The organism is Nocardioides ganghwensis (assembly GCF_014779655.1).
Taxonomy (GTDB): domain Bacteria; phylum Actinomycetota; class Actinomycetes; order Propionibacteriales; family Nocardioidaceae; genus Nocardioides; species Nocardioides ganghwensis.
Map to the genome: position 1 here is coordinate 1 of NZ_JACXYX010000007.1, position 55,785 is coordinate 55,785.

At 72.1% G+C, this 55,785-nt stretch carries 57 protein-coding genes and 2 tRNA genes (1 of these 59 only partly in view); 21 read left to right on the plus strand and 38 right to left on the minus strand.

What is annotated here, in order from left to right:
* Positions 1-164: 164 nt before the first annotated feature.
* Positions 165-238, minus strand: a tRNA-Ile gene (locus tag IEZ24_RS09720).
* Positions 239-451: 213 nt separating this feature from the next.
* On the opposite strand from IEZ24_RS09720, the gene IEZ24_RS09725 reads away from it, so the two are divergent.
* The 3 genes from IEZ24_RS09725 to IEZ24_RS09735 are packed head-to-tail and all read left to right on the plus strand — an operon-like array spanning position 452 to position 3,993.
* The gene (locus tag IEZ24_RS09725; RefSeq protein WP_165355960.1) at positions 452-1,900 is read left to right on the plus strand and encodes a DUF1800 domain-containing protein; all 1,449 of its coding nucleotides are present in this window, start codon (positions 452-454) and stop codon (positions 1,898-1,900) included.
* A 1-nt stretch (position 1,901) separates the two neighbouring features.
* Positions 1,902-3,200 (plus strand): DUF1501 domain-containing protein, encoded by a 1,299-nt coding sequence (locus IEZ24_RS09730; protein ID WP_129453465.1) that lies wholly within the window; start codon positions 1,902-1,904, stop codon positions 3,198-3,200.
* Positions 3,201-3,240: 40 nt separating this feature from the next.
* Positions 3,241-3,993, plus strand: a complete 753-nt coding sequence (locus IEZ24_RS09735) for a PIG-L deacetylase family protein (RefSeq protein WP_129453466.1) — start codon at positions 3,241-3,243, stop codon at positions 3,991-3,993.
* Positions 3,994-3,997: 4 nt separating this feature from the next.
* On the opposite strand, the gene IEZ24_RS09740 is transcribed toward IEZ24_RS09735, so the two are convergent.
* From IEZ24_RS09740 to dnaG, 5 genes are all read right to left on the minus strand, one after another.
* Complete coding sequence (locus IEZ24_RS09740; protein WP_129453467.1) at positions 3,998-4,831, minus strand: hypothetical protein; 834 nt, start codon at positions 4,829-4,831, stop codon at positions 3,998-4,000.
* Between the two features lie 103 nt (positions 4,832-4,934).
* Complete coding sequence (locus tag IEZ24_RS09745) at positions 4,935-5,651, minus strand: GAF and ANTAR domain-containing protein (RefSeq protein ID WP_165355961.1); 717 nt, start codon at positions 5,649-5,651, stop codon at positions 4,935-4,937.
* Between the two features lie 274 nt (positions 5,652-5,925).
* A tRNA-Asn gene (locus tag IEZ24_RS09750) sits at positions 5,926-6,001 on the minus strand.
* 52 nt (positions 6,002-6,053) lie between these two features.
* Positions 6,054-6,566 carry a hypothetical protein gene (locus tag IEZ24_RS09755; protein WP_207206691.1) on the minus strand — a complete coding sequence of 171 codons (513 nt, stop codon included), beginning with the start codon at positions 6,564-6,566 and terminating at the stop codon, positions 6,054-6,056.
* On the minus strand, positions 6,566-8,467 hold the full coding sequence (dnaG, locus tag IEZ24_RS09760; RefSeq protein WP_129453469.1) for a DNA primase: 1,902 nt from the start codon (positions 8,465-8,467) through the stop codon (positions 6,566-6,568). Before dnaG ends, IEZ24_RS09755 begins: the two co-directional genes overlap by 1 nt.
* A gap of 149 nt (positions 8,468-8,616) precedes the next feature.
* Between dnaG and IEZ24_RS09765 the strand changes: the two genes are divergently transcribed.
* From IEZ24_RS09765 to IEZ24_RS09775, 3 genes are read left to right on the plus strand one after another with little or no spacing between them, the layout of a single operon-like run.
* Positions 8,617-9,024 (plus strand): phage holin family protein, encoded by a 408-nt coding sequence (locus tag IEZ24_RS09765; protein WP_129453470.1) that lies wholly within the window; start codon positions 8,617-8,619, stop codon positions 9,022-9,024.
* Entirely contained in the window at positions 9,017-9,268 is a 252-nt protein-coding gene (locus IEZ24_RS09770; protein WP_129453471.1) for a DUF3618 domain-containing protein, read from the plus strand. The genes IEZ24_RS09765 and IEZ24_RS09770 overlap by 8 nt, the downstream gene beginning before the upstream one ends.
* Before the next feature lie 46 nt (positions 9,269-9,314).
* Positions 9,315-9,671, plus strand: a complete 357-nt coding sequence (locus IEZ24_RS09775) for a YtxH domain-containing protein (protein WP_191192844.1) — start codon at positions 9,315-9,317, stop codon at positions 9,669-9,671.
* Here the strand turns inward: IEZ24_RS09775 and IEZ24_RS09780 are convergent.
* The 6 genes from IEZ24_RS09780 to IEZ24_RS09805 all read right to left on the minus strand — a co-directional run bounded on the left by IEZ24_RS09780 (position 9,668) and on the right by IEZ24_RS09805 (position 15,887).
* Positions 9,668-10,984 (minus strand): deoxyguanosinetriphosphate triphosphohydrolase, encoded by a 1,317-nt coding sequence (locus IEZ24_RS09780; RefSeq protein ID WP_129453472.1) that lies wholly within the window; start codon positions 10,982-10,984, stop codon positions 9,668-9,670. The two genes, IEZ24_RS09775 and IEZ24_RS09780, sit on opposite strands and share 4 nt — an antisense overlap.
* Before the next feature lie 61 nt (positions 10,985-11,045).
* Positions 11,046-11,882, minus strand: a complete 837-nt coding sequence (locus IEZ24_RS09785) for an SH3 domain-containing protein (RefSeq protein ID WP_129453473.1) — start codon at positions 11,880-11,882, stop codon at positions 11,046-11,048.
* Between the two features lie 281 nt (positions 11,883-12,163).
* On the minus strand, positions 12,164-13,306 hold the full coding sequence (gene dusB / locus IEZ24_RS09790) for a tRNA dihydrouridine synthase DusB (protein WP_129453474.1): 1,143 nt from the start codon (positions 13,304-13,306) through the stop codon (positions 12,164-12,166).
* Between the two features lie 37 nt (positions 13,307-13,343).
* The gene (locus tag IEZ24_RS09795) at positions 13,344-13,973 is read right to left on the minus strand and encodes a hypothetical protein (protein ID WP_129453475.1); all 630 of its coding nucleotides are present in this window, start codon (positions 13,971-13,973) and stop codon (positions 13,344-13,346) included.
* An 89-nt stretch (positions 13,974-14,062) separates the two neighbouring features.
* Entirely contained in the window at positions 14,063-15,475 is a 1,413-nt protein-coding gene (locus tag IEZ24_RS09800; RefSeq protein ID WP_129453476.1) for a glycine--tRNA ligase, read from the minus strand.
* A 70-nt stretch (positions 15,476-15,545) separates the two neighbouring features.
* Entirely contained in the window at positions 15,546-15,887 is a 342-nt protein-coding gene (locus IEZ24_RS09805) for an antibiotic biosynthesis monooxygenase family protein (RefSeq protein WP_129453477.1), read from the minus strand.
* 47 nt (positions 15,888-15,934) lie between these two features.
* Here IEZ24_RS09805 and IEZ24_RS09810 point away from each other — a divergent pair, with 47 nt between their 5' ends.
* Positions 15,935-17,479: a sensor histidine kinase gene (locus IEZ24_RS09810; RefSeq protein WP_129453478.1), complete on the plus strand. Its 1,545-nt coding sequence runs from the start codon at positions 15,935-15,937 to the stop codon at positions 17,477-17,479.
* On the opposite strand, the gene IEZ24_RS09815 is transcribed toward IEZ24_RS09810, so the two are convergent.
* Positions 17,448-19,001, minus strand: a complete 1,554-nt coding sequence (locus tag IEZ24_RS09815; protein WP_129453479.1) for a TRAP transporter substrate-binding protein — start codon at positions 18,999-19,001, stop codon at positions 17,448-17,450. The two genes, IEZ24_RS09810 and IEZ24_RS09815, sit on opposite strands and share 32 nt — an antisense overlap.
* Before the next feature lie 66 nt (positions 19,002-19,067).
* Complete coding sequence (locus tag IEZ24_RS09820) at positions 19,068-19,934, minus strand: alpha/beta fold hydrolase (protein ID WP_129453480.1); 867 nt, start codon at positions 19,932-19,934, stop codon at positions 19,068-19,070.
* Between the two features lie 113 nt (positions 19,935-20,047).
* Here IEZ24_RS09820 and IEZ24_RS22320 point away from each other — a divergent pair, with 113 nt between their 5' ends.
* The 6 genes from IEZ24_RS22320 to IEZ24_RS09850 are packed head-to-tail and all read left to right on the plus strand — an operon-like array spanning position 20,048 to position 25,596.
* Positions 20,048-21,706, plus strand: a complete 1,659-nt coding sequence (locus IEZ24_RS22320) for a sensor histidine kinase (protein ID WP_129453481.1) — start codon at positions 20,048-20,050, stop codon at positions 21,704-21,706.
* A complete protein-coding gene (locus IEZ24_RS09830; RefSeq protein ID WP_129453482.1) occupies positions 21,691-22,335 on the plus strand; it encodes a response regulator in 645 nt (214 codons plus the stop codon). Before IEZ24_RS22320 ends, IEZ24_RS09830 begins: the two co-directional genes overlap by 16 nt.
* A 41-nt stretch (positions 22,336-22,376) precedes the next feature.
* Complete coding sequence (locus IEZ24_RS09835; protein WP_129453483.1) at positions 22,377-23,387, plus strand: metal ABC transporter substrate-binding protein; 1,011 nt, start codon at positions 22,377-22,379, stop codon at positions 23,385-23,387.
* Positions 23,384-24,199 (plus strand): metal ABC transporter ATP-binding protein, encoded by an 816-nt coding sequence (locus IEZ24_RS09840; protein ID WP_242498374.1) that lies wholly within the window; start codon positions 23,384-23,386, stop codon positions 24,197-24,199. Before IEZ24_RS09835 ends, IEZ24_RS09840 begins: the two co-directional genes overlap by 4 nt.
* A gap of 1 nt (position 24,200) precedes the next feature.
* Complete coding sequence (locus IEZ24_RS09845; RefSeq protein WP_129453484.1) at positions 24,201-25,205, plus strand: metal ABC transporter permease; 1,005 nt, start codon at positions 24,201-24,203, stop codon at positions 25,203-25,205.
* Entirely contained in the window at positions 25,192-25,596 is a 405-nt protein-coding gene (locus tag IEZ24_RS09850) for a Fur family transcriptional regulator (protein ID WP_129453485.1), read from the plus strand. Before IEZ24_RS09845 ends, IEZ24_RS09850 begins: the two co-directional genes overlap by 14 nt.
* Positions 25,597-25,599: 3 nt before the next feature.
* Here the strand turns inward: IEZ24_RS09850 and IEZ24_RS09855 are convergent, their stop codons facing one another.
* The 5 genes from IEZ24_RS09855 to IEZ24_RS09875 form a co-directional block, all read right to left on the minus strand.
* The gene (locus tag IEZ24_RS09855; RefSeq protein WP_129453486.1) at positions 25,600-26,415 is read right to left on the minus strand and encodes an isoprenyl transferase; all 816 of its coding nucleotides are present in this window, start codon (positions 26,413-26,415) and stop codon (positions 25,600-25,602) included.
* Positions 26,416-26,463: 48 nt separating this feature from the next.
* The gene (recO, locus tag IEZ24_RS09860) at positions 26,464-27,192 is read right to left on the minus strand and encodes a DNA repair protein RecO (protein WP_129453487.1); all 729 of its coding nucleotides are present in this window, start codon (positions 27,190-27,192) and stop codon (positions 26,464-26,466) included.
* A gap of 44 nt (positions 27,193-27,236) precedes the next feature.
* A complete protein-coding gene (locus IEZ24_RS09865) occupies positions 27,237-28,103 on the minus strand; it encodes an alpha/beta fold hydrolase (protein WP_129453488.1) in 867 nt (288 codons plus the stop codon).
* Between the two features lie 17 nt (positions 28,104-28,120).
* Entirely contained in the window at positions 28,121-29,860 is a 1,740-nt protein-coding gene (leuA, locus tag IEZ24_RS09870; RefSeq protein ID WP_129453489.1) for a 2-isopropylmalate synthase, read from the minus strand.
* 179 nt (positions 29,861-30,039) lie between these two features.
* Entirely contained in the window at positions 30,040-30,798 is a 759-nt protein-coding gene (locus IEZ24_RS09875) for a class I SAM-dependent methyltransferase (protein WP_129453490.1), read from the minus strand.
* Positions 30,799-30,834: 36 nt separating this feature from the next.
* Here IEZ24_RS09875 and IEZ24_RS09880 point away from each other — a divergent pair, with 36 nt between their 5' ends.
* Together IEZ24_RS09880 and IEZ24_RS09885 are read left to right on the plus strand one after the other, a co-directional pair.
* A complete protein-coding gene (locus IEZ24_RS09880; protein ID WP_129453491.1) occupies positions 30,835-31,320 on the plus strand; it encodes a flavodoxin family protein in 486 nt (161 codons plus the stop codon).
* The gene (locus IEZ24_RS09885) at positions 31,317-32,129 is read left to right on the plus strand and encodes a septum formation family protein (RefSeq protein ID WP_129453492.1); all 813 of its coding nucleotides are present in this window, start codon (positions 31,317-31,319) and stop codon (positions 32,127-32,129) included. The genes IEZ24_RS09880 and IEZ24_RS09885 overlap by 4 nt, the downstream gene beginning before the upstream one ends.
* A 9-nt stretch (positions 32,130-32,138) precedes the next feature.
* On the opposite strand, the gene IEZ24_RS09890 is transcribed toward IEZ24_RS09885, so the two are convergent.
* From IEZ24_RS09890 to IEZ24_RS09940, 11 genes are all read right to left on the minus strand, one after another.
* Positions 32,139-32,777 (minus strand): VC0807 family protein, encoded by a 639-nt coding sequence (locus IEZ24_RS09890; protein ID WP_129453493.1) that lies wholly within the window; start codon positions 32,775-32,777, stop codon positions 32,139-32,141.
* Positions 32,778-32,946: 169 nt separating this feature from the next.
* Positions 32,947-33,993 (minus strand): GTPase Era, encoded by a 1,047-nt coding sequence (era, locus tag IEZ24_RS09895; protein WP_129453494.1) that lies wholly within the window; start codon positions 33,991-33,993, stop codon positions 32,947-32,949.
* Entirely contained in the window at positions 33,986-34,762 is a 777-nt protein-coding gene (locus tag IEZ24_RS09900) for a siderophore-interacting protein (RefSeq protein WP_129453495.1), read from the minus strand. Before IEZ24_RS09900 ends, era begins: the two co-directional genes overlap by 8 nt.
* A 20-nt stretch (positions 34,763-34,782) precedes the next feature.
* Entirely contained in the window at positions 34,783-36,084 is a 1,302-nt protein-coding gene (locus tag IEZ24_RS09905; RefSeq protein ID WP_129453496.1) for a class I SAM-dependent methyltransferase, read from the minus strand.
* Positions 36,081-37,454 (minus strand): FAD-binding oxidoreductase, encoded by a 1,374-nt coding sequence (locus IEZ24_RS09910; protein WP_242498376.1) that lies wholly within the window; start codon positions 37,452-37,454, stop codon positions 36,081-36,083. The genes IEZ24_RS09905 and IEZ24_RS09910 overlap by 4 nt, the downstream gene beginning before the upstream one ends.
* A 73-nt stretch (positions 37,455-37,527) precedes the next feature.
* Positions 37,528-37,863 carry a cytidine deaminase gene (locus IEZ24_RS09915; protein ID WP_129453497.1) on the minus strand — a complete coding sequence of 112 codons (336 nt, stop codon included), beginning with the start codon at positions 37,861-37,863 and terminating at the stop codon, positions 37,528-37,530.
* A gap of 43 nt (positions 37,864-37,906) precedes the next feature.
* Entirely contained in the window at positions 37,907-39,229 is a 1,323-nt protein-coding gene (locus tag IEZ24_RS09920; RefSeq protein ID WP_129453498.1) for a hemolysin family protein, read from the minus strand.
* 13 nt (positions 39,230-39,242) lie between these two features.
* A complete protein-coding gene (gene ybeY / locus IEZ24_RS09925; RefSeq protein ID WP_129453499.1) occupies positions 39,243-39,752 on the minus strand; it encodes an rRNA maturation RNase YbeY in 510 nt (169 codons plus the stop codon).
* Positions 39,749-40,786, minus strand: a complete 1,038-nt coding sequence (locus IEZ24_RS09930) for a PhoH family protein (RefSeq protein WP_129453500.1) — start codon at positions 40,784-40,786, stop codon at positions 39,749-39,751. The genes ybeY and IEZ24_RS09930 overlap by 4 nt, the downstream gene beginning before the upstream one ends.
* 96 nt (positions 40,787-40,882) lie before the next feature.
* Positions 40,883-42,112, minus strand: a complete 1,230-nt coding sequence (locus tag IEZ24_RS09935) for a hypothetical protein (protein ID WP_129453501.1) — start codon at positions 42,110-42,112, stop codon at positions 40,883-40,885.
* Between the two features lie 6 nt (positions 42,113-42,118).
* The gene (locus IEZ24_RS09940; RefSeq protein ID WP_129453502.1) at positions 42,119-42,472 is read right to left on the minus strand and encodes an HIT domain-containing protein; all 354 of its coding nucleotides are present in this window, start codon (positions 42,470-42,472) and stop codon (positions 42,119-42,121) included.
* A gap of 102 nt (positions 42,473-42,574) precedes the next feature.
* Here IEZ24_RS09940 and IEZ24_RS09945 point away from each other — a divergent pair, with 102 nt between their 5' ends.
* Entirely contained in the window at positions 42,575-43,540 is a 966-nt protein-coding gene (locus IEZ24_RS09945) for a Gmad2 immunoglobulin-like domain-containing protein (RefSeq protein ID WP_129453503.1), read from the plus strand.
* A gap of 118 nt (positions 43,541-43,658) precedes the next feature.
* On the opposite strand, the gene IEZ24_RS09950 is transcribed toward IEZ24_RS09945, so the two are convergent.
* The 3 genes from IEZ24_RS09950 to hrcA are packed head-to-tail and all read right to left on the minus strand — an operon-like array spanning position 43,659 to position 46,586.
* Positions 43,659-44,399, minus strand: a complete 741-nt coding sequence (locus IEZ24_RS09950; RefSeq protein ID WP_129453504.1) for a 16S rRNA (uracil(1498)-N(3))-methyltransferase — start codon at positions 44,397-44,399, stop codon at positions 43,659-43,661.
* Positions 44,400-44,403: 4 nt separating this feature from the next.
* Entirely contained in the window at positions 44,404-45,567 is a 1,164-nt protein-coding gene (gene dnaJ / locus IEZ24_RS09955) for a molecular chaperone DnaJ (protein WP_129453505.1), read from the minus strand.
* Positions 45,564-46,586 (minus strand): heat-inducible transcriptional repressor HrcA, encoded by a 1,023-nt coding sequence (gene hrcA / locus IEZ24_RS09960; protein ID WP_129453506.1) that lies wholly within the window; start codon positions 46,584-46,586, stop codon positions 45,564-45,566. The genes dnaJ and hrcA overlap by 4 nt, the downstream gene beginning before the upstream one ends.
* An 88-nt stretch (positions 46,587-46,674) precedes the next feature.
* Here hrcA and IEZ24_RS09965 point away from each other — a divergent pair, with 88 nt between their 5' ends.
* On the plus strand, positions 46,675-47,538 hold the full coding sequence (locus IEZ24_RS09965) for an MBL fold metallo-hydrolase (RefSeq protein WP_129453507.1): 864 nt from the start codon (positions 46,675-46,677) through the stop codon (positions 47,536-47,538).
* An 84-nt stretch (positions 47,539-47,622) separates the two neighbouring features.
* Positions 47,623-47,985: a hypothetical protein gene (locus tag IEZ24_RS09970; protein WP_129453508.1), complete on the plus strand. Its 363-nt coding sequence runs from the start codon at positions 47,623-47,625 to the stop codon at positions 47,983-47,985.
* Between the two features lie 9 nt (positions 47,986-47,994).
* On the opposite strand, the gene IEZ24_RS09975 is transcribed toward IEZ24_RS09970, so the two are convergent.
* A complete protein-coding gene (locus IEZ24_RS09975) occupies positions 47,995-48,201 on the minus strand; it encodes a hypothetical protein (RefSeq protein ID WP_129453509.1) in 207 nt (68 codons plus the stop codon).
* 64 nt (positions 48,202-48,265) lie between these two features.
* Here IEZ24_RS09975 and IEZ24_RS09980 point away from each other — a divergent pair, with 64 nt between their 5' ends.
* Entirely contained in the window at positions 48,266-49,114 is an 849-nt protein-coding gene (locus tag IEZ24_RS09980; RefSeq protein ID WP_129453510.1) for a DUF3097 domain-containing protein, read from the plus strand.
* A 132-nt stretch (positions 49,115-49,246) separates the two neighbouring features.
* Here the strand turns inward: IEZ24_RS09980 and hemW are convergent, their stop codons facing one another.
* The 3 genes from hemW to IEZ24_RS09995 all read right to left on the minus strand — a co-directional run bounded on the left by hemW (position 49,247) and on the right by IEZ24_RS09995 (position 53,462).
* On the minus strand, positions 49,247-50,464 hold the full coding sequence (gene hemW, locus IEZ24_RS09985; protein ID WP_129453511.1) for a radical SAM family heme chaperone HemW: 1,218 nt from the start codon (positions 50,462-50,464) through the stop codon (positions 49,247-49,249).
* 73 nt (positions 50,465-50,537) lie between these two features.
* The gene (locus tag IEZ24_RS09990; RefSeq protein ID WP_129453512.1) at positions 50,538-52,358 is read right to left on the minus strand and encodes an AMP-dependent synthetase/ligase; all 1,821 of its coding nucleotides are present in this window, start codon (positions 52,356-52,358) and stop codon (positions 50,538-50,540) included.
* Positions 52,359-52,529: 171 nt separating this feature from the next.
* The gene (locus IEZ24_RS09995) at positions 52,530-53,462 is read right to left on the minus strand and encodes an aminoglycoside phosphotransferase family protein (RefSeq protein ID WP_129453513.1); all 933 of its coding nucleotides are present in this window, start codon (positions 53,460-53,462) and stop codon (positions 52,530-52,532) included.
* Positions 53,463-53,546: 84 nt separating this feature from the next.
* Here IEZ24_RS09995 and IEZ24_RS10000 point away from each other — a divergent pair, with 84 nt between their 5' ends.
* Positions 53,547-53,999 (plus strand): XdhC family protein, encoded by a 453-nt coding sequence (locus IEZ24_RS10000; RefSeq protein WP_129453514.1) that lies wholly within the window; start codon positions 53,547-53,549, stop codon positions 53,997-53,999.
* Between the two features lie 5 nt (positions 54,000-54,004).
* On the plus strand, positions 54,005-55,093 hold the full coding sequence (locus IEZ24_RS10005) for a winged helix DNA-binding domain-containing protein (protein WP_165355963.1): 1,089 nt from the start codon (positions 54,005-54,007) through the stop codon (positions 55,091-55,093).
* On the opposite strand, the gene IEZ24_RS10010 is transcribed toward IEZ24_RS10005, so the two are convergent.
* Positions 55,074-55,785 carry the 3' portion of an alpha/beta hydrolase fold domain-containing protein gene (locus IEZ24_RS10010; RefSeq protein ID WP_129453516.1) on the minus strand. 143 nt of this gene lie beyond the right edge of the window, so the window shows 712 of its 855 coding nt (coding positions 144-855); its start codon lies beyond the right edge, outside the window; the stop codon is at positions 55,074-55,076. The two genes, IEZ24_RS10005 and IEZ24_RS10010, sit on opposite strands and share 20 nt — an antisense overlap.

Here is a 55,785-nt window from a genome sequence, read left to right on the forward strand (position 1 = left end):
CACAGCCAGCACGGCCCGATACCGCTGCTCGGTCACGCTCAACTCCCTCATCTGGGGAGTGTCACCAATCAACCGGAGTAGCTGTCACCCATCACCCGAAGATGTGTGACGCATCAACCGAAGGCCGAACGTCACCCATCAGGCGAAGCAATACAAGGTTCTCGTAGGGCGGGTGGGGCTCGAACCCACGACCCAAGGATTATGAGTCCTCTGCTCTGACCGACTGAGCTACCGCCCCTCGAGGCGAGACCCTAGGCGATGGCCACGTCCATCTCGTACATGCGCTCCACCACCCGGAAGCCCAGGGTCGTGTTGGTGCGGTTCAGGTCTAGGTCACCGGTCGGGACGGCTCGCTGCGGCAGCACGTGAAATCGTCGTTCGGCTTCTCGCCCGGGGTGCGGCGTGGGACAGTGTGGCGTCTCGGAATCGGCTCGGGTGCGGGAGGACCTCGGTGGCCAAGGATCGTTCTGCCCTGCTGTCCCCCTCGCAGCGGCACCTCGTCACACGCTTCGGCTACGGCGTCGACGCGACGCTCGCGCGCGACGTACGCCGGGCCGGTGGCGCGTCGGCGTGGTTCGAGGCGCAGCTCACCCGGCCCCGGTCGTTCCCGGACGCGCCCGCCGAGGCCGTGCGCCGGTGGTGGCCCGACCTTGACCGGAAGCCGTCCGACCTGTGGCAACGGCAGGTGCAGGAGGTCCGTGGCGGCTGGCAGGTGATGGAGGACTACGGCCGGTGGCTGCTGGTGCGCCGCATCCGGACGCGGCGGCCCGTGCTCGAGAAGATGACCGAGTTCTGGGAGGCCATGCTCCACGTGCCGGTCAGCGGTGACGCGCACTTCACGTGGCGGGCGGACTACGGGGACACGATCCGGCGCCACGCGCTCGGTCGCTTCGACCAGCTGCTGCTGGAGACGGCCACCCACCCGGCGATGCTGATCTTCCTGTCCGCGGCCACGTCGACGAAGCGCGCACCCAACGAGAACCTCGGCCGCGAGCTGCTCGAGCTGCACACCCTGGGCGCCGGCAACTACAGCGAGGACGACGTGAAGGCGTCCGCGCGGATCCTCACCGGCTGGCACGTGGACCTCTGGAAGACGTGGGCGCGCTCCTACGTCGAGGAGGACCACTGGACCGGGAAGGTCGAGGTCCGCGGCTTCACGCACACCAACCGCAAGGCCGACGGTCGCGCGGTCACCCGGGAGTACCTCCGCTACCTCACGCACCACCCCGACACCGCGCACCACGTGTGCGAGCGGCTGGCGACGAAGTTCGTGCGCGACGACCCGCCGCGTGCGCTGGTGAAGCGGCTCGCGAAGGTCTACCTCGCGAACGACACCGCGATCGTCCCGGTGCTGCGGGCGCTGGTCGACAGCAAGGAGTTCCGGGCCTCCGCCGGGAAGAAGCTGCGCGACCCGAGCGAGGACGTGGTCGCGACCTACCGCGCGCTCGGCGTGGGGGTCGGCCGACCCACCCGCAACGACTCCGGCGCCAACGCGATGCTCTGGCAGGCCTCGGGCCTCGGGCTCTCCCCGCACGCGTGGCCACGACCCGACGGCAGCCCGGTGACCGACGACGTCTGGGCCTCCCCCGCCCGCGCCCTCGGCTCGATGAGCATGCACTGGTCGATGGCGGGCGGGTGGTGGCCGTCGCACGGCCTGCGCTACCGCGAGCCGAAGGCGTGGGTGCCGGCGAAGAAGCCGATCCGGTTCAAGGACCTGGTCGACGAGGTCAGCCGCGACCTGCTGCACCGACCGGCCTCGAAGCGGCTGGTCGAGACCGCGTGCCTGGCCACCGGCTGCAAGGCCAGGGAGAAGATCGACCGCGAGCACGGGCTCTACCAGTGGGGCTTCCCGCGACTCCTGGCTGCCGTCCTCGACTCCCCCGACCACCTGGCGTGCTGACATGACGACTCCTGAGACCACCGCCCCCGGCCGCGCTGCCCGCTCCTGCGGTTGCCCGGACTACGACGAGGCGCGCCTGGCGCTGAGCCGGCGCCAGCTCGTGGGTACCGCCCTGGCCGGCGGCGCCGTCGCCCTCGGTCCCTCCCTGGCCGGCGCGGGCCCCCGGGCGTACGCCGTCACCGGCCGCACCGCGAAGGCGCTCGCCTCGTCCGGCGGCTCCGTGCTGGTGCTGCTGTCCCTGCGCGGCGCAGCCGACGGCCTCTCCCTGGTCGTGCCCCACGCGGACCCCGCCTACTACGCGGCCCGGCCCCGGATCGCCGTCCCGGCGGCGTCCCTGCTCGCCGCGGACGCGATGTTCGGCCTGCACCCGGCCCTCGCACCGCTGCTGCCGATGTGGAACGCCGGCACCCTCGCCGCGGTCCACGCCACCGGGATGCCCACCCCCAACCGCTCGCACTTCGCGGCGATGGAGGCCATCGAGGACGCCGCGCCCGGCTCGACCGAGCGCAACGGCTGGCTCAACCGGCTGCTCGGAGAGCTGCCCGGCACCTCTCCGCTGCAGGGGACCGCGATGGGCAACCAGGTCCCGACCTCGCTCTTCGGCACCAACCCCGCCTTCGTCGTCAACCGCGTCGACAACGCCAAGGTCTCCGGCACGGAGGAGGACGGGCGGCGGCTCGCCTCCCTCAAGCACGCCTGGACCGGCAGCAGCCCGATGAGCCGTGCGGTGCGCGACGCCATCTCGGGCGCGGAGACCTTCGGCCTCGCGCGCGACACGTCGGCTGGCATCCCCACGCCGGCGTACCCCGGCACGAGCCTGGGCAAGGCGCTCTCCGACGTCTCGCGCATCGTCCGCTCGGGCGTCGGCGCCGAGGTCATCACCGTCGACCAGGGCGACTGGGACATGCACACCGACGCGGGCACGCTCGAGTGGGGAGAGATGAAGCGCAACGCCGGCGACCTGGCCTCCTCGATCGCCGCCTTCTTCACCGATCTCGGCCCCGCCGCCGACCGGGTCACCCTGGTCACGCTCAGCGAGTTCGGCCGGAGGGTCAAGGAGAACGACGACTACGGCACCGACCACGGCTTCGGCAACGTCATGTTCGTCGCCGGCGCCGGGGTCAGGGGCGGTCGCTACCACGGCTCGTGGCCCGGCCTGCAGGACACCCTCGACGGCGACCTGCTCGTCACGACCGACTACCGCAGCGTGCTGACCGAGGTCGTCACGAAGCGGTTCGGCGTGTCGGTCGCCCAGGTGTTCCCGGGGTTCGCCCCGCAGGCCGTGGGCGTGATGGCCTGAGGGGCAGACACGCCGCTCGCTGCGGTGCCATGCTCGGGCCATGAGCGACGAGCGCCCCACTCCCCCGTCCTACGAAGCGCTCCCGGAGGACTGGGAGAGCGCCCTCTTCGTGGTCGCCCACCCCGACGACATCGAGTACGGCGCCGCCGCTGCGGTGGCACGCTGGACCGGCCAGGGCAAGCGGGTCGTCTACTGCATGGTCACCAGCGGCGAGGCCGGGATCGACGGGATCCACCCCGACGAGTGCGGTCCGCTGCGCGAGGCCGAGGAGATCGCGTCCGCGGCGGTCGTCGGCGTCGACGAGGTGGTCTTCCTGCGCCTTCCCGACGGGATCCTCGAGTACGGCGTGGAGCTGCGGCGCTCGATCGCGCGGGTCGTGCGCGAGCAGCGCCCGGACGTCGCGATGACCATCAACTTCCGCGAGACCTTCGGCGGGACGAACCTCAACCAGGCCGACCACATCGCCGTCGGCAAGGCGCTCCTCGACGCCGTGCGCGACGCCGGCAACCGGTGGGTCTTCCCGGAGCAGCTGGTCGACGGCCTCGAGCCGTGGGGCGGCGTACGGGCCGTGTGGGCGGGCGGGTCGCCGCAGGCGACGCACGCGGTCGACGTCACCGACACCTTCGGGGCCGGTGTCGCCTCGCTCGAGGAGCACAGGGCCTACATCGACGGCCTCGGCTGGGAGGGATGGGACCCCGAGGAGTTCCTCGACGGCATCCTCCGCGGCGGTGGCCAGGGCCTCGGTGTCACGCATGCAGCCACGTTCGAGGTCTTCCCGCTCGGGTGGGGCTGAGCGGCTAGCGACCGAACCGGCGACGGGGCCTCCTCGGCTCGCGCTGGCCGGCACCCGCGAAGCGGGCACCCACCAGCGGGGGTGACGCGTGCCGGGCCGGCTCGACCACCTCCTCCACGCCGTGCTGGACGCCCTCGTCGACGGGGTCGTGGTCCGCGGCTTCGGGGTCGAACTCGGTCGGGACCGCCGAGAGGTCGTGGTCGGCGAGGATCGCGCGGACCTCGTCGATCACCGCCAGGAGCTCGTCGTCGCTGGTCACGCCCGCGTAGGTGACGAGCGCGTGGCGCCCCAGCGAGGCCCCGACGACCGCCCCCTGCTCGAAGTGCAACCGCATGAACCCGGTGGCGTGCTGGTCCTCGAGGGAGCGCAGGATCGCGAGCATCCGGTTGCCGACCTCGGCGAGGTGGTGCAGGTCGCAGCGATCCCCCGCGGCGGCGATCACCCGGGACCCTGCCGTGACGACCGAGCTCCAGCGGACCCCGTCGACCGACATGGTGCGGTCGACGCAGTGCGCGACCGCAGACGGGGTGTCCACGGCGCCGACGACCATGAAGGTCGGCACGACGCGCGGCTCGAGCCGGCGCAGCGACGCCCGGTAGGTGCCCTCGCCCGCGGGGGTCCAGGTCACCCCCACCGAGAGCCGGTGCCCGCCGTAGGCCTCCAGGACGCGCAGGTCGCCGCCGTCGACGAGCTCGCCCATGCGACGGGCCAGGCGACCGGTGTAGGGAAGGGCCGCCGCGAGTGCGCCCGACGCCCCGTCGTCACCCACCACCGTGCCGTCCGGGCGTACGACGAAGTCGACACCCACGCCGCCGGCGTCCGGCTGCTCCACGCTCATGGGCCCAGCCTGTCGCAGCGTCGGGACGCTTCCGGTCGGCGTAACGCACAGTTCACACGCCGGCGCGAAAGCGTTACGCCCCGGCAATCCGGGCCGCCGACGCCTACCCTGGCTGTGCTGCGGGAGGCTGGTCGGCCGCACCCGGCAGGGTGCCGGTGTCCACGACGTGCTGCGCGACGGCGAACAGCTTGATGTTCTGCTGGGACGAGAGCCGCTTGAGCACGGCGAACGCCTGCTCGGAGGTCAGGGCGAACCGCTCGCGCAGGATCCCGGTCGCCTCCCCGATCAGCTGGCGGCTGCCCAGGGCGGTGTGCATCTGGTCCTGCGCGACAGCCGCGCTCAGGGCCACCGCCGCATGTGCGGCCACCACGAGGCCGTCGAGCTGGTCCGCGTGGTCGAAGGCGCCGGGCTCGTAGGCGTAGAGGTTCAGCATCCCGAGGCTCTCGGCGTCGACGAACAGGCGGAAGCCGAGGTAGGCCCGGACCCCGGTCTTCTCGGCCACCTCCGTCCCCCAGCGCGGCCACGGCGCGTCCCGGCTGAGGTCGGCGACCGAGATGACGTCGACCGTCCGGTGACCGCTCATGGCCGGGCCCTCGTCCAGGGCGTGCTGCAGGTCGTCCATGGTCTGGAGCGAGTCGTGGGTGTGGGCACAGGTGTCGTCGCGACCCGGGCGCAGCACGCAGACCCCGGCGACGTCGCAGGGACCGATCAGCTCGACGGCCATCGTCGCGACGCGCTCGAGCGCGTCGGCCGGGTGTCGCGTCTCGGACATCCCACGCGCGGCATCGGCCAACCGGCGCCCGAACTCGTGACGATCCATCCTGCAGCCTTCCCTCCCAATGGGCGACGCACGCATCGTATAGAGGCGGGCCGCACACGGGAGGAGGCGGACGTGCAGACGGCCCGGGTGGCCGCTTCTTGACCACCCGGGCCTGAGCCCCTGTGAAGTCGCGACGTCGCAGGGACCTGAGGGCGCAGTACCCGGATGACGCACGCCGATCCGCTGATTCCCGCACGAAGTCGCCTGTGGGGGTGCACCGACCCGGAAATGACGACCGCCTCCGACCTGACGTGCAGGTCGGAGGCGGTGTACGTGGCTCCCCCGGTTGGACTCGAACCAACAACCCTCCGGTTAACAGCCGAATGCTCTGCCAGTTGAGCTACAGGGGATCGCTTGTGCAGCGAGGCGAAACCTTAGCAAGCCTCGTCACCGCGGGGGAAATCAGGGCAGACCCACGTCGCGCTGAGCCAGCTCCAGGGCGTCCCGGGCTGCCGCGCGCACGGCCGGGTCGTCGGGATCGACGCCCTCGTCGTACTCGTAGACCCAGTGGACGGCACCCGAGCCGGAGGGGGCGCGGCGCGCGATCACGCGCAGGCCGCGACGGTGCGCAACGGCGACGTGGCGCTGGAGGACGATGCTGGCGGTCACCCGCTCGTGGACCAGCTCGAGCAGGCGGCCGGGGTCGGTGAGGGTCGCCGTGTGCACGGGACGCTGCTCCCCCCACGAGCCGACCTCGGAGAGCTGGAACGCGTCGGTGTCGCGGTCCCAGCCGGCCGCCTCCACCTGCTCCCACGGGACGCGCCGGGTCTCGCCGTCGCGCTCGAGGTAGAACGCGTCGCGGGTCCCGGCGAGCACGGCGCCGTCGGCCGCGACGGTCGCTGCGAGGACCTTCTCGCGAGGGCCGACCGCGATCTGCGGGACCGGGTGGCGCCTCCGCCAGCTGATCGGGACCATCAGGAGTGTCCTCCGGGCTGGGCGACTGCGCCCTCGCGCAGCTTGCGGCGGTGCTGCTCGAGCATGACGAGCTCGCCGAACATGCGGTTGTAGTCGAGCGCCTGCTCGACCGGGTTGGTGCGCTGCAGGCGTGCCTTGACGTCGGCGATGCGGCGGGACGTGGTGAGCTCCTGGAGCCGGTAGACGTAGGCCACGGCGAAGGTCGGGTTGGGGTCGGAGGTGCCGCGGACCGGCTCGACGCCGAGCTCGGTGACGGCAGCGACCACGGCCGGGTCGGTGGCCGCACCGCGGACCCGGCTGGCCCAGCCGGGGTCCTCGGCGCCGGCAGCGGGCCCGCCCGCGGCCGTCACGGCCTCCCACACCCCCTGGAACGTGGGGTGGGTGAAGTCGGCGGCGGTCACGTGCGCGGTCGTACGACCCACGCCGGTCGGGTGCTGGATGACGAGCTTGAGCAGCTCGCGCTCGATCTGGAAGCGCGGGTCGGACAGGCTCGGCAGGGCCGGCCGCGTCGGCTGCGGAGGTGGGGGGGTCTCGGCGGCGCGGGCCGGTCGGCGCTCGTCGGACCGGGCCGGGCGGTTGGCGGCCCGTCGCACCTCTTCGCGGACCTGGTCGAGGTCGACTCCCACCATGTGCGCGAGCTCGCGGGAGAACGTCTCGACCTTGGTCCTGTCACGGATGCTCGCCACCAGCCCGGCGGCGTCGCGCAGGGCGTCGACGCGACCGTCTGCGCGGTCGAGGTCGTAGCGGGTGAGGATGTTGTCGAGGGCGAAGCGGTAGAGGGGCTGGCGGCTCGCGACGAGCTCGCGGACCGCCTCGTCGCCCTCCGCCAGCCGCAGGTCACAGGGGTCCATGCCCTCGGGAGCGACCGCGACGTAGGTCTGGGAGGCGAACACCTGGTCGCTCTCGAGGACCTTCATCGCGGCCTTCTGGCCGGCGGAGTCGCCGTCGAAGGTGAAGATCACCTCGCCACTGGTGGTGTCGTGGTCGCCCAGGAAGCGGCGCAGGACGCGTGCGTGGTCGGTGCCGAAGGCCGTGCCGCAGGACGCGACCGCGGTCTTCACTCCGGCGAGGTGGCAGGCCATCACGTCGGTGTAGCCCTCGACGACGACGGCCTGCTGGGCGTCCTTCATCGCGGAGCGGGCGAGGTCGATGCCGTAGAGCACCTGGCTCTTCTTGTAGATCGCGGTCTCGGAGGTGTTGAGGTACTTGGCCTCGATGCGGTCGTCGTCGAAGATCCGACGGGCACCGAACCCGATCGTGTCGCCGTTGGCCTCGCGGATCGGCCACACCAGCCGGCCGCGGAAACGGTCGTAGTGGGAGCGACCGTGCGCGACGAGCCCGGCCGCGACCGACTCCTCGTCGGTGAACCGGCGCCCGCGCAGGTGGCGGGTCAGCGCCTCGCCGTCGCGCGGGGCGAACCCCACGCCGAACATCGTGGCGGCGGCCTGGTCGAACCCGCGCTCGTGCAGGAACTGGCGCGCGACCACGGCGTCGCGGCCGGCCAGCTGCTCGGCGTAGAACTCCTGGGCGACCTTGTGGGCCTCGATGAGCCGGCCGCGGGCCGGGCCGCGGGGGCGTACGGGCTCGTCGTCGCCGTCCTCGCGCCGGAGCTGGACGCCGTACTTCTCCGCCAGCCGCTCGACCGCCTCGGTGAAGGTGAGGCCGTCGACCTTCATCAGGAACGAGATGACGTCCCCGCCCTCGCCGCAGCCGAAGCAGTGGAAGAACTGGCGAGCCGGGTTGACGTTGAACGACGGCGTCTTCTCGTCGTGGAACGGGCAGAGGCCCTTGAGCGACCCGCCGCCGGCGCGCTTGAGGGTGACGTAGCCGGACACCACGTCGTCGATCCGCGCCTTCTCGCGCACCTCGGCGATGTCGTCGTCGCGAATCCGGCCTGCCACGCCGGGGAGTCTACGGGCGCGCTCCCACGAGCGGCCGGGAGTCTCCACATCCCCGGCCATCGCCTCGCGGTCACCGCCGCTGGGAGGGCGGCCACCCCTTGGGGCGTACGCCGCTGGTGCCCGTCCGGCACGTCTGCGAAGGTCGAGGAATGACTTCTCAGCACGGAGCGCCGGAGAGTCAGACTCTCGGAGCACTCATCCACCAGCTGTCCCAGCAGATCCCCGAGCTGATCCGCTCGGAGATGCGCCTGGCCCAGGCGGAGGTCGCCCAGAAGGGCAAGCGGGCAGGGGTCGGCCTCGGCATGTTCAGCGTCGCCGGCCTCCTCGCGTTCTTCGCCCTCGCCGCGTTGGTCACCACCGCGATCCTCGGCCTCGCGAACGTCGTCGACGCCTGGCTCGCCGCCCTGATCGTGGCGATCGTGCTGCTCGCCGCGGCGGCCGTGGCCGGCCTGGTCGGGAAGAACAAGGTGGCCGAGGCCGCCCCGGCCGCACCCGACCGGGCGATCCAGGGCCTCAAGGAGGACATCGCGACGGTGAAGGGAGACCACCATGGCTGAGAACAAGACGCCCGAGGAGCTCGAGGCCGAGATCGCGATCCAGCGCGAGCAGCTCGCCGGGACCGTCGACGAGCTCGCCGCCAAGCTCGACGTGAAGTCGCAGGCGCAGCAGAAGGTGGCCGCGCTCAAGGACTCCGCGACGACCGACGACGGACGCCCGCGCAACGAGGTCCTCGCCGCGGCCGGCTCGCTCGTCGCGATGGCCGTGGTGCTGATCCTGTGGCGACGCCGCGCGAACCACTGACCGACCACTGATCGACCACTGACCCAACAGGGAAGGGAGACCCCCCATGAAGAAGCTCATGCTGCTCGTCGCCGGAGGTGTCGGCTACGTGCTCGGCACCCGGGCCGGACGCGAGCGCTACGAACAGATCAAGAAGACGGCGATGCGCGTCAAGGAGGACCCGCGGGTCCAGGAGAAGGCGCACCAGGCCGCCGACGTGGTGAAGGAGACCGCGCAGCAGAAGGCGCCCGTGGTGAAGGACAAGGTCGCCTCGGCCGCCAGCGCCGCGGCCGACAAGGTGACTCCGTCGGGCCACGGCGGCCACCGGTCCGACCAGTCCGACCAGTCCAACCTGGAGGGCCAGCTGCACCCCGACAGCACCGCACGTCAGGACAACCCGTACCCGCAGGGCGACCTGCCCTAGCCCGGGTCCCGATCCCCGCGTGGCGCTCGCCTCTCGACCCCCGAAGAGGCGAGCGCCGCGTGGCGTGCGACGGCGCTGGCGTCGGTGAGGGACGCGACCTGGTCGATGACCACGCGCCGACGACCGGCGTCGTCGAGGGCGGCGTGCCAGTCCTCGACGAAGACCGGGTCCAACCCGGCGACGCCGTGGGCCCACAGTGCCTCGACCAGCTCGGCGACCAGCTGGCGCTGGCGCTCCATGAGGGCGACGCGGTCGTCGGCCTGCATGACGTAGAGGGCGGCGATCCCCTTGAGCACGCCGATCTCGACCTCGGTCGCGGTGGGGACCACGAGGTCGGCGCGGTGCCGCACCGGGGGCTCTCCCGCCGTCGCGGCCAAGGTGGCCTGCTGCACGCTCCCGCAGAAGCGCCCGACGAGGTCGCTGGTGAGGTTCTTGATCGCGGCGAGCGCCCGCCGGCTGCCGTCGTAGGCAGAGACCGGCCAGCTCTCCATGGCACGCAGGTCGGCCAGCGCCGCGTCGAGTGTCGCGTCGTCCGCACCGGGCAGGTACCAGGACCGGACGGTCTCCCAGAGCGCGTCGCGGTCCAGGCGGGTGAGGTCGAGCCGGCCGGCCACGATGCCGTCCTCGACGTCGTGCACCGAGTAGGCCACGTCGTCGGCCAGGTCCATGACCTGCGCCTCGAGGCAGCGACGGCGGCCGTCGACACCGGTGCGGAGCCAGTCGAAGACCCGGCGGTCGTCGTCGTAGACGCCGAACTTGACCACCACGCGCGGCGTGCCGTCGGCGTGGACGCCGTGCGGACCCGAGGCCTCCGTACGGCTCCAGGGGTATTTCGTGCAGGCGTCGAGCGTCGCGCGGGTGAGGTTGAGGCCCACCGAGCGGCCGTCGGCGTCGAAGGTCTTGGACTCGAGCCGCGTGAGCAGCCGCAACGTCTGCGCGTTGCCCTCGAACCCGCCGCAGTCGCCGCTGAGGCCCGCGAGCGCCCGCTCGCCGTTGTGCCCGAACGGCGGATGACCCAGGTCGTGGGCCAGCGCCGCCGTCTCGGCGATGTCGGGATGCGTGCCGATCGCCCGGGCGAGGTCACGGGCGACCTGCGCGACCTCGAGGCTGTGCGTGAGCCGGTTGCGGACGAAGTCGTCGGTCTGCGGGCCGACCACCTGCGTCTTGGCCGCGAGGCGTCGCGAGGCCGCGGCGTGGACGACGCGCGCCCGGTCGCGTTCGAACGCCAGGCGTACGGGGGCGTCGACCCGCTTGGGCGGCTCAGGGACGAGGCGCTCGCGCGCCGCCTCGTCGTACAGGTCCTCGATGCTCATCGGCCGGTCAGCCTAGCGAGCCCCGAGGACGTCGCGGACGACGCGGCCGTCCGCGGGTGCGTCAGTAGACCGTGACGTGGACGTGGTCGTAGTGGTTGGCCGTGACCGACCCGCGGTCGGACATCCCGCGCCAACCCTCGCCGGCACGCTCCACGGACCAGATGTTCTGGGCGTAGATGATGTACTCGATGCCGAGGGCGGAGTAGTTGGCCCGGAGGAAGTCGGCGATCGCCCAGCCGGTCTCGCCGCTGACCATGATGTCGATGGCGCGGCCCTGACCGTGGTCGCCGTCGCCGCGCCACGTGCCGTAGCTGGTGACCTGCGGCCAGTTGGAGCAGACCACGTCGTGGATCTCGTAGAGGGTCGCGCGGCCGGCGTCGATCGAGGAGCCGTTGGAGCACGCGCCGCCGAGGCTCGGGCCCTCGGGCTCCTTGGGCTCGGGCTTCGGCTTGTCCTGGCTGAGGTAGTCGGAGGTGACCCAGCGCGACTGGCCGTCGATGACGACCTGGGTGCGTCCGGCCTGCTCGCGACCGGTGACGGCCACCTGCTGGAGGGCGTCGACCAGGCCGAGCTTCTCGGACTTCTCACCGGGACCGGACCAGAGGTTGAGAGCCTCCGTGGTCCAGACCTTGGCGTCGAGCTTCTTGGCGAGGCGGCGAGCCTGCTTGTCGATGCTGAGGTCCTTGCGGGCGGCCGCCTCCGCGCGGGCCGCGGTGCGGATCTGCGAGCGCGAGACCGTGGTCTGGCGGCTCTCGCTGCGGCGGCTCAGGGCCGTGCTGTTCGAGGCGGCGCCGGAGATCGACTGCGAGGTGCTGCTGGAGGAGGCGAGGAGGTCCTCACCGGACGTCGCGGGCTCTGCCGCGAGGACGCCCATGGTCACGGCCGAGAGCGTCGCCACGACGGCGAGGGGGGCGGCGACCTGGACGGATCGGGGGATGGACTTCTGACGAGGGCTAGCAGGGGTTTCCCGCTTGTGGCGATGCTGAGCCACAGCGCTGATCCTTTGCATTTGCTGACGGGGGACGTGCGCCGATCCACGAGCCCGGAAACAGGGAGGGGCTCGTGCCCACGTCGACGCGATCCACGAGTGAAGCACAGGATTCTCGGCCTGTCCCAATTCTCCACGGTAAAAACGCGCGTGTTCCGGCTCACCCGGTGCGGATGGACGCGCCGGCGCCGTCAGCCCCCGGTGGTCTCGTCGGCGTCCTCGCGCAGGTGCGAGCCACGCCCGTCGGTGTCGTCGAGCCACCCGTCGGGGAGCACCACCTTCTTGCGGGGAGCACCCTGCCTGCCCCGCGGCGTGCCGAGCTCGCGCTCGGGGAACGGGGCGGCGTCGTCGAGGTCCTCGAGGAGCTCGTCGAGGCTCGCCAGCGAGTCGACGAGGGCCAGCCGGTGGCGCAGCTCGCCGCCGGCCGGGAACCCCTTGAGGTACCAGGTGATGTGCTTGCGGAACTCCTTGCAGCCGCGCTCCTCGCCCATGTGCTCGGAGAGCAGCTCGGCGTGCCGGCGCATCATCGCCTTCACCTCGCCGAGCGTGGGCAGGGTGGCGACGTCCTCGCCGTGGAAGGCCGCCGCGAGGTCGCGGAACAGCCAGGGGCGGCCGAGGCAGCCGCGACCGACGACGACGCCGGCGGCACCGGTCTGCTCGACCATCCGCAGCGCGTCGGCGGCCTCCCAGATGTCGCCGTTACCGAGCACGGGGATGTCGACGTGGTCGACCAGTGCGCCGATGGCCTCCCAGTCGGCCTCGCCGGAGTAGGCCTGCTGGACCGTGCGCCCGTGCAGCGCGATCGCCGCGATCCCGCTCTCCTGCGCGATCCGGCCGGCGTCGAGGTAGGTCAGGTGGTCGTCGTCGAGGCCCTTGCGGGTCTTCATCGTGACCGGCACGTCGTAGGGCGTGGCGGCCGCGACGGCGTGCTCGAGGATCTCGCCGAGCAGCCCGCGCTTCCACGGCAGTGCTCCCCCGCCGCCCTTGCGGGTCACCTTGGGCACCGGGCAGCCGAAGTTGAGGTCGACGTGCGCGACGCCGTGGTCGGCGCAGAGGATCTCGACGGCCTTGCCGATGTAGACGGGGTCGGTGCCGTAGAGCTGCACCGACCGCACGGTCTCGAGCTCGTCGAAGACGAGCATCTTCTTCGTGGTCTCGTCGCCCTCCACGAGACCACGGCTCGTGATCATCTCGCAGACGTAGAGGCCCGCACCCTGCTCGGCGCAGAGCCGTCGGTAGGCGGCGTTGGTGATGCCGGCCATGGGGGCCAGGACGACCGGGGTGTCGACGTGCACCGACCCCAGGGTCAGCGAGTCGGGCAGCGCGGCGGTCACGTCCCCATTGTCGAACCCCGGCGCGCCCCGGCCCAAATCAGCCGCGACCGCGCTTCTTCGCGTCCTTGCGCTGGCGTACGGGCTCCTCGACGTCTCCGGTCCACGTGATCGGGTCGTAGCCCTCGGTCGGCTCGAAGACCAGGTCGCGGACCCGCCCACCGTCGGGCACGAGGTAGACCAGGCACATCTCCTGCTCGGCGCCGGGCTCGAACGGGACCGGCAGCGGCCCGCTCTGGCAGGCCGTGAAGTCGCCGCCCAGGGTCCACGGGGCGCCGAGGGTGCCGTCGGTGTCGCGGAGGTAGAGCGGCACGTCCTGCCCGCCGAGGTCGGTCTCCCCGACGTTGGCGAGCGTGACGGTCACGAAGTAGGGCCGTGCCGCCGCCATCGACTCGTCCCGGGTCCACCCGTCGAAGACCGACTGCCGCTGCTCGGCGACCGTGACCACGGTCAGCTCGAGCTCGCCGGCGAGGTCCTGGGTCGGCTGCCAGGCGAGCACCGCGGAGTCACCGAAGTCGAGGTCCGTGCCGGGCTCGGTGCCGGTTGTCGTCCCGCTGGTCGCAGTGGGCGTGGGCGACTCCGACTCGGCGGCGGGCGGCTCGGGGCTCGTGCACGCGGACAGGACCAGCGCCGCTCCCAGCAGGACGGTCACGAGCAGGGTGCGCCGCATGGCGACATCATCCACGCTCAGGCGGACGCACCGCCATCACAGGGTGGTTTCGAGGCTCGCTGCGCTCGCACCTCGACCGCCGAGGTCGCTCAGCAGCCGACGAGCTTCTCCGCGAACCAGCGCGTGATGCCGTCGAGGCTGACCCGCTCCTGCGACATGGTGTCGCGTTCGCGGATGGTGACGGCGTTGTCGTCGAGGGTCTCGAAGTCGACCGTCACGCAGTAGGGGGTGCCGATCTCGTCCTGGCGGCGGTAGCGGCGGCCGATCGCGCCGGAGTCGTCGAAGTCGACGTTCCAGTTCTGGCGCAGCTCGGCGGCGAGCGCCTTGGCCTTGGGCGACAGGTCGGCGTTGCGGCTCAGCGGCAGCACGGCGACCTTGACCGGCGCGAGGCGCGGGTCGAGCTTGAGCACGACGCGCTTGTCGACGCCGCCCTTGGTGTTGGGCGCCTCGTCCTCGGTGTAGGCGTCGATGAGGAAGGCCATCAGCGAGCGGGTGAGCCCGGCCGCGGGCTCGATGACGTAGGGGACGTAGCGCTCGTCGGCGGCCTGGTCGTAGTAGGACAGGTCCTTGCCGGAGAACTCGCTGTGCTGCTTGAGGTCGAAGTCGGTGCGGTTGGCGATGCCCTCGAGCTCCTCGAAGTCACGGCCCGAGAACCCGAAGCGGTACTCGATGTCGGTCGTGCCCTTGGAGTAGTGGGAGAGCTTCTCCTCGGGGTGCTCGTAGTGGCGCAGGTTGTCGGGGTTGATGCCGAGGTCGACGTACCACCGGGTGCGCTCCTCGATCCAGTAGCGGAACCACTCGTCGTCCTCGCCCGGCTTGACGAAGAACTCCATCTCCATCTGCTCGAACTCGCGGGTGCGGAAGATGAAGTTGCCGGGGGTGATCTCGTTGCGGAAGCTCTTGCCCATCTGGGCGATGCCGAAGGGCGGCTTCTGGCGGCTCGAGGTCACGACGTTGGCGAAGTTGAGGAAGATGCCCTGCGCGGTCTCGGGCCGCAGGTAGTGCAGGCCCGACTCGTCCTCGATGACGCCGAGGTAGGTCTTGAGCATCATGTTGAAGTTGCGGGGCTCGGTCCACGCGTTGCGGGTGCCGCAGTTGGGGCACGCGATCGACTCGTTGATGTCGACCGAGTCGGGGTCCACCGGCTTGTCGGGGGTGCCCTTCTTGCTCGCGTAGTCCTCCTGGAGGTGGTCCTCGCGGAAGCGCTTGTGGCACGACTGGCACTCGACCAGCGGGTCGCTGAAGGTGCTCAGGTGGCCGCTGGCCTCCCACGTGCGGGTCGGCAGGATGACGCTGGAGTCGAGGCCGACGACGTCGTCGCGGCGGGTGACCATCGACCGCCACCACTGGCGCTTGATGTTCTCCTTGAGCTCCACACCGAGCGGGCCGTAGTCCCAGGCCGAGCGGGTGCCGCCGTAGATCTCGCCGCAGGGGAAGACGAAACCCCGGCGCTTGGCGAGGGAGACGACGTTGTCCAGGGCGGTGGGAGCGGGCTTGGCCACGGTGCAGTCCTTCAGGAGGTCGGGCCGGCTGGCTGCCGGCTCGGGCGGTGCTTCGGAGTGGGGCGAGCGGTCACCCTATCGACCGTGGCCGGGCCTCGTTGAGGTCGGTCCCCTCCTCGACCACCTCGTACGCGCTGGGCTCGTCGACCGCGTGCACCATCAGCGGCTGGATGTGCATCTTGCCCTCGTAGGAACCCAGCGCGCGGCGGTAGGAGCCGACGTTCTCCCAGCGCGTCGTGAGCACCCACAGTCCCGGGTCGTCGACGTTGCGGCCCACGTCCCCCGAGACGTAGCCCGGCTTCGCGGCGAGGATGGCGAGGGCGCGCAGGAGGCCGCGTCGGAGCTCGTGCTCCGCGGCGGCGTCGGGGCCGGCTGGGCCGGAGGGCGTACGGAGGCGGGTGACGACGAGCACGGGGCGAAGCCTACGTAGTCCGGGGGGCCGACGTGGCACACTCGATCATGACGTCCCTCGTCCGGCGCGCAGCAGCAGCTCTGGTCGTGGCTGCCGGTGCCGTGCTCGTCGTCACCACGTCCCACGGCAGCACGCCGACGGGTTGGCTCGTCCTCGACGCCGTCGTCGGTCTGGCACTCGGGCTCGCTGCGGTGGTCAGCGGTGGCCCGCTGGTCCCGCGAGTCCTGCTCGGCCTCGCTTCGCTCGCATGGTCGAGCGCGACCCTGTGGCCTGCACTGCTCTGGCACCAGGGCCTGCTCCTCGCCGCCCTGCTCCTCCTGCTCCCGGCAGGCGTCCGGTCGGGGCCCGCCAGGGTCGCGGCACTGGCCGGTGCCCTGGCGGTCGGCACGGGGTGGGGTGGGCAGGCCTTGGCGGCGCTCGTCGCCCTCGTCTCGGCCGTGGCAGTCGTCGCGGAGGACACCAGGTCGCGTCGTGCAACCCCACGCACCTGGTACGCCGCGGCGGCCGCGCTCGCGATGGCCGCTGTGTGGGGCCTGTCGTGGGCCGGTCAGCGCTGGTTCCCCGATGACTTCGACCCCTTGGCGAGCTTCGCCGCCTACGCCGCGGTACTGCTGGCACTGGCCGCCGGCTTCGTCGTCGTGGACCAGGCGGAACGACGGTCCAGAGGTCGCCGCCTCGCCCGCGCACTCGACGCGTACGACCCCGCTGCCCCCGATCCGTCCCGGCTGCTGGAAGCGGTCTTGGGTGAGGCACTGGGGGACGACGGCCTGGTGCTCGCCGTGGGCGTCGACCTGGCAGTGCGGCCGGGAGAGGGCGCGGACCTCCTCGTCGTGACCGACCCCGAGACCGGCCGAAGACGCGCAGCGGTCGCGAGCCGCTCCCCCGCGCTCGACGACATGGAGGTGCGGCGCCGGGTCGTCGAGGTGCTCGAGCTCGTGGCCACCGACGTCGAGCTGACCGAACGCCGCCGCGAGCGGGTCCGCGAGCTGGAAGCTGCGCGGCGGCGGCTGCTCCGCGTGACCGACGAGGAACGTGGACGTGTGATGGAGCTGCTCGGGGTCGAGGTGGTCCCGCGCCTCCGGACCGCCCTTCACCACCTCGACGAGCTGGGCGGTCATTCGTCCGAGCTGACGCCCGTCCGGGAGGACCTGCGCAGGATGGAAGGAGCACTCGCAACCCTGGTCGCAGGTCATCCGCCGGCGGGGCTCGGGGACGGCGCGCTGCCCGACGCCGTACGAGAGGTCGTCGCGCGGCTGCCGCTGGACGTGACGGTCAGGGTGCTGGGCGATCCGCGAGGCTCGAATGCTGCCGAGACGGCACTCTTCTACGCGTGCTGCGAAGGACTCACGAACGTGGTCAGGCACGCCGCCGCTGAGCACGCCACTGTCTGCCTGGCAAGCGAACCGGACGACCTGGTGCTCCGGGTGGAGGACGACGGACGTGGAGGGGTGGACCCGGCTGGGAACGGCCTGCGCGGTCTGGCGGACCGGATGGCCAGCCTCGGCGGGGAGTTGTCCGTCGCCATGGGCCCGGGCGGCGGCACGGTCCTGGTGGCGAGGGTCAATCGATCCGCGTCCACGGTCCCGCAATGAGGTCGATGCTCGGCTCGAGGTTCGTCCGGAGGTCGGAGAGGACCAGGGTGCCGTCGTCGTACTGCCAGGTCACCTCGCTGACGACGCTCGGGTAGCAGGGTTCGCGGTCGGACGGGCGTTCGGGCCACGTGCAGTCGGTGAGTGCCTCTTCCCGCTCGGGGTCGTGGACGAACCATGCCGTGTCGCCGCGACCGGTGACGCGACCGACCTCGCGCGGGTTGAAGTCGAAGCCGTCGGGAAGACGACTCGCGAAGTTGCAGTCGTTGCTCATCACCCCGGACAAGGGGGTGCAGTCGATGGCATAGGTGCCGTCCCTGATGGTCAGGGTCCACGATCCCGACCAGCCGTCGACCCGAGGCCCGATCCCCGTTGCCGCCAACATCCCGGTCGTCAGCCTGGAGCGGTAGACGCCGTCGGGGATCCCGACCTCGTCGGTCGGAACCCGCTCGAACTGTGCGTGCTCGATCACCGGCGCCTGGACGCACGACTCCGGCTCGAGGGTGTCGGTCTCCTGCTGGTCCCCCATGACCTGGAGCTCGGCGAGGACGGGATCGACCGCCAGGTCTGCCAGGACGGGCGCGACCGCCTCGCGGAGCCGGGCCACCTGCTGCCGGCTCGCCAGGTGGACCTCCATGCCGTCGCGGCACAGGAGCTCGACGACCCTGTCCTCGTCGTACGATCCCTCGACGGACGCCCGCGATGCCCGCGCGGCGGCATCGTCGACCCACGCCCGCTCCTGCGTGGTCAGGTCGTCGTACAGCTCCTCGCTCAGGCTCAGGACGTAGACCTTGGGCCACAGCACGACGTTGCCCGTGAGGTGTCCGGCCTCGATGGTCTGACCGTTCACGTAGTACTGGGCGACGTCGAACTCGACCCCGGCGAGCCTGCCCTGGGCCACGTGGCGCGTCCACTCGAACCCGGCGTGGACGGGCGTTCCGCCCCAAGCCTCGATGGCCGCGTCCTGCACGGGCGAGTTGTAGGAACGGAACCTCGCCCCGGCCCAGTCCTCCGGCCCCAGGATCGGCTCGACACCGAAGGGGCGACGCAGTGGCCCCACCGCCAGGGCGAGACCGGTCACGCCACTCCCGTCGAGCCGGCCGAGAAGGGTCGTCGCGACCTCCGACACGACCAGTGCCCGGACTGCGTCGTAGCTCGTCAGCACGAGCGGCGCTTCCACCACCTCCAGCCCGCCGACCCCCGCAGCCGCGAAGGCGCGCGTCGTCGGCCATCCACCGTCGACCTCGCCGCGGGCGATCGCCTCGACCAGCCGGCTCTCGTCCCCGGCGTTGCCGTCGCCGAACTCGTTCCGGTCGACCTCGACCCGGAACCGCCCGCCGGAGGCCTCTTCCAGTGCCTGCACGAATGCTTCGGGCCCGTGCGCCATGCCGGTGTCGTTGATGTCGTCGATGGTTGCGAGGCGGAGGACGCGCGTGGTGTTGCCGACCTTGTCCTGCGGGCCTCCCGCGGAGCAGGCCACGAGGCTCGCGGCGCACGCGAGGACGACGACGCATGCGGCCCTCATGACGTCACACGGTCGACGACACCACGGGCGGTGGCAAGCGCGGGTCCAGACCACCGCCGTCCCCCCTCACCGGTCGGCCCGGGCAATGACGTCCAGGACGAGCCCTGCGATCTCCTCGGGCACCTCCACCTCCATGAAGTGAGGTGTGTCGAGCGTGACGGTCCGCCCCGGCGACCACCGATCGACGTAACCGTGGATGATCCCCATGATGCGTGCGTCCCACTCGTCGTGGCCCGACTGGTCCCACGGGTCCTGCCCGGCGAGGGCGTAGGTCAGTGGCACGGCGGGCTCGTCACCCGCGTACCTGGAGCCGTGCTTGAGGACCTTCCAGTGGCTGATCCGCTCCGGCGTGCTGAACATGTCGTCGCGGTGCAAGCTCTTGAAGCGCTCGTCCTTGACGGGCCAGTACCGCTCGATGTCGAGCATGTCCGGCACCATCGAGTCGAGCATCACCAGGCCGACGACGTCGTCGGGGTGCTCGGCGGCGTAGACGTGAGCGAGGGTGCCGCCGAAAGAGGCTCCGAGCAGCACGAAGGGCGGATCCACCTGTGCGGCCTCGAGCAGGTTCTCGAGGTCTCGCACCATGTCCTTCGGCTGCTGGATCGCATCGACGGTCTCGCTCCGCCCGACGTTGCGTCGGTCGTACAGGCAGACCCGGGTGTGCTCCTCGAGGTGGCGGCGGATCCCGAGCGCGTTCCGGTGCGGCACCACGTCGGGGTCGAAGACCGCTCCGTGGAGGTACAGCACCGTGGGCGAGCCGGAGCCGCGACAGGTCAGGTAGAGCTCATGGCCCCCGACATCGAACATGCCGTCCACCGTCGGATCAGCGGGGGCTGCCGCCGACCGCGCCGCGGGGCTCAGCGCGACCGCCGTGGCGGCGGCCGCGAGGATCGCGATGCGTCGGCGAAGTCGGGATACGTGGGGACGCTGCATGGTTCCTCCTCGGTCGGTGTCGTCCTTGTCACCGTGCCCCGCGACGGCCAGACGCGGTACCGAGGTGGCACGGTTTCCTCGCAGCCGGACGAGCGGAGCGGCAGAATGACGGAGTGGCTGGACGCCAGGCCCTTCTTCTCGGATGGGTCGCGCTTGCCCCTGTCGCCGGACTTCCCGCCCTCTTCCTCGTCTGGGTCTCGACCGAGACCGGTGGACTCACCGGCTGGCGCTTCGCGGGCTCCTGGTCCTTGGCCGCGTTCGCCTTCGTCCTCGCAGCGGGCAGCTGGGCGGCGGTCCGCGCGCTCGTCCGTGCACGAGCGCTCGCCGCGTGGGGGATCCTGCTCCTGCTGGCCTCCTCGACCTGGCCGGTCCTGGTGGCCGCGGACGCAGTCCCGGACGCCGTCGTCCCGCTGATCATGGCCACCGGACTGCTCGTTCCGGCCGGGCTCGCGCTGATGGGCGGCGTCGGCACCAGGACGCGTGGCGTGGTCCTCGCCCTGGCGAGCGGGGCAGTCGTGGTGCACCTCGCCGCCTACCAACCTTCCCTCGACCCCGCCTGCGAGCTGAGGTGCGTCGGTCACCCTGCTCTCCTGGAGGGACTCACGATCGAAGCCGCTCGTGTCTCCTCCGCTGCCGCGGCCATCGCGGTGCTGCTGCTCCTGCCCCACGGACTGCGCGCGGGCACGTCCCTGACCGTCGGACGTGTCGTTCCACTCGCCGCTGCCCCCGCGCTGGTGATGTACGCCGCTCGCGCGACCGCCTGGGGCCCGTCGATCGCCAGCGGGCCACGACTGCTCCTGCCCCTGCTTCCGGTCCTCGTCGTGGCGGGAGCCGTGGCATGGGAACGGCTGCGGAGTCACCGTTCGCAGCGCCTGGTGACGCAGCTGCTCGAGGACCTCGCGGCGGGCCGTACGCCGGGACAGGCAGGAGCGTGGCAGTTCGCCCTTCCCGGTCGTCCCGATGCCTGGGTGGACGACGCGGGCGAACCGATCGACACGGCCCCGGCCGACGTGGACCTGGAGCTCCGTCAGGCGTCGGGCGAGGTGATCGCCCGCCGCACGGCCACGACGCCTCGCCAGTCGTCCGGCATCCGCACGACGTCGGTACGCGTAGAGGCGGCTGCCGACCGTGTCCTCGTGGAGAACCTGCGCTCGGCTGCGTTGTCGAGGGCTGACGCCCGCGATCTGGCGGCCTCTCGCCGGCGCATCGTCCAGGCTGCCGACGCGGAGGCACGTCGGATCGAGAGCGACCTGCACGACGGCGCCCAGCAGATCATCGTCGGCGCCTCGATGCACCTGGGCATCGCTGGACGAGGGTGCCAGGACGCCGGGGACCGGGCCCTGCTGGAGCAAGCGCGTGCCGAGCTCCGGCTGGCCCTGGACGGACTGCGGGAAGTGGCGCACGGCGCCTTTCCGCGCCTCCTGGTCGCTGACGGCGTCGGCGCCGCGCTGCGGGAGTCTGCTTCTCCCCCAGGCGTCCTGCGACTCGTCGAGGATGCCTGGGGGACGAACGTCCCGCTGTCGGTCGCGGTGGCGTCGTACCGCCTGGTGAGGGGCGTCGTCGATGGAGCTGACACCACGGTCTCGGTCCGCCTCCTGCGCGAGCCGGACGTGGCCCTGACGGTCGAGGTCCGAGGACGCGACGTCGACATGGACACCGACGGCCTCCAGCGCGCGGCCGACCGTGTCGGAGCGGTGGGCGGGGCGGTCCGGCTTCGCCGGCGGCACGACGGGGTCACAGTGGAGGCGGTGTTCCCGTGCGGGTCGTCGTAGCCGACGACGTCCTCCTGGTCCGCACCGGGGTGGCGCGCCTGCTGGAGGAGGTCGGGCACCTGGTCGTCGGCCAGGCGGGGGACGCGAACACCCTGGTGAGGCTCGTCGCCACCGAGTCACCTGATGTCGCGGTGGTCGACATCCGCATGCCGCCCACCTTCACCGACGAGGGTCTGCGCGCCGCCGAACGGATCCGGCGCGAATATCCCGGCACAGGTGTGGTCGTGCTGAGCCAGTACGTGGTGAGGGCGTACGCCGAGCAGCTCATGTCGCAGCCCACCGGCGGGACGGGCTACCTGCTGAAGGAGCGGGTGGTCGATCCGGTGGTGCTCGGCGATGCCGTACGAGTCGTGGGCGACGGGGGGTGCGTCGTGGATCCCGACCTGGCTGCCGCGGTGATGGACGAGGCCCGCGAGGGATCGCTCCTCGCCAGGCTGACGCCACGAGAGCGTGACGTCATGGTGTCGATGGCCCAGGGGCGCTCGAACTACGCGATCGCGGATGAGCTGGGGTTGAGCGAGCGCAGCGTGGAGTCCGTGATCGCCCAGGTGTTCGCCAAGCTCGACCTGCCCACCTCCAAGGGCGTCAACCGACGAGTGGCGGCAGTGCTGCGTCTGCTTGACCCCTGACGGTTTGACAACGATTCTCAACATCGCTGAGAATCGTTCTCATGTCGCTCGCCACCCGCCTCGTCCCCCTCACCAGCATCCTCACCGCATCCGTCCTCCTTGCCGGGTGTGGCTCGACGGACGCCGACGCGTCTGGAAGTGGTCGCCAGGCCGTCGCGTCCTTCTACCCGCTGGCGTGGGTGACCGAGCGGGTGGCGGGCGACGGGTGGACGGTCGACAACCTGACCCAGCCCGGCCAGGAGCCCCACGACCTCGACCTCACCATCGCCCAGACCGCGGCGCTCGAGAGCGCCGACCTCGTCGTGCTCGAGGAGGGCTTCCAGCCCGCCGTCGACGCGGCCGCCGAGAACACCGACGCGCCGATCCTCGACGCTGCCGCCGTGGTGGACCTGATCCCCGCGACCGAGGGGGACCACGACCACGAGGGCGAGTCCGAGGAGAAGCACGCCGGGGAGTCCGAGGCCGAGCACGCCGAGGAGGAGGGCCACGCCGAGGAGGAGGGCCACGCCGAGGAGGAGGGCCACGACGACGGCGACCTCGACCCGCACTTCTGGCTCGACCCGCTCCTGGTCGCGGACTTCGCCGACTCCGTCGCCGACGAGCTCGCCGAGGTCGACCCCGACGGCGCGCAGACGTACGCCGACAACGCCGCCGCGCTGCGGTCCGAGCTGGAGTCGCTCGACGAGGACTACACGTCGGGCCTGGCCTCGTGCGAGCGCACCACCACTGTGGTGAGCCACCAGGCGTTCGCCTACCTCACGCGCTACGGCCTCGAGTTCGAGGCCATCGCCGGCCTCTCCCCCGACGCCGAGCCGACCGCCGCCGACCTGGCCCACCTCCAGGAGGTCATCGACGCCGACGGCGTGACCACCGTGTTCTCCGAGCGCCTGGTCAGCCCGAAGATGGCCGAGACCCTCGCCGACGACCTCGGCGTGACCACCGGCGTCCTCGACCCGATCGAGGGCCTCTCGGACGAGACGTCCGAGGAGGACTACCTTTCCCTCATGCGCTCGAACCTCTCGGCACTCCAGCAGGCCAACGGCTGCTCGTGAGCCCCCACCCGTCCCCCGACGCCGCTCCCGTCACCCTCGAGCAGGTCTCCGTCGCCATCGGCGGCCGACCGATCCTGCGCGACGTCGACCTGACCGTCGGCACCGGCGAGATGGTGACGTTGCTCGGCCCCAACGGCTCGGGCAAGTCGACCCTCGTCCGCGCCGTCACCGGACTGCTCCCCCACACCCGGGGAGTGGTCCGGTTGTTCGGCACCCCGATCGAGGACTTCGGCGACTGGTCGAGGCTCGGCTTCGTGCCGCAGCGCTCGACCGCCACCGGCGGCGTGCCGGCCACGGTGCGCGAGGTCGTGGCGTCGGGGCGCGTCGGGCGACGCCGGCTGCTGCGCCCGACCAGCGCGGCGGACCGCCGCGCCGTGGAGTCGGCGCTCGAGGTGGTCGGCCTCACCGACCGGTCGTCGTACGGCGTCTCGCAGCTCTCCGGCGGCCAGCAGCAGCGCGTCCTCATCGCGCGCGCCCTGGCCGGCGAGCCCGACCTGCTCGTCCTCGACGAGCCCACCGCCGGCGTGGACCTGCCCAACCAGCAGGCCCTCGCGGATGCGCTCGGGCGGCTCAAGCGACGTGGGGCGACGATCCTGCTCGTCGCGCACGAGATCGGTCCGATGATGCCGCTGGTCGACCGGTCGGTGGTGATGCGTGACGGGCGGGTGGCCTACGACGGTCCGCCGCTGACCCAGGAGGTCGCCTCGCACACCCACCACGACCACGACGCCGGACCCGACCACGGCCCCGGCAGCCACGACCACGCCCCGCACGTGTCCTCACCCTTCGACTGGGACCGGGGGACCCCCTGACATGACGTTCCTCGACCTCTTCTCCCTCGGCTTCATGCAGCGCGCGCTCATCGCCGCGCTGCTCACCGGTCTGGCGGCCCCGGCGATCGGCACCTTCCTGGTGCAGCGCCGGCTCGCGCTGCTCGGCGACGGCATCGGCCACGTCGCCGTGACCGGCGTCGCCCTCGGCCTGCTGACCGGCACCTCACCGACGTGGACCGCCGTGCTCGTCGCCGTGCTCGGCGCCGTGCTGATGGAGCTCATCCGCGAGCGCGGCCACACCAACGGCGACGTCGCGCTCGCCCTGCTGTTCTACGGCGGCCTCGCCGGCGGCGTCCTGATCACCGGCATCGCCGGCGAGGGAGCCGCCACCCTCCAGGCTTACCTCTTCGGCTCCCTCAACGCGATCACCGCCGCCGACGTGTGGTTCACCGCGGCGCTGACCGCGGTGGTGCTCGTCGTCGCGGTCGGGCTCTCGCCCCAGCTGTTCGCGGTCGCGAGCGACCAGGACTTCGCGCGCGTGGCCGGCCTGCGCGTACGCGCCTGGAACCTGCTCATCGCGGTTCTCGCCGCGGTGAGCATCACCGTCGCGATGCGCACCGTCGGCCTGCTGCTGGTCTCCGCGCTGATGGTCGTCCCGGTCGCGACCTCGCAGCAGCTGGCCCGCTCCTTCCGGGTGACGCTCCTCGGCGCGATGGCCGTCGGGTGCCTCGCATCGGTGGGCGGCCTGCTCCTGAGCGCGTGGCTGTCCTTCTCCGTCTCCGTCGCCCCGGGCCCCACGATCGTCCTGCTGGCGCTCGCGATGTTCACCGCGACGTGGCCGATCGGGGTGTGGCTGCGTCGCCGCAGCCGGTTGCTGGCGCCGTTCCCCGAGGTCGCCGTCACGCCGCACCGCTCGACGGACCGGCACCCCCACGAGCACGGCGACGACTGCGGTCACCCCGCGGTGCCGCACGGCGACCACGTCGACTACGTCCACGACGGCCACCGGCACGCTCCGCACGGAGAGCACTATGACGAGCACTGAGCAGCGGCGGCCGGCCGTACGCCCCACCCGCCAGCGGCGCGCCGTCGCAGCGGCACTGGCGGGGTTCGACGACTTCCGCAGCGCGCAGGAGATCCACGACCTGATCTCACGGCAGGGCGACTCGGTCGGCCTGGCGACCGTCTACCGCACCCTGTCGGCGCTGGCCGACGCCGGCGAGGTCGACATGCTGCGCAACGAGGACGGCGAGGCGATCTGGCGCAGCTGCTCCGACACGCACCACCACCACCTCGTGTGCCGCACCTGCGGCGCGACCGTGGAGGTCGAGGGGCCCGCCGTCGAGCGGTGGACCAGCTCGATCGCCGGCGAGCACGGCTACGCCGACATCAGCCACACCCTGGAGATCTTCGGGACCTGCCCGGCCTGCCGGTAGGCCTCACCCAGGGGTGGGGGCGTTGGGCAGCGCGCCGCCGTAGCGGCGGTCCCGGCTGGCGTACGTCTCGACGGCCGCCCACAGGTGGCGCCGGTCGACGTCGGGCCAGAGCACATCAGTGAAGACCATCTCGCTGTAGGCGGCCTGCCACAGCATGAAGTTGGACAGCCGCTGCTCCCCCGACGTGCGCCACACCAGGTCGGCGTCGGGCAGCTCGGGGACGTAGAGGTGGCGGGCGAAGGTCTTCTCGTCGACCTTGTCGGGGTGGAGCCGGCCGGCGGCGACCTCGCGGGCGATCGAGCGGGCCGCGTCGGCGAGCTCGGCGCGACCGCCGTAGTTGACGCACATCGTCAGGGTCAGGACGTCGTTGTCCCTGGTCATCTCCTCGGCGACCTGGAGCTCCTTGATGACCGACTTCCACAGCCGCGGAGCGCGCCCGGCCCAGCGCACCCGTACGCCGAGGTCGTGCATCTCGTCGCGGCGACGGCGGATCACGTCGCGGTTGAAGCCCATCAGGAAGCGGACCTCCTCGGGCGAGCGCGACCAGTTCTCGGTGGAGAACGCGTAGGCGGAGATCGCCTTCACGCCGATCTCGATCGCACCCTCGACGACGTCGAAGAGCGTGCTCTCGCCCTCCTCGTGGCCCTTGGTGCGCGGGAGCCCGCGCTGCTTGGCCCAGCGGCCGTTGCCGTCCATGATGATCGCGACGTGCTCCGGGACGAGCGAGCGGGGCACCGGCGGCGGGGTGGCTCCGCTGGGGTGCGGGTTCGGCTGCTTCACCTGACGCTTCACGGTCGACAGACTAGGCCGGGACGTCATGGCCGGTGGTCGCCCGTACGACCGTGTCCCATGACGTCGGCGCCCGGGTCACCGCTCGACGTACGCCATCGAGCGCAGGCCGCGCTCGAGGTGCCAGGCGAGGTAGGCGGAGACGAGGTTGCTGGCCTCGCGAAGGTGGCGGGGCTCGGCGGCGTGGACCACCGGCCAGTCCCCGACGAGCAGGGCGCCGAGCACCAGCACGGTCTCCGAGGCCGGGGTGGCCGAGCCCGGCAGGCGGTCCGAGGCGCAGAGCACGCCGCCCGCCGACGGGTTGAAGAACCGGTGCGGGCCCTCGACGCCGCACTGGACGCAGTGGTCGAAGGACGGCGCGTAGCCGGCGACGGACAGCGAGCGCAGCAGGTAGGAGTCGAGCACCTGCCCGGCCGGGTGCTCGCCGGCCGCCATCGCGCGCAGGCCGCCCACGAGGAGCAGGAACTGCTGGACGGCCGGCTCCTTCTCCTCGGTCACGAGCCGCTCGGCGGTCTCGAGCATCGCCGTGCCGGCGGTGTAGCGGTCGTAGTCGAAGCCGAGCCGCGCGTTGAACGGGTCCAACGTCTCGGCCTGCGTGATCACGTCGAGGCTGCGCCCCTCGGCGAGCTGGAGGTCGACGTGGGTGAACGGCTCGAGGCGCGAGCCCCAGCGCGAGGTCGTACGGCGCACGCCCTTGGCAACGGCGCGCACCCGCCCGTGCTGACGCGTCAGCAGGGTGATGATGCGGTCGGCCTCGCCCAGCTTGTGGGTGCGGAGCACGACCGCCTCGTCGCGGTAGAGGGGCACCGGACCATTCTCCCCCACCGACCCCTCGCGAGCGGGGTCCGGCGTCAGCGTTTCCGGGTGCGGACCTTGGTCGTCGCGGGTCGCTCCTGCCAGCACTCCAACGCGAAGTCGGTGGCGGCCCGGGTCAGCCGGTCCGGGCGGAAGCGCCACTCGAGGATCGAGGACGCCCGCTCCATCCGTACGTGCGGCAGCTCGGCGGCCAGCATGTCGGCGTCGACGAAGGGGTGGATCGGGTCGACCGGGTGGCCCACCACGAACACGGGCGCCTGGATCCGGCGGCGCTGCGACGACGACGGTGCGAGCCGGCCGAAGATGACGCCGTGGAGCACCGAGGCGATCGACTCGGCACGGTGGTCCACGGTGTCGAGGCAGATCCCCGCCCAGAACGGGACGATCCCCCGGGGCACCGACCGGGAGATCCGCTGCAGGGTGTTGGCCGTCATCGGCACGTAGCGCGCGGCCAGCATGATCGGGACGAAGGCGAGGATCCCCGCGACCAGCGCGTGGTTGAGCACCGGCATCTCGACGATGAGGCCCTTGACCCGCTCGGGCGCGATCACGGCCACCTCGAGCGAGACGTTGGCGCCCAACGACGTGCCGCCGATGACCGCCTGCTCGGCACCGAGGTGGTCGAGCAGCGCCACGACCTGCTCGCCGAAGGAGGTCATCGAGTAGACCAGCGGGTCGGCCGGCTGGTCGGAGCGTCCGTGGCCGAGCAGGTCGAGGGTCACCACGTGCAGGCCCTGCGCGGCCATCGCCCGGGCGAGCGGCTGCTGCATGCGTCGCGGCATGAGCAGGCCGTGCAGCAGCACGACCCAGTCGTCGCCCGAGCCGTACTCGGTGTACTCGAGCCGGTCGCGCCCGCCGTCGGACTCGACGAAGAACTGCCCGATCCGCTCGCTCACCAACATGGGGGGAATCTAGCCGGTCACGCGCGGTTGACGGCGCTGATCACGGCCTTGAGCGAGGCGGTGACGATGTTGGCGTCGAGCCCGACGCCCCACAGCACCTTGTCGCCGCTGTCGGACGACACCGCGCACTCGACGTACGCCGCCGCGATGGCGTCACCACCCGCCGACAGGGCGTGCTCGGCGTAGTCGAGGACCCGTACGTCGTGACCGACCGCCGCGATCGCGTCGACGAAGGCCGCGATCGGACCGTTGCCCTGGCCGCTGAGCTCGTGCCGCTCGCCGTCCACGTAGACCCCGACGGTGAGCTGGTCCTTCTCCCCCGCGGCGCTCGAGGTGTGCACGGAGTTCAGCTTGAGCGGGGTCTCGCGGTCGAGGTACTCGGCGCGGAACACGGACCAGATCTGCTCCGGCGTGATCTCGCCGCCCTCGGCGTCGGTGTGCTGCTGCACGACCCGGCTGAACTCGATCTGCGCGCGGCGCGGCAGGTCGAGCTTGTGCTCGGACTTGAGGACGTAGGCCACGCCGCCCTTGCCGGACTGGCTGTTGACGCGGATCACCGCCTCGTAGGTCCGGCCGACGTCCTTGGGGTCGATGGGCAGGTAGGGCGCCTCCCACGGCAGCTCGCCGACGGGCACCCCGAGGGCCGCGGCCTTCTTGTCGAGGTCCTCGAGGCCCTTCTTGATGGCGTCCTGGTGGGAGCCGGAGAAGGCGGTGTAGACGAGGTCGCCGGCGTAGGGGTGGCGCGGGTGCACCGGCAGGTTGGTGCAGTACTCGACGGTGCGGCGCACCTCGTCGATGTCGCTGAAGTCGACCTGCGGGTCGATGCCCTGGCTGAACAGGTTCATCCCGAGCGTGACCAGGTCGACGTTGCCGGTGCGCTCGCCGTGGCCGAACAGGCAGCCCTCGACCCGGTCCGCGCCGGCCATCAGGCCCAGCTCGGTCGCCGCGACGGCGGTGCCGCGGTCGTTGTGCGGGTGCAGGCTGATCGCGGAGTGCTCGCGCCGCGTGAGCCCGCGGCCGAAGTACTCGATCTGGTCGGCGTACGTGTTGGGCGTCGACATCTCGACGGTGGCGGGGAGGTTGAGGATGATCTCGCGACCCGCCTCGGGCTGCCACACGTCGGAGACCGCCTCGCACACGCTGAGCGCGAAGTCGGTGTCGGACTGGGTGAAGATCTCGGGGCTGTACTGGTAGCCGAAGTCCTGGCTGCCGACGATCGAGCCCAGGCGCTCCTCGGCGTACTTCATGACCATCTCGGTGCCGCGGACGGCGATGTTGCGGCACTCGTCGGGCGTGACGTTGAAGACCACGCGCTGGAAGAGCGGGGCGGTCGCGTTGTAGAGGTGGATCGTCGCCCGCGGCGCGCCGACCAGCGAGTCGACCGTGCGCTCGATCAGGTCCTCACGGGCCTGGGTCAGCACCGAGATCTGCACGTCGTCGGGGATCCGGTCCTCCTCGACGAGCTTGCGGACGAAGTCGAAGTCGGTCTGGCTGGCGCTCGGGAAGCCGACCTCGATCTCCTTGTAGCCCATCTTCACCAGCAGCTCGAACATGGTGAGCTTGCGGGCGGGCGTCATCGGGTCGATCAGCGCCTGGTTGCCGTCGCGCAGGTCGGTCGAGAGCCATCGCGGCGCCTTCTCGACCTTCTTGGTCGGCCAGGTGCGGTCGGGCACGTCGACGGGCACGAACGGCGTGTAGCGGCCGAACGGCATCGGGCTGGTGCCCTGCTGGTTGGCGGTGTTGCTCAGGTTGGTCATGGTGTCCTCGTTGGTCGGTCGGTGTCGGGCGACCGGCGCGCGCCACACTCCGCAACGAGGGGGCCGGTTCAGGCCTCGCTGCGGCAGCCAAGGAGGAGGGTGCGCATCATGACGGGACCAGCGTACGCCCCCGCGCGGACGAGCACATCCGCCCGTCCGATCCGCGGACCGGGGTCGCCTCAGGCCCGACCGCGGGCGGCGTACGCCACGGCCGTCAGGTCGAACGGCCCGTCGCCGAGGCGGTCGCGCAGGGTCTCCTCGAGCCGGGCCCGGCCGTCGGGTCCGAGGGCGCCGACGGCGTCACCGGCGGGTCCGACGCCGTGCAGGTAGGGCTCCCACCACTCCTCGAAGCTCGGGTGCGAGACGGTGACCGGCAGCTCCACTGCCTCGACGTCGCGCAGACCGCCACCCTCGAGGATCGCGACGAGGCCCTCACGGGACCCGCCGGGGAACTCCCGCTCCCCCGGGTGCTCGGGCGCGAGCTGCGCGACGGCCTCCCACAGCGGCCACATCGGCGCCCGTGACCCGACGAGGTCCCAGACCGTGGCACCGACCCAGCCGCCGGGGCGCGTCACCCGTGCCATCTCGGCGATCCCACCGACGGGGTCCGACATGAAGTGCACGACCAGGCACGCCGCCGCGACGTCGAACGAGTCGTCGTCGTGGGGCAGCGACTCCGCCCGTCCCAGCCGGACGTCGACGCCGGGGAGGCGCTCGCGGCAGGCCTCGACGAAGGACGCCGACGGGTCGACGGCGGCCACCCGGTCGGCCCCGAGGCGGTCGGCGAGGATGCCCGTCAGCGCGCCCGGGCCGCAGCCGACGTCGATCGCCCGCTGGCCGGACGCGACCTCCAGCCAGTCGGCGAGGTCGGCGGCGAGCGGGCGGGAGTAGCGGCCCATGAAGCGGTCGTAGGCATCACCCGCCACCTCGAAGGTCACGCCACGCGACGCTACTCCGCCTCGTAGGCTCACGCCATGCCCCGACTGCTGGTGGTCCACCACTCACCGACCCCGTCGGTGTCCGCGTTGACCGAGGCGGTCGTGGCCGGCGCCTCGGACGACGCGATCGAGGGCGTGGAGGTCGTCGTACGGTCCGCGCTGGAGGCACGTGCCGACGACGTGCTGGCCGCGGACGGCTACGTGCTCGGCACCCCTGCCAACTTCGGCTACATGAGCGGCGCCCTCAAGCACTTCTTCGACACGATCTTCCTGGAGGCCGGGGGCGCCCTCACCGACGACGGCTCCGCAGCCGCGGCCGAGGGCGGTCGCAGGCCGTACGGGCTCTTCGTCCACGGTCGCTACGACACGGCGGGTGCGGTGCGCTCCGTGCAGTCCATCGTGGGGGCCCTCTCGTGGCGGCAGGCCGCGCCCGTGCTCGAGGTCCTCGGCGAGGTGGGCGAGGCGGAGCGGGAGGCGGCGTACGAGCTGGGTGGAACGCTCGCGGCACTGGTGATGGCGTGAGGCGCGTCCTCGCGACGCTCGCCGCCGCCGTGCTGCTGGGCGGCTGCACGTCCGCCTCGCCCGGCCCCGCCGACCCTGCCGGGTCGCCGACGCCCTCGTCGTCCCCGACCACCACCGAGACGCCCCCGCCCGATCCCGGCCCCACCCCCGAGATCGGCGAGTGCCACGCGCTGACCTTCCGCCAGGCGCTGGTGGTCGTCGGCCGGACCGCGCCGGTCCCGTGCCGCCGGAAGCACACCGCCCAGACCTACTTCGTCGGCACCCTCGACCTGACGACGAAGTCCGGCTTCACCCGGCGGATCGACTCGCAGGCCGCCCAGCGCCAGATGCGCACGACCTGCACGCGACGGCTCCCCCGGCACCTCGGTCGTACGCCTCGCGAGCTGCGTCTGAGCATGGTGCGGGCCGTGTGGTTCACCCCCAGCCCGGCCCGGGCGGAGGCCGGCGCCGACTGGTTCCGCTGCGACGTCGTGGCGGTGGCGGCGCCGCGGCAGCTGCTCGACCTGCCCCGGCGTACGAAGGGGTGGGCCGCGCCGGCGATGTGCGCGACGTCGGCCCCCGGCACGAAGGGTTTCGACCGCGTCGCGTGCAGCAGGAGGCACTCCTGGCGGGCCGTCGCGACCGTCGACATCCCGGGGCGCCGGCTCCCCGCGCCCGCCGCGGTCGCCGACCGCATGGACCCGACGTGCCGCGACGCAGCGGCGGACAGCGCCGACGACCCGCTCGACTTCACCTGGTCGCAGGAGAGCCCGACGCGCGAGCAGTGGGACGCCGGGCAGCGCTACGGCATCTGCTGGGTGCCCGCCTGAGCCGACGGGTCAGGCGGACACCTCGACGGGCACGGGCACGGGCAGGGACGCGGGTCGGGTCGAGCCCATCAGTCCCTCCTTGCGGGCCACGAGGGCGGCCAGGCCGATCGTGGCGAACGCTGCGAGCACGTTGATGGCCAGCACCGAGATGCTCTTGACCAGGATGAACGTCTCCAGTGTCTGTGACTGCAGCAACCACAGCGTCATCCCTGCCTTGGCGAGCCCGAGCGCAGCCCACAACGCGGTGAGGTTGCGGAAGAGGCGGCGCACCCGTGGGCGCATGGCCAGCTCGTGGTCCATCGGGTAGAAGTCTCCGGCCAGCCGGGCCACCATGGGCCGTGCGCTCGCCAGCGACAGCAGGAAGAGCAGTGCGACGACGCCATCACTGATCACCGGCTGGAGGAAGTAGAGCCACGTGCTGTCGGCGATGACCGACAAGGCGGTGCGACCGGTGAGCAGGACTGCGGTCAGGACCAGCAACCCGGACGTGCGCCGGCGGGTCAGGGCGCGCCAGACGATGGCGCCGTAGGACCAAGCGAGGGCAGCCGCGATCGCGGTCCACACGCCGGCCAGGGCGAAGACGCCGTAGAAGACGGCAGCCGGGACCACCACCGCCACCAGCAAGCTCAGCGAGACGCGCCGGACCACCGTCACCAGGGTCGGGCGATGGGAAGCATGCGGAGCCAAGGAAGTGGTCCTGCCAGAGTCGTCGATCGCGAGGAGTGACGCTCGTGGGTCGACGCCTGTCGGGTTCCTCGACACCTCCACCATACGTCGATCCGCGACGGGGCGGGACAAAGAAGCAGAAGGCTTCAGGTCAGAAGCCCAGCTTGCGCAGCTGGCGGGGGTCGCGCTGCCAGTCCTTGGCGATCTTGACCTGGAGGTCGAGGTAGACCGGCGTGCCGAGCAGCGCCTCGATCTGCTTGCGGGCGGCGGTGCCGACCGCGCGGAGCCGGGAGCCCTTGTGGCCGATCATGATCCCCTTCTGGGAGTCACGCTCGACGTAGAGGTTGGCCACGATGTCGAGCAGCGGCTTGTCGTCGGGGCGACCCTCGCGCAGGCCCATCTCCTCGACCACCACCGCGATCGAGTGCGGCAGTTCGTCGCGCACGCCCTCGAGGGCGGCCTCGCGGATGAGGTCGGCGGCCAGCGCCTCCTCGGGGGCGTCGGTCAGGTCGCCGTCGGGGTAGAGCGGCGGGCCCTCGGGCATCTGGCCCACCAGCAGGTCGGCCAGCAGCTGGACCTGGTCACCGGACACCGCGGACACGGGGACGATCTCGGCCCACTCGGTCTTCGTCTCCTCCCCTAGGGCCTGGATGTCCATCAGGTGGGAGGCGAGCTGCTCGGGGGTGACGAGGTCGGTCTTGGTGGCGACCGCGATCCGTACGGTGCGCCGCACCTTGGCCAGCTCGGTGACCAGGAAGCGGTCGCCCGGGCCGATCTTCTCGTTGGCGGGGAAGCAGACGGCGACCACGTCGACCTCGGCCCACGTGGTCCGGACCAGGTCGTTGAGCCGCTCGCCGAGGAGGGTCCGCGGGCGGTGGAGGCCGGGGGTGTCGACGAGGATGAGCTGGGCGTCGGCGCGGTGCACGATGCCGCGCACCACGTTGCGGGTGGTCTGCGGCTTGGACGAGGTGATGACGATCTTCTGCCCGACGAGGGCGTTGGTCAGGGTGGACTTGCCGGCGTTGGGGCGGCCGACGAAGGACGCGAAGCCACTGCGGAAGCCCTCGGGCGCCTCGTAGAACGCGCCGGCGGGCGCGACGCCGGACAGGTCGAAGTCGTCGTCCAGGTCCTCGTCCGGGTCCTCGGCCGGCTCCTGGAGGTCGTCGTCGTCCACGTGCTGCTGCTCGTCGTCAGCCATCGCTCGCCTCTCGCGCTGCGTCGTAGTCGGCCCAGATCTGCTCGTCACTCTTCCCTGCCGCCCTGCCCGCGCGCCAGACCGGGCCGGGGTCGACCGCTCGCGGCTGGCGTGCGGCGGTGGCGCGCCAGTAGCCCATCACGTCGTAGTGGCTCGTCGGCAGACCGACCTCGCGCATCAGGTGCTTGCGGATCGCGCGCATCTGCGCGGACTCCCCCGCCATCCAGAAGTAGCCCTCGCCCTCGGGCCAGTCGATGCCCTCGACCACCTGTGCGAGCGCGCTCTGGCCGGGCGCGGGCGGCGCGAGCCAGGTGACGTCGGCTGTGTCGGGGAGGTAGCCGGCCAGGTCGTCGGGCACCTCGGCCAGCACCCGGGTCGGCAGGTCGGGGTGGGTCTCGACGATCCGGGCCATCGCCGGCATCGCCGTGAGGTCACCGACCAGCAGGAGCCAGGACGCGCCGGCCGGCGGCCCGAAGGAGGCCTTGGGCTCGGTGATCGTCACGACGTCGCCGACGCAGTCGCGCGTCGCCCACTCGGTGACGAGGCCGACGTCGTGGACGACCACGTCGAGGGTGAGCTCGCCGTCGGCGTACGACCGGACGGTGTAGTAGCGGCTCTGGAACTGGCCCGGCACGACCAGGCCCACCCACTCGTCCGGGATCCCCGTCGAGGTGAAGCCGTCGAGGCCGTCGAGGACGAGCCGGACGAGGTGGTCCGACAGCGGTTCGCGGCGGCGTACGGTCGCCTGGAACTGGGCTGCGCGCGTGCTCACCGGACGAGGCTATCGGTGGCTCACCAGTCCGGGCGCATCGGGAAGTCGGAGCGTCCGTCGCGGTGGTTGCGGGTCGCGAGCACCTGGTGCAGCTCGACCTCGCCACGCTCGAAACCGACCCGCGACCCGGCGATGTAGAGCCCCCAGACGCGGGCGGTCCCCTCGCCGACCTCGGCGACGCACTCGTCCCAGTGCTCGACGAGGTTGCGGTTCCAGTCGCGCAGCGTGGCGGCGTAGTGGAGGCGCAGGTTCTCGCTGTGCTGGACCTCGAGGCCCTGGTCCTGGGCGGCGCCGATGATGGTGCCCGAGCCGATCAGCTCGCCGTCGGGGAAGACGTAGCGGTCGATGAACGCCCCCGTCTCCTGGCGCCGGTTGTGGGGCCTGGTGATCGAGTGGTTGAGCAGACGTCCACCCGGCTTGAGCCGGTCACGCAGGTGACGGAAGTAGGCGGGGTACTTGCGGACCCCGATGTGCTCGGTGAGGCCGATGGAGCTGACCGCGTCGAACCCGTCCTCGACGACGTCGCGGTAGTCGAGGTGGCGCACCTCGGCGAGGTCGCCGAGGCCCTCGCGGTCGATGGCAGCCTTGGCCCACTCGGCCTGCTCCAGCGACAGCGTCACGCCGAGCGCGTGGACGCCGTGCTCGCGGGCGGCGTGGCGGACCATCGTGCCCCAGCCGCACCCGACGTCGAGCAACCGCATGCCCGGCTGCAGGCCGAGCTTGCGGCAGACCAGGTCGAACTTCGCCGCCTGTGCCTGCTCGAGGGTGGCGTCCGGCGTCTCGTAGAGCGCGCAGGTGTAGGCCATCGACGGCCCGAGGACCATCTCGTAGAACCGGTTCGACACGTCGTAGTGGTGGGCGATGACCTCGGCGTCGCGCACCATCGAGTGCCGCAGCCCCTCGACGGCACGCCGCCACCGTGGCAGGTGCTCCTGCGGTGGCGGTGCCGGCGGGCGGAGGTGTGCCAGCCCGAGGCCGCGCGCGAGCTGGAGCGCCTCCGTCGGCGCGGGCACCCGGAACCGGGTGTTGTCCTTGAGGAGCACCAGCGCGTCGTAGGGGTCGCCGGGATGGACCCCGGACAGGTCGAGGTCGCCGCTGACGTAGGCGCGGACCAGGCCGAGGTCGCCGGGAGCCGTCATGAGGAAGGCAAGACCGCGCTCGGTGCGCAGGTGCATGCCGACCGGCGCGTCGGGAGGTCCTGCGGCGCTGCCGTCGTACGCCGTGAAGCGCAGCGGCAGTCCGCCCCTGACGAGCCGGTCGATCGCTTCGCCGATCGGCATCCGGCCGGGAGCGGACGTCGGAGGATCGAGACGGGAGCTCATCGTCGGTGCACCACCTTGTCGTAGAGGGACGTCAGCCGGTCATCGGGGTCGAACCTGGCCTTGACCTCGGCCAGGTGGGCGCCGCCGTAGAGGCGGTCGAACTCCGCGCGCTCGTAGAACGCCTCGGAGTAGAGGCTCTTGTGACCCCCGAGCGCGGAGACCTGCGCCTCGATGGCGCGGTTGCGGGGGGAGGTCGGGGCGTCGGGCCCCACGTTGACGATGCCCCAGAAGCCGACGTTGACGTAGGTCGTGCCCGGGTCCAGCGGGTAGCCCGGCCAGGGCCGGTCACCGCCTTCGCCGTCGCGACGGCGAAGGCGCAGCGGGCACAGCCAGACCGGCCGCATGCCGACCTCCCGGTCGAACCACGCGAGGAACTCCGCGAGCCGGTCGACGGGCACCTCGACGTCCTGGACGACGCGCTCGCCCTGCGGTCGCCCGGCCCGGCGGTCGAGCCGGTCGGCGACGCTGAAGCGCCGGTCGAGGGCGACGAGCTTCCAGTAGACGTCGGAGCGGCGCAGCCGGCGCGGCCACACCCGGCGTACGAGCGGGTGCTGGGCGCCGAACGCCCGCGAGCACCAGAACCAGTCGGTGTCCCAGCGCCACAGGTAGTCGTGCACGGTGAGCCGGTCGCTCGCGCGCTCCTGGAGCGAGCGGTAGAAGACCTGCTGCCCGGTGTAGTCGCTGGTGGGACCGGGCTCCTCGGTCCAGCGGGCGAGGGTGAGGTAGAGCTCGTCGGGAGAGAACGCGACGCCGTCGAGGCCGTCGACCCTCTCCCCTGCCCAGGCCCGGTCCTCGACGACCCGGGTGACGGCGTCGGCGAGCGAGCCCGCGTCGTGGAAGCGGACGTGGCGCAGGGCGACGTGGGCCGGGACCGGCTCGAGCTCGATGCGCAGCCGCGTGGCGTAGCCGAGCGAGCCGTAGGAGTTGGGGAAGGCGTCGAAGAGGTCGTCCCCCGGCTTGGTGGTGACGACCTCCCCGGAACCGGTCAGCACGTCCATCTCGAGCACCGACTCGTGCGGCAGGCCGTTGCGGAAGCTGGTCGACTCGATGCCGAGGCCGCTCACGGCACCACCGAGGGTGATGGTCCTCAGCTGCGGCACGACGAGCGGGATCCGGTGGTGGGCGAGCGTCACCTCCACCAGGTGCTCGTAGGTGCACATCCCCTGGACCTCGGCGACGTCACCGTCGACCTCGACCACCCCGGTGAGCCCGGACACGTCGAGCCCGGCGGCCCCCGACGTACGCCCGCGGAACAGGTTGCTCGTGCGCTTGGCCAGGCGTACGGGCGCATCGTGAGGGAGGGCGGCGTAGGACTCCCTCAGCCTCGCCTCCCCGGCACGGTGCTGCTCACGACCCACTGGCGATCGCACACCTCCACGCTAGCGAGCCGAGGCCGTGGGCGCGAGCAGGTTGCGGCGACACGCGCCCCGGGTCGCGTGAGCGTCAGGTGCCGGAGGTGCGCTCGATCCTCCCGCGCTCGTCGCCGACGTGGACGGGCACGCCGGGGCCGGCGAAGTCCCGCACGGCGTCGAGGGCGGGCTCGGCGTCGGTGAGCACCACGGCGGCCTCGAGGCCCGCCGAGCCGGACGACACCGCCATGGCGACGCAGACCTCGAGCGCGGACAGGTCGAGGTGCTCGAGGCGCACGCTCGCCGCGGCGTACGTCCGCCCGTCGAGGTCGCGCACCGCTGCCCCCTCGTCGGCGCGGGCCCGGACGCGGGTGGCGCGGGCGAGGGTCACGAGCTTGGCGTCCTCGGCGCTGAGGGTCTCGTCGGTCATGGGCACAACCCTAGGAGAGGGCGGTGGCCGGGGGTACGCCCGGTCAGCGGCCGGCGGAGGTGACCGTCGACGACCCGTCGTCGACCTCGTGCTCGGTCTCGTGGGCGAGCACCGTCACGAGCACCGTCTCGATCTTGTTGCGACGGCCGGTGGCGCGCTCGGCCTCCAGGCGCAGGCCGTGGCACTCCACGACGGACCCCGGGATCGGGACCTTGCCGAGGTGCTTGGCCATGAGGCCGCCGACGCTGTCGACGTCGTCGTCCTCGACGTCGAAGCCGACCAGCTCGTCGAGGTCGTCGACCGGGTAGCGCGACGAGACCCGGATGGCGCCGCCGTCGAGGTGCTCGACCTCGACCTCCTCGGCGTCGTACTCGTCCGTGATCTCGCCGACGATCTCCTCCAGCACGTCCTCGATCGTGACCAGGCCGGCGGTGCCGCCGTACTCGTCGACGACGACCGCGATGTGCTGGCGGCGAGCCTGGAGCTCGGTGAGCAGGGCGTCGACCGGCTTGGAGTCGGGGACGTAGTGGACCGGGCGCATCACCTCGTCGACGCGCTGGGTGAACTCCACGTCGGGAGCCTCGAAGTCGCGACGCACGAGGTCCTTGAGGTAGGCCATGCCGACGATGTCGTCGAGGTTCTCGTCGACGACGGGGATGCGGGAGTAGCCGCTGCGCAGGAACAGCGACAGCGTCTGGCGCAGGTTCTTGTGGCGCTCGATGTAGACCACGTCGGGCCGCGGGACCATCACCTCGCGGGTGATGGTGTCGCCGAGCTCGAAGACCGAGTGGATCATCCGCCGCTCGCCGGACTCGATGACCGCAGACGCCTCGGCGAGGTCGACCAGCTCGCGCAGCTCGGTCTCCGTCGAGAACGGACCCTCGCTGAAGCCCTTGCCCGGGGTGATCGCGTTGCCGAGCAGGATCAGCAGGGCGGGGATGGGACCGAGGATCGTGGTGACCATCGAGATCGGACCGGCCGAGGCGAGCGCGACCCGGACGTCGTGCTGTCGACCGATGGTGCGCGGGGCGACGCCGATGACGACGAACGACACGACGAGCATCACGCCGATCGTGGTGAGGAACGTCGGGACCGGCGAGCCCTGGTAGGCGTCGCGGGCCCAGGTCGCGACCAGGACGATGGCGCTGATCTCGCAGAGCAGGCGCATCAGCAGAGCCGTGTTGAGGTAGCGGGCGGGGTCGTCGAGCAGCCTCACCAGTCGCGGTGCACCGGGACGGCCCTCGGCCTTCAGCTCCTCGGCGCGGGCGCGCGAGAAGGCTCCGAGGGCGGCGTCGGCGGCCGAGAACAGGCCGGCGAGCAGGACCAGCAGGGCCGCCGAGCCCAGCTGCCAGATGTCAGCAGTCATGTCGTCGCCCGCCTCAGGTGGCGGGGGGCGGGACGTCGGATGTGGCCTCGGACGTGGCGTCGGACGTGGCGTCGGACGAGGCGCGCCAGGCGTCGAGCAGCTCGCCCTGCAACCCGAACATCACCGCGTGCTCCTCGGGCTCGGCGTGGTCGTAGCCGAGGAGGTGCAGGATGCCGTGGACGGTGAGCAGGTCGATCTCGGCCTCGCGGCCGTGACCGGCCTCCACCCCCTGCCGCTCGGCGACGGCCGGCGACAGCACGAGGTCGCCGAGGACGCCCTCCTCGGGCTCCTCGTTGACCTTGCCCGGACGCAGCTCGTCCATGGGGAAGGCCAGGACGTCGGTCGGTCCGTCCTTCTCCATCCACTTGCCGTTGAGCTCCGCGATGGTGTCCTCGTCGACCGCCTTGATGCACAGCTCGGCCTGCGGGTGGACCCGCATCTGCTCCATCACGAAGCGCGCGAGCTGTGACAGCCGGCGTACGTCGAGCTCGAGGCCCGACTCGTTGAGGACCTCGATGCTCATCGCGGTCCCCGCTCGGTCTTCTTGGGGCCGGTGCGGGGCCGGGGCCGGTTGTCGGCGTCGAAGACCTCGTAGGCCTCCACGATGCGCCCGACCAGCCGGTGGCGTACGACGTCGGTGCCGGTGAGGCGGCAGAAGGTGATGTCGTCGACCCCGTCGAGGATCCCCTCGACCACGCGCAGGCCGGACTGGGTGCCGGAGGGCAGGTCGACCTGGCTGGTGTCGCCGGTGACGACGATCCGCGAGCCGAAGCCGAGGCGCGTGAGGAACATCTTCATCTGCTCGGGAGTCGTGTTCTGCGCCTCGTCGAGGATGATGAACGAGTCGTTGAGCGAGCGGCCCCGCAGGAACGCCAGCGGGGCGACCTCGATGGTCCCGGCGGCGAGCAGCTTGGGGATCGTCTCGGGGTCGACCATGTCGTGCAGCGCGTCGTACAGGGGGCGCAGGTAGGGGTCGATCTTCTCGCTGAGGGTGCCGGGCAGGAAGCCGAGGCGCTCCCCCGCCTCGACGGCCGGACGGCTCAGGATGATCCGGTTGACCTCCTTGGCCTGGAGGGCCTGCACGGCCTTCGCCATCGCGAGATAGGTCTTGCCGGTGCCCGCGGGGCCGATGCCGAACGTGATCGTGCTCTTGTCGATCGACTCCACGTAGCGCTTCTGGTTGAGCGTCTTGGGACGGATCGTGCGCCCGCGGTTGGACAGGATGTTGAGGCTCAGCACGTCGGCCGGCCGCTCGTGGGTCTCAGCGCGCAGCATCTGGATGATCCGCTCGACCGTCTCGCCGGTGACGCCCTGTCCGGTGCGCACGAGCGTCACGATCTCGTCGAGCAGGCGCTCGGCGGTGGCGACCTCGGCCGACTCGCCGGCGAGGGTGATGCGGTTGCCGCGGACGTGGACGCTGGCGTCGAAGGCACGCTCGATGAGGCGGAGGTGCTCGTCGCCCGGTCCCAGGACGGAGACCATGTCGATGCTGTTGGGGACGACCACGGTGTGGGTCGGTCGTTCCTCGGGGGTGCCTGGCTGGTTCGTGGCAGTCATGGATGCCCGTGCGGGCGGCCTTCCGGGTCGGTGGCAGAGCCCCTCCATGCTACCGAGCACGGGGCGTACGGCCCACCCGAAAGGGGCGGGACGCCCTCAGGGGCGGGTGACCTGCAGCATGCCGAGGCACATCTCGTCGGTGGTGCCCTCGCCCCAGACGACGTAGCGGTCGGGCTGGCCCTCGAAGGCGGGGAGCTTGTCGCGCAGCCACTGGACGTGGGTGCAGGTGACCTTCACCTGCTCGAACGGCTGCAGGGTGATCGGCTCGATCGGCCGGCTCCCCTGGTCGTCGAAGTCCCAGACCGGGATGTCCAGGACGGTCTGCGCCTGCGGGGTGCCCGGCCGCACCTCGATCCTGATCGAGCGGCCGAGCAGGTGCATGTGGCCGGCGACGCCGTGGATGGTGATCGGCTCGCCGAGGGTGCGCAGGCACGACTGCGTCCGGCCCGGCTCCGGCTCGCCGCCGCACAGGAGGTGGAGGAGGTCGGCGGTGTTGCCGTCGGCGCCGAAGCGCTCCTTGACGTCGGCCACCGCGGCCGCACGGTCGCAGAGCTCGCCGTCGGAGTGCTCCGGGCGGCACGGGAGCTCGACCGGAGCGGGCAGCAGCATCGTGGTGAGGCCCTGGTACTTGCGGTTGCCGGGCGCGAGGCGCAGCTGGGCGGCCGAGGTGTCGGGCTGCTGGCCGGCGAGCAGGTTGTAGTGGACCTGCATGACGACCTGGCTGCCCTTGCGCAGGCGTACGCCGTAGCCGGGCTTGACGACCGACTCCTCGCCGCCGGGGGCCCAGGCGCCGATCCACGACGACCGGTTGACGTCCTGGAACTGGTCGAGGCCGGTGCCGCCGAAGCAGGTCCAGCCCTCCTCGTCCTCGGCGGCGTCCTTGGCCTTCGCCGCCGCGACCTGCTCGGGCGGGACCTGGAAGAGGATCACGTGGTGCACGACGTCGGGGTTGCCGGGCAGCACCTGGGTGCCGGTGAGCCAGGCGTCCTTGTCGAGGCCCGGGTCGAGCAGGAAGCAGCGGTAGTCGTCGGTGCCGGTGCCGTAGGGCGCGTCCGGTGTGTAGCTGCCCGGCATCGCGATCGTCGTACGGGTCTCACCGGCACGCAGCTTCTTGGACTGCGCGGGCTCCGCGTAGTGGCCGCTGCCGTGCGACCCGGCCGCCGCCTCCTCCGCGCTCGGGGAGGTGCTCGCCGGCTGCTCGGCCGGCTGGGTGGCGCTCCGGTCGCCCTCGGCGGAACCCCCGCCGCAGGCGGCGAGCGCGAGGAGGCCGAGCGTCAGGACCGCGGCGAGCGCGTGTCGGGGTCGGGACGGGCGGGATCGGGACACGGCTGCTCAGATCAGGGACTCGGACATGCGCGACGAGCCGCCGAGCACGTGGAAGTGGGTGTGGAAGACGCTCTGCCCGACTGCGGCGCCCGTGTTGGCGACGAGGCGGTAGTCGGGGTTGCCGGACTCGCGGGCGACCGTGTCGGCCAGTGCGACGAGGTGGCCGATCACCGCCGGGTCGGCGGCGGCGGAGGCGGCGACGTTCTCGTGGTGGTCGAGCGGCACCACGAGTGCGTGGAACGGCGCCTGCGGGTTGAGGTCCTTGAACGCGATGGCGTGCTCGCTGCGTCCGATCACGTCGGCCGGGATCTCCCCGGCGACGATGGTGCAGAAGATGCAGTCGTCCGACGTGGCGCTCATCTGCCCAGCCTAGGGTCTGGGTCGGCGGCGTGTAACCGACTGCGGGCAACCGACGGCGTGTAACCGGAGGGTCGAGGCGCGCGTCCCACTACCGTGAACGACATGACCTTCCCCACCGCCCCCGCCCGACGCGTACGTCGCTGGGCGGGTGCCACCGCCGTCGTCGCGGCGACGACCCTGGCCCTCGCCTCGTGCACCGGCGACGGCACGCGCCCGGCCTCCGACGAGGCGAGCGAGCCCACCGCGACCGACGGCGCACAGTCGACGAAGTCACCTTCGCAGTCGCCGTCCGAGTCCCCCTCCGAGACGCCCTCCGAGTCGCCGTCGGAGTCGCCGGCGGCTGCCGGCACCGCCGTCCCGGTCTACTTCGCCGGCGACGGGCCGGGCGGGCGTACGGTCCTCTTCCGCGAGTTCCACCGGGTGGAGGGCGAGCCGCTGACGGAGGCCGCCCGGCTGGTCGCCGGCGGCCAGCCCGACGACCCGGACTACCGCACCCTGTGGCCGGGGGTCGAGATCACGTCGGTCCGGGCGACCGACGGGGTGCTGCTGGTGGACATCCCGTCCGACGGGTTCACCCAGCGCCCGGACGGCATGACCCGGCGCGACGCCCGGCTCGCCCTCCAGCAGCTCGTCTACACGCTGCAGGGTGTCCAGCAGGAGCGGGTGCCGGTCGTCATCCAGCGCGAGGACCCGGGTTACGAGCTCTTCGGCCTGCCGACGGACACCGAGCTCGAGGCGGCCAACGCGCTGCGTACGCTCAACCTGGTCAGCATCACCTCCCCCGCCGAGGGCGACACGGTCACCGGCGACACCCTCACCGTCACGGGCGTGGCGAACTCGTTCGAGGCCAGCGGGCCGTGCCGGCTCCTGCAGGACGGGCAGGAGGTCGCGCTGGAGGCCTACCAGTCGGACGGCTGGATGGAGGAGCGACTGTTCCCCTTCGAGGTCAGCCTGCCGCTCGGCGGTGCCACGGGCGAGGTCGTGGTGCGGTGCGAGACCGACGACCCGAGCGGCGGCACGGAGGGCGACGGCCCGGCCGTCGACACCAAGACGATCACCGTGCAGTAGGTCTTGCGCGAGCCGGTTGGGCGTGTCGGACGACCAGAAGTCCGAGGGCCCGGCCGCTTCACGCGGAACCTGTCCGGCCTCGCACCGGTTGTGGTCGTCCGACGCGCCGGCCGGACGGTCAGGACCAGCGGGGCGTACGCGCGAGCAGGGCGGCGACCGCGACGACACCGGCGGTGGACGTCCGGAGCACCTCCGCACCGAGGCGTACGGACTGCGCGCCGGCGGCCGTGAGCGCGGAGAGCTCGTCGGGGGCGATCCCGCCCTCGGGGCCGACGACGACCACGATGCGGCCCGCGGCGGGGACGTCGAGCGCGCTGAGCGGGACGGTCGCCTCCTCGTGCAGCACGACGGCGAGGTCGGCGTCGGCGACCAGCGAGGCCAGGTCGGCCGTCGACGCCAGCGGGGCGACGGTCGGCAGCCACGAGCGGCGCGACTGCTTGGCGGCCTCACGGGCGGTGGCCTGCCACTTCGCGTGGGACTTCGCGGCGCGATCGCCCTTCCAGACCGCGACGGATCGGGCGGCCGCCCACGGCACGACCCGGTCGACGCCGACCTCCGTCAGCACCTCGACGGCGAGCTCGCCCCGGTCACCCTTGGGCAGCGCCTGGACGACCGTGAACGCCGGCTCGGGGCGCTCCTCCCGCGTGACCGCCGCGACGGTGACGGTGAAGACTCGCTTGCCGGTCGAGGCGACGGTGCCGGTGACCGAGGCCCCGGCCCCGTCGGTGAGCGCGACCTGCTCGCCCTCGCGCAGGCGGCGTACGGCGACGGCGTGGTGCGCCTCGTCCCCGGTCACCTCGACGACCGAGCCGACCGACGCCTCGGCCAGCGACGGCACGAGGTGCACGGGGAGGGACACGGGCTCAGCCCTGGAAGGCGTCGCGCAGGCGTCCGAACATCGACTTGTGCGGTGCCTCGACCTGGCCGTCGGGCGACTCCTCGCCGCGGATCGCCGCGAGCTCGCGCAGCAGCTCCTCCTGGCGCGGGTCGAGGCGCGTCGGGGTGTCCACGGAGATGCTGACGACCAGGTCGCCGCGACCCCCGCGCAGGCTGGGCACGCCGAAGCCGCGGATCACCTGCTCGCTGCCCGACTGGGTGCCGGGGCGGACCTCGAGGTCGAAGGTCGTGACGGTCTCCGAGTCCTTGGACGTCGGCAGGTCCGCCTCGAGCAGCGGGAGGGTGAGCTGGGTGCCGAGCGCCGCGGCCGTCATCGGCAGCGAGATCGTGGTGTGGAGGTCGTTGCCGTGCCGGGTGAAGGTCGGGTGCGGCTCGACGTGGATCTCGACGTAGAGGTCGCCGGCCGGACCGCCGCCGGGACCGACCTCGCCCTGGCCGGTGAGCTGGACGCGGGTGCCGTGGTCGACGCCGGCGGGGATCTTGACCGTCAGGGTGCGGCGCGAGCGGACCCGGCCGTCGCCGGAGCACTCGCGGCACGGGTCGGGGATGATCGAGCCGTAGCCACGGCACGCCGCGCACGGGCGGAGCGTACGGATCTCGCCGAGGAACGAGCGCTGGACGACGGCGACCTCGCCCTGGCCGTGACAGGTCTCGCACGCCATGGGCTTGGTGCCGGGCGCGGTGCCCTCGCCCTCGCACGCCTCGCAGCGCAGCGCCGTGTCGACCTTGAGGTCGCGGGTGACGCCGAAGGCGGCCTCGGCGAGCTCGACGTCGAGGCGGATCAGCGCGTCCTGGCCGCGCCGGGCACGCGAGCGCGGACCGCGCGACTGGCCGGCGCCCGGGGCTCCGCCACCGAAGAACGCGTCCATGATGTCGGTGAAGCTGAAGCCCTGGCCGGCGCCGCCGAAGCCCTGGCTGAACGCGTCGCCGCCACGGTCGTACGCCGCGCGCTTGCCGGGGTCGCTGAGCACCTCGTAGGCGCGGGAGACGTCCTTGAAGCGCTCCTGCGTCTCCGGGTCCGGGTTGACGTCGGGGTGGAGCTGCCGCGCGAGCTTGCGGTAGGCCTTCTTGATCTCGTCGGCGCCGGCGTCACGCGAGACGCCGAGGATCTCGTAGGGGTCCTGGGTCACTGGTTTCCTTCATCGAGGATCCGGGAGACGTAGCGCGCGACCGCGCGCACGGCTGCCATGGATCCGGGGTAGTCCATGCGGGTGGGGCCGACGACGCCGAGGGAGCCGAGGTGGAACTCCTGCGGGCCGTAGCCGGTGGCGACGACGCTCGTGGCCGCGAGCTCGGAGTAGGGGCCCTCGTGCCCGATGCGCACGGTCAGGGCGTCGGTGCCCGACTCCCCGAGGAGCTTGAGCAGCACGACGTGCTCCTCGAGCGCCTCGAGCAGCGGGCGCACGGCGGTGTCGAAGTCGCCGTAGCGGGCGAGGTTGGCGGTGCCGCCGACCGCGACGCGCTCGTCGTTGCGGTGGTCGGACATCGCCTCGGTGAGCACGCCCACGATCGCCCGGGCCGAGTCGACCTGCTCGGGGCGTACGGCGTCGGGCAGGTCGCCGAGCGCGGCGGCGGCCGCCGCGATCTGCACGCCCGCGCTGGCCTGGTTGACCGCGACCCGCAGCTCGGCGAGGTCGGTGTCGACGACCGCCGCGTCGAGCTCGACGAGGCGCTGCTCGACCCGCCCCGTGCTGAGGATCAGGATCACCATCACGCGGGTGGGGGTCAGCGAGACCAGCTCGATGTGGCGCACCGTGGAGCGCGAGAGCGTGGGGTACTGGACGATCGCGACCTGGCGGGTGAGCTGGCTGAGCAGCCGCACCGACTTCTGGACCACGTCGTCGAGGTCGACGGCGCCGTCGAGCAGCGTCGCGATGGCGCGCCTCTCGGCCGCGCTCATCGGCTTGAGGGTGGCCAGCTTGTCGACGAAGAGCCGGTAGCCCTTGTCGGTCGGGACCCGGCCGGCGCTCGTGTGCGGCTGGTGGATGTAGCCCTCGTCCTCGAGCGCCGCCATGTCGTTGCGGACCGTGGCCGGGGAGACACCGAGGCCGTGCCGCTCGACGAGCGCCTTGGAGCCGACGGGCTCCTCGGTCGCGACGTAGTCCTCCACGATCGCGCGGAGCACGTCGAGCTTGCGGTCGTCGACCATCGAGCCCTCCTCTGCACGTCGGATCCGGATTGCTGGCACTCGTTTGCTCGGAGTGCCAACTCTACAAGGGAACCGTAGGCTCGCGGGCATGCCCGACTCCACCCCCCGGTTCACCGAGGTCGCGCCGCGGGTGTGGGTGGCGCACTACGACTGGATGCACGTCAACATCACGCTCGTCGGCGGCTCCGACGGCCTGCTGATGGTCGACACGCACGGGTCCGCCGCCGAGGCCCGCCGGGTCGCCGACGACGTACGCCGCCTGGGCGCCGGCCCGCTGACGGGCCTGGTCAACACCCACGAGCACTGGGACCACCACTTCGGCAACGCCACCATGGTCGAGCAGTTCGGCGACCTGCCGATCCATGCCACCGACTGGGCAGGCGAGCACATGGAGGTCTCGGCGCGACACACGTTCGAGCGCTACGAGCAGGACGCCGCGGACCCGCGCCGCGACGAGGTCCTCGCGACCACGCTGCAGCTGCCCACCCACACCTTCTCCTCGGCGGTCCAGCTGGACCTCGGCGACCGCAGCGTCGAGCTCATCCACCCGGGCCGCGGGCACACCGCCGGCGACCTCGTCGTACGCGTGCCCGACGCCGACGTGCTGCTGGGCGGCGACCTGGTCGAGGAGTCCGACCCGCCCTTCATCGGCGACGACTCCTGGCCGCTGGAGTGGCCGACCACGCTCGACCTCGTGCTCGGCCTGATGACCGACGCGACGGTGGTGGTGCCCGGCCACGGCAAGGTCGTCGACAAGGCGTTCGTGCAGGACCAACGCTTCGACCTCGGCGTGGTCGCCGAGACCATCCGCGACCTGGCCTCGCGCGGCGTGCCGCAGTCGGAGGCGCTCGCACAGGGCGAGTGGCCGTGGGACCCCGCGCTGCTCGAGAGCGCCGTACGCCTCGGCTACGCGCACCTGCCCCGCGGACACAAGCGCCTCCCGCTGGTCTGAGCCGTCGGGTCTGAGCCGTCTGGTCTGAGCCGTCCCACCCCCACGGGGCTGGCCGGGGCGCACGGGGGTCGGTAGGACTGGGGCATGACCGAGAACAGCGAGTCCCAGACCGACAACACCGAGTCGACTGACACGCCCAAGGCCGGCAGCGGCACCAGCCCCGCCGACTCCGACCACTCCGGCGGCACCGCGTCGCCCGACGACGCGAGCCTCGGCGGGATCTCCGACGACCAGCTGCCCGAGGACCTCCAGCCCGGCGAGGACAACCCGCTGGCCGAGCCCCTCGACCCCGACGCCGAGGAGACCAAGAGCCGCGAGGAGCTCGAGATGGACGCCACCCAGGAGGACCTGGGCAACGACGACGGCGCGAGCACGGCGCCCACCCAGGGCGACGGCACCGAGCGGTCCTCGTCCGAGGAGTCCTCCGAGGAGTCCTCCGAGGAGTGACCCGGCGGGTCAGCGCACCTGCGTGCGGGCCAGCCAGAGGAAGAAGCCGACGAAGCCCCCGGCTGCGACCAGGACGATGAGGGCCGCGACGCCCAGGTCGATCCAGAGCGGCAGTCGCACCGGGCGGAAGACGCCGTCCTCCTCGTGGTCGCCACGAAGGCGCGCGCGGATCCAGTCGCGGCGGCGTCGGCGTACGGGCCGGGGTGCCGTCGTCATGGTCGTGCGTGAGTGCACGGCGTGCCACCCCGTCCTCGAGCCGTTGGGCGCCTAACGTAGCCCAGTGCCTCAGGATCGCTACGGAACCGACGTCCTCTCCGGCGACTGGCGCGCCCCGAAGAACGGCCGCGCCACCGAGATGCCGACCGAGCTCGGCATGGTCGTCGAGGAGGTGACCACCGACTGGTGCGGCGAGGTCGTCGCGGTCGACCGCGACATCGACACGCTGACGCTGGAGGACCGGCGCGGCAAGCGGCGCACGTTCCCGCTCGGCCCCGGCTTCCTGCTCGAGGGCAAGCCGGTGGTCCTCACCCGTCCCGTCCGCGCCGGTGCGCCCGCCGCGCCCACCCGTACGGCCTCGGGTTCCGTCGCGGTGCCCAACGCGCGGGCCCGGGTGGCGCGGGCGAGCCGGATCTTCGTCGAGGGCCGCCACGACGCCGAGCTGGTCGAGAAGGTCTGGGGCGACGACCTGCGCATCGAGGGCGTGGTCGTGGAGTACCTCGGCGGCGTCGACGACCTCGCCGACCACCTCCGCGACTTCAAGCCCGGCCCGCAGCGACGCGTCGGCGTCCTGGTCGACCACCTGGTCCCGGGGTCCAAGGAGGCGCGCATCGCGCAGGGCATCGCCCGCTCCCCCATCGGCAAGCACGTGCTCGTCGTCGGGCACCCGTTCATCGACGTCTGGCAGGCGGTCAAGCCCGACCGCCTCGGCATCCCGCGCTGGCCACACGTCCCGAAGGGCATCGACTGGAAGACCGGCACCTGCCAGCAGCTCGGCTGGCCCCACCGTGACCAGGCCGACATCGCGCGCGCCTGGAAGCACATCCTCGGTCGGGTGAGCTCCTTCGCCGACCTCGAGCCGGCCCTCCTCGGCCGGGTCGAGGAGCTCATCGACTTCACGACCCAGCCCTGAGCGGAGCGAAGGACTGGCGACCCGTGTCGAGATCCGCCTCGACCACCGAAGGGCGGGCACACGTCCACCGGGATCGGGGAGCGGTGGCTCGACCAGGGCGAGCCGGGACTCCCCGATCCGCGCTGGGGCCGGTCAGTCGGTGAGGTCGCGGACCACGGCGTCGGCGAGCAGGCGGCCGCGCTGGGTCAGGACCAGGCGCTCGGCGGAGAGCTCGACGAGGCCGTCAGCGACCATGCGAGCGACGTGGGAGCGACCCGAGGCGTCGAGGGCCGTAACCGGGAGCCCCTCCACCAGCCGGATCTCGAGCATGATGCGCTCGACCCGCTGGTCGCGGTAGCCGAGCACCTCGCGGGCCAGCGCGGGCGAGACGCCGCGGGCGAGCCGCTCGGCGTACGCGGCCGGGTGCTTGACGTTCCACCAGCGCACCCCGCCGACGTGCGAGTGCGCGCCGGGGCCCACGCCCCACCAGTGGCCACCGGTCCAGTAGAGGAGGTTGTGGCGGCACCAGTGGTCGGGCGAGGTCGCCCAGTTGGACACTTCGTACCAGCTCATCCCGGCGGCAGCCAGCTTCTCGTCGACGAGGTGGTACTTGTCGGCGAGGTCGTCCTCGTCGGGCATCGGCAGCTCGCCGCGGGCGACCTGCCTGCCCATCGCCGTGCCCTCCTCGACGATGAGGGAGTAGGCCGAGACATGGTCGGGGCGGCAGTCGAGGGCCGCGTCGACGGACGTCTCCCAGTCGGCGAGCGACTCCCCCGGCGTGCCGTAGATGAGGTCGAGGGAGATGTCCTCGAAGCCTGCCTGCCGCGCCCACTCGACCACGGCCGGCACCCGCATCGGGTCGTGCGTGCGGTCCAGGGTGCGCAGGACGTGGTCGACGGCGGACTGCATGCCGAAGCTGATCCGGTTGAACCCGGCGGTGCGCAGCTCGTCGAGGTCCCACGCCGCGACGCTGTCGGGGTTGGCCTCGGTGGTGATCTCGACGTCGTCGACCAGGCCGAACTCGGCCGCGGCGCTCGCGACGATGGCGCCGAGGTCGGCGGGCTTCAGGAGCGTGGGCGTCCCGCCGCCGAAGAAGATCGTCTCGATCGGCACGTCACGGTGGCCCAGCACGTGGCGCGCGAACCGGATCTCGCGGATCGCCGCCTCGGCGTACGACGACCGGCTCGCGCCCACCTCGTCGCCGAGCTCGTGGGCGGTGTAGGTGTTGAAGTCGCAGTAGCCGCACCGCACCGAGCAGAACGGGACGTGGACGTAGAGGCCGAACGGCTTGCTGCCGAACTCGGCCCAGGCCTCGTCGGGGAGCAGGCCGTCCTCGGGCGCGACGTCGCCGTCGGGTTGAGCGGGGGGCACGCGGGTATCCAACCACGCCGGAAATGGCGAACGGGTGCCAGTGGTCTCCCACCGACACCCGTTCGAGGAGCTGTCAGGCGTACATCTCGTCGATCAGCGCCTGGTTGTTGTCCTGCACGACGTTGCGCTTGACCTTCATCGACGGCGTCAGCTCGCCCGACTCGACCGTGAGGTCGTGGTCGAGGAGCTTCCACTTCTTGATGGTCTCCCAGCGGTTGAGGTGGGTGTTGAGCTCGTCGACGTAGTCGCCGACCATCTTGTTCACCGCCTCGGACTGCACGATCTCGGTGTAGGACTTGCCGCTCATGCCGTTCTCCTCGGCCCAGCCGGCCATCGCGTCCGGGTCGAGGGTGACGAGGGCGACACAGAAGTTGCGCTCGTCGCCGAACACCATGAACTGGCTGGCGTAGGGGCAGATGGCCTTGAACTTCGACTCGATCGCCGGCGGCGCGATGTACTTGCCGCCGGAGGTCTTGAAGAGCTCCTTGATGCGGCCCGTGATGGTGAGGAAGCCGTCGGCGTCGAGCGAGCCCTTGTCACCCGTGTGCAGCCACCCGTCGGCGTCGAGCGCCTTGGCCGTCTCCTCGGGGAGGTTGTGGTAGCCGTCCATGACGTGGGGGCCACGGAGCAGCACCTCGTCACCGTCGCCGATCTTCACCTCGGCGCCCGGGAAGGCCCGGCCGACGGTGCCGATGCGGTTGTCGTCGGGATGGTTGACCGTCGCGCCGGCAGAGTTCTCGGTCATGCCGTAGCCCTCGAGGATCACGATGCCGGCGGCGTTGAACCACTCGGCGATGTCCCGGTTGAGGGCGGCCGCACCGGAGATGAAGAAGCGCACCCGCCCACCGAAGCGGTCACGCACCTTGGAGAAGACGAGCTTGTCGAACAGGCCGTGCTGCACCTTGAGGCCGATCGGCACCGACTTGCCCTCGCGCTTGAGGCGCTCGACCTCGAGGCCGACCTGGAAGGCCTTCTTGAAGATCTTCTCCTTGGCGCCGCCCTCGGCAGCGGTCATGGTCACGACGCGACCGTGTGCCTTCTCGAAGATGCGGGGCGCCGCGCCCATGAACGTGGGCTTCACCACGCCCAGGTTGTCCACGATCTTGTCGACGCGACCGTCGATGGCGCACGGGAAGCCGATGGCCAGCTGCACCGACATGAGCACCTTGCCGAAGGAGTGTGCGAGGGGCAGCCAGCGGAACTCCAGGTCGTCCCGCGACAGGATGTTCTGGGCCTTGATGGCCTCGCCCTCGTAGACCCAGGAGGCGTGCCGCAGGCGCACGCCCTTGGGGCGGCCGGTCGTGCCGGAGGTGTAGATGAGGGTGGCGAGCTGGTCGGGGCGGATCGCCTGCGACGTCGTACGGACCACGTCGGGCTCGGCGGCGAGCTTCTCGGCGCCCAGCGCGGCGAGGTCGTCGAGGGTGATGACCCAGTCGCCGTCGGCCTTGCCCTCGAAGGTCACGACCTTCGAGACGTGGGGCAGCTCGGAGCGGTGGGCCGTGAGCTTGGCGAGCTGCTCGTCGTCCTCGGCGAAGACCACGCGGCTCTCGGAGTCACCGAGGATGTAGACGGTGTCCTCGGCGTTGGTGGTCGGGTAGACCGTGGTGGTGGCACCGGCGGCGCACATGATCGCGAGGTCGGCGAGGATCCACTCGTAGCGCGTGCCGGACGCGATGCCGACGCGCTGCTCGGGCTCCACACCCAGCGCGATCAGGCCCGCGGCCAGCGCCTCGACCTTGTCGCCGGCCTGCTTCCAGGTCACCGACTCCCAGGCCTCGCCGCGCGGGAACCGGAAGGCCTCCGCGTCGGGGGTCGCGGCGACCCGGTCGAAGAACTGGACGGCCACGTTGGCCGGCATCGTGTCGAGGAACGCCGTGTCGATGGTGATCGGCATCTGTTACCTACTCATTCGTCGAGGGCGTGACGCGGAGCGCCACACAGCGGGGGCGTGCTGGCTGACTTGGCTGTAACCTAGATCACGGGGTTTACCGAGCGGTAGCAAACACGGCGAATTCTCACGTGGTGTCACCCAGAAGCAGACTTTCGGCCCGTCTGGCGGCCCGTTTCACTCCTGCACGGCCTTGGTGATCGCGATGCAGCGGGTGATCCAGTCCTGCTCGTCCGCACGCAGGCCGCGACCCGCCCGCCGGGCGTCCTGGACGGCCCAGCCCGCGTTGAGGACCATCCGGACGACCACCCAGTCGCGCGCGCGGTCCTCGTCGAGGCCGGCCGCGTCGACGACCGCGTGGAAGCGTCGGCGCAGGCCGTCGCGCAAGGAGCCGACGGCACCGGGACCGCTCAGCTCGTCCATCCGGTTCCACAGGAGGGGTGCGGGCTCGTAGTGCGGATCGCCGGCCATCGGCTTGGGGTCGATCGCCACCCACTCCCCCGCGTCGTCGGCCATCACGTTGGCGTAGTGGAGGTCGCCGTGCACCACCACTGGTTCGCCCTCGGACACCAGCAGGTCAGGCCCCAGGGACAACGCCTGCTCGACGTACCTGGGTGGGACGGGGATGTCGCGGCCGAGCTCCTCGAGGTCGTACAGCCAGCGCTCGACGTACGACGCGACGTTCGCCAGCTGCGGCAGCGCAGGGATGTGCAGCCGGGCGTAGAGGTCGCCGACCACCTCGCACGCCTCGACGTCCCACGCGTCGCCGAGGTCCGGGCCCGGCAGCCAGTCGAGGAGCAGCGCGCGCCGGCGCGGGTCGGCCCTGCGGAGGCGTACGGCACCCCGCCCGGCCCAGTGCTGGAGCGCGAGCCCCTCGTGGCGGGACTCCTCGTCGCCGTCGAAGCTCACCTTGAGGGCGGCAGGCGCACCGTCGGCGTCGGTCACGGGCACCACGAGCGAGCAGTAGCCGTGCACCGCCGCGTCGGCCGCACGCAGGTCCCACTCCCCGAGCAGCTCGTCCGTGAGTCGCGGCAACCGGTCCAGCCAGCGACCCCAGTCCTCCCCGAGCGACCGCTGCGCCAGCAGTCCCGGAGGGATGGCGACCGACATGCGGCGAGCCTAGGCTGGCCGCCATGAGCGAGCGTCAGCGAGCTCATCATCGAGTACAGCGCGACGAGCGAAGCGAGTACACGCATGAGCGAGCGTGAGCAGCCGTGGTCGGACGACCCGGTCCGACAGGGCCGCATCCTGGTCCTCACCGACAACCCGATCGCGCGCAGCATCGCCGTGATCGCCTCGACGGTCGGACGCACCGTGGTGGTCGAGGCCGCCGACGACGGAGGTCCGGGCCTGCACCCGCAGTCCGGTGACGCGGTGGTGCTGTGCGACCACGACGCCCCGGACGCACCCGCCGTGCTCCGGGCGGCGCTCGCCTCGGAGGCGTCCTACGTCGCGATGATGGCCAGCCGCAGGCGGGCTGCGGGGCTGCTCGAGGACCTCGTCGCCGAAGGCGTCGACGTCAGCACGCTGCACGTGCCGGCGGGCCACGACCTCGGCGGCAAGGGTCCGGGTGAGATCGCGCTGTCCGTGGTGGCGGAGATCGTCGCCGAGTCCTACGGCCGCACCGGCGGCCCGATGCGCGGCTGAGCGTGGTGCTGGGCTGGGACGACCTGGCCGCCGCGTCCCTGGCCCGGCAGTTCCCCGACGACCCGGGCACGGTGGCCGCGCGGGTGGACGCGATCGGCGACCTGCAGACGCAGACCGCCCGGTCGGCGTTCATCGGGCTCGGGGCGCGCTTCCCCGGCACCACGCACGCGGAGGTCAGCGAGGCGTACGCCACCGGTGCGATCGTCCGCGGCAGCACCATCCGCGGGACCGTGCACACCGCGAGCCCGCGGGCCTACACCGTGCTGGCCGAGGCCACCCGGGTCGGGCAGCACCCGCGGTGGGCTCGGGTGCTGGGGATCACCGACGAGCAGCTCGCGACACTATGGACCTCCATCGAGGACTTCGCCCGGGAGTGGCGCTCCCCCGACGAGCTGCGCGCCCACGTCGACGACTGGCTGGGCCGCCACGCCCCGGGCTCGCTGGCCGCGGCCGCGGCGGGGCCCGGGCGCTACCTGGGCTTCGCCCACGGCGCCCTCGTGCGCAGGCCCGCCTCCGGCGAGAAGTGGGAGGGCCAGGGCAAGCCGGTCTACGCGACCTTCGAGCGGACGGGGCCGGCGACGGTCGCCGACGCCGTACGCCTGCACCTCGCCGCCCACGGACCGTCGTCGCGCCAGGACGTCGCCTGGTGGTCCGGCATGCCGGCAGCGGCGGTCGACGAGGGGCTGGCCGGCCTCGACCTGGTCGAGGACCGGGGTCCGGACGGCCGCACGTACCTCGACCTGGCCGACGCGCCGCCACCGCGGGACGTGCCGGGCGTACGTCTGCTGCCGGAGTTCGACGCGCTGCTGTGCGGCTACGACTCGAAGGTCCGCGACCGCTTCGTGACGCCCGAGCACCACCGGCGGCTGTGGAACGAGTCCAACGGGATGCTGTTGCCGCCGCTGCTCGTCGACGGCCGGATCACCGGGTTCTGGCGGGCGGCCGGGACGGCGAGGCGTCGCCCGCTCGAGGTGACCTGGTTCGCCCGGACCCGCCGCCCGCGCAGGGCCGAGCTGGACGAGCCGGTCGCCGCGCTCGAGGCGGCCCTCGGCATCACCGTCACGGAGGTCTCGCTCAGCCGCGAGCAGGCATAGCGGCGCGGATCTCCTCGGCCACCATCGCCATGGTGGTGCGGGCCCGCACGGGGTCCTCGGTCAGGAAGTAGTGGTCGACGTCCGGGGTCACGTCGTGCACCACTCGTACCCCCGCCGCCCGCAGCCGGTGGGCGTACGCATCCCCCTCCGCGCGCAGGACGTCGCGCTCGGCGGTCAGCACGACGGCGGGCGGCAGCCCCCGCAGGTCGTCGGCCAGCAGCGGGGAGGCGTACGGCTCGAGGCGGGTCGCCGGATCGGGGAAGTAGACGCGCCTGACCAGGCGCCGCAGGTCCGGCGAGATCATCCCCGGGTCGTCGTCGCGGGGCTCGGCCGACAGGTCCAGGGCCGGGATGCCCAGCACCTGCAGGGTCGGGGTGAACGAGCCGGAGTCGCGGGCCTGGAGGGCGACCGACGCCGCCAGCCCGCCACCTGAGCTGAAGCCGCCGACCGAGACGGGCGTGCCGTCGGCGGCCAGGTGCGCGGCGACGTCGTGGGCCTGGTGCTGCGCCACCGGGTAGGTCACGCGCGGGGCGACCTCGAAGTCGACGTTGGCGACCACGACGCCGGCAGTGGCGGCGACGTAGCGGCACCACCAGTCGTCCATCCCGGGGTGGCGCATCAGGAAGGCGCCGCCGTGCAGGTGCACGTGGACCGGGAGCGGCCCCGGACCGGGGCGGTAGACCAGCACCGGG

Coding starts and splice junctions, on each gene's coding strand:
- leuA (WP_129453489.1), bottom strand. CDS start 29,860: ATGACCAACCTGAGCAACACCGCCAACCAGCAGGGCACCAGCCCGATG.
- IEZ24_RS09765 (WP_129453470.1), top strand. CDS start 8,617: ATGACTTCTCAGCACGGAGCGCCGGAGAGTCAGACTCTCGGAGCACTC.
- IEZ24_RS09940 (WP_129453502.1), bottom strand. CDS start 42,472: ATGAGCGCCACGTCGGACGACTGCATCTTCTGCACCATCGTCGCCGGG.
- hrcA (WP_129453506.1), bottom strand. CDS start 46,586: ATGGTCGACGACCGCAAGCTCGACGTGCTCCGCGCGATCGTGGAGGAC.
- IEZ24_RS09740 (WP_129453467.1), bottom strand. CDS start 4,831: ATGAGCGTGGAGCAGCCGGACGCCGGCGGCGTGGGTGTCGACTTCGTC.
- IEZ24_RS09835 (WP_129453483.1), top strand. CDS start 22,377: ATGTCGCTCGCCACCCGCCTCGTCCCCCTCACCAGCATCCTCACCGCA.
- IEZ24_RS09735 (WP_129453466.1), top strand. CDS start 3,241: ATGAGCGACGAGCGCCCCACTCCCCCGTCCTACGAAGCGCTCCCGGAG.
- IEZ24_RS09755 (WP_207206691.1), bottom strand. CDS start 6,566: ATGGTCCCGATCAGCTGGCGGAGGCGCCACCCGGTCCCGCAGATCGCG.
- IEZ24_RS09845 (WP_129453484.1), top strand. CDS start 24,201: ATGACGTTCCTCGACCTCTTCTCCCTCGGCTTCATGCAGCGCGCGCTC.
- IEZ24_RS09930 (WP_129453500.1), bottom strand. CDS start 40,786: ATGACTGCCACGAACCAGCCAGGCACCCCCGAGGAACGACCGACCCAC.
- IEZ24_RS09965 (WP_129453507.1), top strand. CDS start 46,675: ATGCCCGACTCCACCCCCCGGTTCACCGAGGTCGCGCCGCGGGTGTGG.
- IEZ24_RS09795 (WP_129453475.1), bottom strand. CDS start 13,973: ATGCGGCGCACCCTGCTCGTGACCGTCCTGCTGGGAGCGGCGCTGGTC.
- IEZ24_RS09815 (WP_129453479.1), bottom strand. CDS start 19,001: ATGAGGGCCGCATGCGTCGTCGTCCTCGCGTGCGCCGCGAGCCTCGTG.
- IEZ24_RS09730 (WP_129453465.1), top strand. CDS start 1,902: ATGACGACTCCTGAGACCACCGCCCCCGGCCGCGCTGCCCGCTCCTGC.
- IEZ24_RS09810 (WP_129453478.1), top strand. CDS start 15,935: ATGACGTCCCTCGTCCGGCGCGCAGCAGCAGCTCTGGTCGTGGCTGCC.
- IEZ24_RS09820 (WP_129453480.1), bottom strand. CDS start 19,934: ATGCAGCGTCCCCACGTATCCCGACTTCGCCGACGCATCGCGATCCTC.
- IEZ24_RS09865 (WP_129453488.1), bottom strand. CDS start 28,103: ATGTTGGTGAGCGAGCGGATCGGGCAGTTCTTCGTCGAGTCCGACGGC.
- IEZ24_RS09920 (WP_129453498.1), bottom strand. CDS start 39,229: ATGACTGCTGACATCTGGCAGCTGGGCTCGGCGGCCCTGCTGGTCCTG.
- IEZ24_RS09850 (WP_129453485.1), top strand. CDS start 25,192: ATGACGAGCACTGAGCAGCGGCGGCCGGCCGTACGCCCCACCCGCCAG.
- IEZ24_RS09990 (WP_129453512.1), bottom strand. CDS start 52,358: ATGCCGATCACCATCGACACGGCGTTCCTCGACACGATGCCGGCCAAC.
- era (WP_129453494.1), bottom strand. CDS start 33,993: ATGGCTGACGACGAGCAGCAGCACGTGGACGACGACGACCTCCAGGAG.
- IEZ24_RS09770 (WP_129453471.1), top strand. CDS start 9,017: ATGGCTGAGAACAAGACGCCCGAGGAGCTCGAGGCCGAGATCGCGATC.
- IEZ24_RS09970 (WP_129453508.1), top strand. CDS start 47,623: ATGACCGAGAACAGCGAGTCCCAGACCGACAACACCGAGTCGACTGAC.
- IEZ24_RS09855 (WP_129453486.1), bottom strand. CDS start 26,415: ATGACGTCCCGGCCTAGTCTGTCGACCGTGAAGCGTCAGGTGAAGCAG.
- IEZ24_RS09995 (WP_129453513.1), bottom strand. CDS start 53,462: ATGTCGGTCGCCATCCCTCCGGGACTGCTGGCGCAGCGGTCGCTCGGG.
- IEZ24_RS09915 (WP_129453497.1), bottom strand. CDS start 37,863: ATGACCGACGAGACCCTCAGCGCCGAGGACGCCAAGCTCGTGACCCTC.
- ybeY (WP_129453499.1), bottom strand. CDS start 39,752: ATGAGCATCGAGGTCCTCAACGAGTCGGGCCTCGAGCTCGACGTACGC.
- IEZ24_RS09945 (WP_129453503.1), top strand. CDS start 42,575: ATGACCTTCCCCACCGCCCCCGCCCGACGCGTACGTCGCTGGGCGGGT.
- IEZ24_RS09905 (WP_129453496.1), bottom strand. CDS start 36,084: ATGAGCTCCCGTCTCGATCCTCCGACGTCCGCTCCCGGCCGGATGCCG.
- IEZ24_RS10000 (WP_129453514.1), top strand. CDS start 53,547: ATGAGCGAGCGTGAGCAGCCGTGGTCGGACGACCCGGTCCGACAGGGC.
- IEZ24_RS09880 (WP_129453491.1), top strand. CDS start 30,835: ATGCCCCGACTGCTGGTGGTCCACCACTCACCGACCCCGTCGGTGTCC.
- IEZ24_RS09745 (WP_165355961.1), bottom strand. CDS start 5,651: ATGGATCGTCACGAGTTCGGGCGCCGGTTGGCCGATGCCGCGCGTGGG.
- IEZ24_RS09975 (WP_129453509.1), bottom strand. CDS start 48,201: ATGACGACGGCACCCCGGCCCGTACGCCGACGCCGCCGCGACTGGATC.
- IEZ24_RS09780 (WP_129453472.1), bottom strand. CDS start 10,984: ATGAGCATCGAGGACCTGTACGACGAGGCGGCGCGCGAGCGCCTCGTC.
- IEZ24_RS09775 (WP_191192844.1), top strand. CDS start 9,315: ATGAAGAAGCTCATGCTGCTCGTCGCCGGAGGTGTCGGCTACGTGCTC.